The organism is Gemmiger sp., assembly GCF_057431175.1.
The window spans coordinates 1-47090 of record NZ_DBMDDV010000022.1 but is presented as its reverse complement, the minus strand read 5'-3'; the positions used below and the strand labels follow the sequence as shown (position 1 = coordinate 47090).

Below are 47090 nucleotides of genomic sequence, written 5' to 3'. Positions count from 1 at the left end.
CAAAATGCTCGATAATACACAAAGTATTATCTGCGCTTTTGGCTTAGCAGCTGCCGCACCTCGCTCGCCGTATCGGCACTTAGAATTATGTGGTATTGCCCTAAATATAGCACGCCAGACAAAAAGCGTCAACGGAAAATTGCAGATAACTTACTTTTATAAAAATCACTGCAATATTTACGAAATCGCAACACATTTTCCGGCGGCAAACGTTACAATAGAAACAAGAGTTAAAAGTGTCTTTTTTGAAAGGACAAACACCACCATGGCAAAAATGATCGGAATTGATCTGGGCACCACCAACAGCTGTGTGGCGGTGGTCGAAGGCGGCAAGCCGGTCGTCATCCCCAATGCCGAGGGCCAGCGCACAACGCCCTCGGTCGTGGCCTTCACCAAAGCGGGGGAACGGCTGGTCGGCGAGCCTGCCAAGCGGCAGGCTGTGACCAATGCCCCCCGCACCGTGACCAGCGTCAAGCGGCTGATGGGCAGCGAGACCCGCGTGCCCATCGATGGCAAGTGCTACACGCCGCAGGAGCTGAGCGCGCTTATCCTGCAAAAACTGAAAACCGACGCCGAGGCCTACCTGGGCGAGAGCGTCACCGAGGCGGTCATCACTGTGCCCGCCTACTTTAACGATGCCCAGCGCCAGGCCACCAAGGACGCCGGGCGCATTGCGGGGCTGAATGTGCGCCGCATCGTCAACGAGCCTACGGCCGCCGCGCTGGCCTACGGCCTGGACAATGGCCGCGCCCAGACTGTCATGGTCTACGACCTGGGCGGCGGTACGTTTGACGTGTCGCTCATCCGCATTGGCGACGGCATCGTGCAGGTGCTGGCCACCTGCGGTGACAATTTCCTCGGCGGCGACGACTTTGACGAGCGCATCATGAACTGGCTGGCCGAGAAGTGCAAAACTGAGCACGGCGTTGACCTGACGAATGACCGCGTGGCGATGCAGCGCCTGCGGGAAGAAGCTGAAAAAGCAAAAAAAGAACTTTCCAGCGCGAAACAAACAGATATCAACCTGCCGTTTATCACCACGACCGCCGAAGGTGCGCTGCATTTGCAGACGACACTGACCCGTGCCAAGTTCGAGGAACTGTGCGCCGATCTGATCGAGCGGACGGCCCTGCCGGTGCGCAACGCTTTGAGCGACGCGCACATTTCGGCCAGCGACCTGGACCAGGTCTTGCTGGTGGGCGGCTCGACCCGCATCCCCGCCGTGCAGGCAAAAGTCATGCGGATGACCGGGCTGGAACCGTCCAAATCCCTGAACCCCGACGAATGTGTTGCCCTGGGCGCGGCCTTGCAGGCCGGGCGGCTGGGCGGTGAAATGCTGGCAGGCCCTGGCGAGGGCCTGCTGCTGATGGATGTGACTCCGCTGACCCTCTCGATCGAGACCGTCGGCGGCGTGGCGACACATCTGATCGAGCGCAACTCAACGATCCCGACGCGGTTCAGCAAGGTATTCACCACCGCCGCGCCGTTTCAGAACACCGTGCAAATCAAGGTTCTGCAGGGCGAACGCGAGTTCGCCAAGGACAATAAGCTGCTGGGCACCTTTACCCTGCGAGGCATCAAGCGTGCCTGGGCGGGTGTGCCGAAAATTGAGGTGACGTTCGACATCGACGCCAACGGCATCGTCAAGGTCAAGGCCCGCGACATGGACACCGGCAAGCAGCAGAGCATCACGATCTCCGGAACCTCGAATTTGAGCGAGGAGGAGATCACCCGCGCCATGCGCAACGCCGCTGCCTTTGCCGGGCAGGACAAGGAGCGCAAGGCCGCCCTGGAGGCCCTGAACGCGGGCGAGGCCGCGCTCTACCGCGTGAACACAGCGCTGGGCAGCAAGGCCGGCAAGGCACTGGACCGCGAGACGCGCGGAAAAATCAAGGACGCAGAACGCGCGTTGGAGCGCGTATTACGCCATAAAAAAGCCGATAAGCTCACCCCGGCGGATGTGACCGCCATCAACGCCGCCCGGGAGGCGCTCTCCACCGTCGCCGCGCCATTGGTGGCGCAGTGGGAGAGTGAAAAATGATTTTGCCTTCCCCTTTTGGGAGAAGGTGGCTCGAAGAGCCGGATGAGGGGCGGGTTTGCCATGACTGCCCGATAATGGGCTGCATTGGCACGCTTGCCCCGCATCAGCCTGCTTCGCGGACAGCTTCCCTCTCGGGGGAAGCCTTTTTTGTTGCATAGGGAATTTTTTTGTGCTATACTAGCCAACATAGCACTTTAGTAGGTTAAAGGGGAAATGGGAAACTGAAAACGTTCAAATACGCCTTTGTGCGCTCTGTGCCCATCATGGCGGGGTATATCGTGCTGGGGCTGGGCTTTGGTGTGCTGCTGCAAAGCAAGGGTTACGGCGCGGGCTGGGCGCTGGCCATGGGCGGCCTGATCTATGCGGGCAGTATGCAGTATGTCACGATCGATTTATTGGCGGGCGGCGCGTCGCTGATCTCGGCGGCGCTCATGACGCTGATGGTCAACGCGCGGCATCTATTTTACGGCATTTCGATGTTGGAACGTTATAAAAATACCGGCGCGGCTAAGCCGTACCTGATTTTTGCCCTGACTGATGAAACTTACTCCGTTGTGTGCAGCGGCGACGCGCCCGAGGACGTTGACCAGAGCAGATACTTTTTCTGGGTGTCGCTGCTGGATCAGTTTTACTGGGTTGTGGGCTGCGTGGCGGGAGCGCTGCTGGGCAGCGTGCTTCCCTTTGATACCACCGGCATCGATTTTTCCATGACCGCGCTGTTCCTCGTCGTCATGACCGAGCAGTGGAAGGCAAGCAGGGACCACACCCCCGCGCTGGTGGGGCTGGGCGTCTCGCTGGTCTGCCTTTTGATTTTCGGCAGCAGCAATTTCCTGATCCCCTCCATGCTGGGCATTACGGCGGCTTTGACGCTGCTGCGTAAAGTTACCGAGAAAAAGGAGGCCGACCATGCCGTTTGATGTACACGGTGCGCTGCTTGTGGCGGTGGTCGCGGGCGTGACGGCGCTGATACGGTTTTTGCCCTTTGTGGTGTTCGGCGGCGGGCGGCCCACACCAAGGTTTATTGTCTACCTCGCGGGTGTGCTGCCCTGCGCCATCATGGCGATGCTGGTGGTCTACTGCCTGCGCGGCGTGGACCTGCTCGGCCCGACCCATGGCCTGCCGGAACTTATTGCTGCCGCCGCGGTGGTAGGTCTGCATTTGTGGAAGAAGAATACATTGTTGAGCATCGCCGCAGGCACGGCGCTGTATATGGTGCTGGTGCAGGTGGTGTTTGTGTAACGCGCTGTAGAGGGCGATGCCTTCCCCCTTAGGGGAAGCCTTTATAAAAAAGCCGAGGCTTTCATGCCCCGGCTTTTTTCTTGCGGTTATCGTTGAGTTGGTGCGCCCGGGCGATGAGCCGGGTGCGGTTGAAGAACAGAATGCCCACAAAACTGAACAGCACCACGCCCACCAGCACGGTCAGCATCCAGTTTCCCTCCAGGATAAAGCTGCCGGCCGCGCAGGTCAGCAGGGTGGGAAAGGGCAGGCTGATGAAGATGGCCGCCAAAAACTGCTTGGGGCGCATCCCGGCGTTGGCGGCGGCGTAAGGGATGATGCCGTTGGGCAGCCCCGGCGTGATGAACGCCAGAATCGTGTAAAACCAGGGGTCCTTGCTGCTGCGCACGCTGTCCAGCAGCTTCGCAGCCTTGGGGTTGTCGGCCACCAGCCGCCGGATGACCGGGGCCAGCCGCCGGGCCAGTAAGTAGACGCTCATGTTGGCGACGGCGGAGGCGGAAAAGCTCGTCAAAAAGCCGAGCCACGGCCCATAGGCAAGCCCCGCCGCCAGCTGCACCGGCATGGCGGGAATGACCAGCGAAAGCACCTGCACGACGGCCAGGAACCACAGCGTCAGAAAACTGCGCAGCCGCCCCTGGCTGGTCAGGTAATCACTGAGGGCCTGTTCATCCCCGGCGGAAAATACCGTCCACAGCCCCGGCAGCAGCAGGCGGAAGGTCTCGACGATGAGCAGCACCGTCACGACGACCACCGCTGCTACCACGAGCATAGCCAGCCGTTTTTCTCTTTTGTTGGCGCGTTCAGGCATAAAAATCTCCTTGTTGCAATGAAAACAGGAAATACTATACCAAAAATAGCGGGGAAATGCAAGGGAATTCTGAGGGGAAAAGTGCTGCTTGCAGCTGCACCGGGAATATACCTTATCTCTCTTCCAGCGCCACATACGCTTGCGGCTTGCCGACGTACTGGTAGGCGGGGCGGATGATGCGGTTCGCAAACTCCACTTCCTCCACGCGGTGGGCGCACCAGCCGGGCACACGGGCAATGGCAAACAGCGGGGTGAACAGATCCTCGCTGATGCCCAGCATTCTGTAAATCAACCCGCTGAACAGGTCAACGTTGGCGCAGACCTTCTTCGGGCCGTGCTTTTCCTCGGCAAAGACCTGGGGGGCCAGCCGCTCGATGCTGCACAGCATCTCGTATTCCTCGTCATAGCCGTTCTTGTAGGCCAGGCTCTTGGCGTGGGTCTTGAGAATCTGGGCACGCGGGTCGCTTAACGTGTAGACCGCGTGGCCCATGCCGTAAATTAAGCCGCTGCCGTCACCGCGCTCCTTGCGGATGATCTTGCGCAGGAACTCGCGGACCTCGTCGTCGTTGGTCGGATCTTCGACGTTCTCCAAAATGTAGTCCAACTGGTGCATGACCTTCAGGTTCGCGCCGCCGTGCTTGGGGCCTTTCAGCGCGCCGATGGCCGACGAGATGGCCGCATAGGTGTCGGTGCCGGAGCTGGACAGCACACGGCAGGTGAAGGTCGAGCAGTTACCGCCGCCGTGATCCGCATGGACCAGCAGGCACAGATCCAGCAGCCGCGCCTCCTCATGGGTGAACTTCTGGTCGGCGCGGTAGGTGCTCAAAATATGTTCGGCTGTGCTCTGGCCCTCGGTGGGCAGGTGGAAGTACATACTGCTGCGGTCGTAGACGCGGCGCTTGATCTGGTAGGCGTTGACCATCATCGTGGGCAGCTCGGCAATCAGGTTGATGCTCTGGCGCAGGATGTTGGGCAGGCTGTTATCCTCGGCGTGCTCGTCATAGCTGTACATGGCTAACACGCTTCGCGCCATCTTGTTCATCAGGTTGGGGGAAGGGGAGTTTAAGATCATGTCGTCGGCAAAGCCCTGGGGCAGCTCGCGGTGATGCTCCAGCAGCTTGCGGAACTTGGCGTACTGCTCCTGCGTGGGCAGAGAGCCGAACAGCAGCAGCCAGATGACCTCCTCAAACATAAAGCGGTCGTGGGCGTCGGCTTCGGCGGCCAGCGTGTCAATGTCGATGCCGCGGTAGACCAGCCGGCCCGGGATGGGCGTGATGGTGCCGTCCGGCTTCTTGTCATAGCCAATGACGTTGGACACGTTCGTGATGCCGGCCAGTACGCCGGTGCCGTCCAGATTGCGCAGGCCGCGCTTGACGCCCATCTGATCCGCCAGATGCGGATCCAGCGTGGCGTTATGCTCCATATACTCATTGCAGAGCAGGTTCAATTCATCCGGCTCCAAAGCCGGGACGTCCGGGTAATACATCGCACATACCCCTCTCTTTATACACTTTGCATTTTTATACAGGCGCATACCCCTGCGGGCGTTCCCTTACACCAAGTGCCTGATAGATTGATTTTATAGTATATTGGCGCTTTCGTCAAGAAAAACTTAAAAATTTTGCAAAATTGCCAAGTTGGCACTTTAAATAATTAAGCTAGTGGGCAGATTGCCGCGAAATGTGTAAAAATGCGCATTGACAACCGCCCCCAAACCGGTTACTATTATGTATATTGTAAGAAACACAGGGAAAGGGGAAAGTATTTTTATGAAAGCAGTTCTGATCCCGGGCGACGGCATCGGCCGTGAAATTGCAGAGAGCGTCCGCGCCGTCTCCGCCGCGCTGGACACCGGCATCGAGTGGCAGGAGTTTGCCGCCGGTGCCGAGTACGCCGCCGAGAGCGGAGAGCTGATCGCCCCCGGCACGCTGGATGCCATTGAGGCCTGCGGCTGGGCGCTGAAGGGCCCCACCGCGACCCCCATTGGCAAGGGCTTCCGCAGCATCAACGTCCAGCTGCGTCAGCGCTTTTCCACCTACGCAAACCTGCGCCCTGTGCACACGCTGCCGGGGGTACCTACCCGCTTTGACAACGTCGACCTCGTCATTGTGCGTGAGAACACCGAGGATCTGTACAAGGGCATCGAGTATATGGTCAATGACGAGATGGCCAACGGCGTGAAGCTCATCACCCGCCCTGCGTGTGAAAAAATCTGCCGCTTTGCCTTTGACTATGCCCGCAAAAACGGCCGCAAAAAGGTCACGGCCGTGCATAAGGCCAACATCATGAAGCTGACCGACGGCCTGTTCCTGCGCACCTTCCGCGAGGTGGCCGCCGAATACCCCGACATTGCCGCCGACGACTGCATCATCGACGCCCTCTGCATGAAGCTGGTGCAGAAGCCTGAGCAGTTTGACGTGCTCGTCGCGCCGAACCTCTACGGCGATATCATCAGCGACCTCTGCGCAGGACTGGTGGGCGGTCTGGGCTTTGCGCCCAGTGCGAACATTGGCGACACGACCCGCATCTATGAGGCTGTCCACGGCTCTGCCCCCGACATTGCCGGGCAGGACAAGGCCAACCCCAGCGCCATCCTGATGGCCTTTGCCATGATGCTGAACGACCTGGGCGAGACGGAAAAGGCCGCCCGTTTGAATGATGCTATTCTGGCACAGGTCGCCGAGGGCAAGGTCGTGACCGCCGATATCGGAGGAACGGCGGGAACGAAGGAGTTTACGCAGGCGGTTATCAGCCGACTGTGATAAAGGCTTCCCCTGAGGGGCTGCGCCCGCAGGCGCGTGTCGGAGTGCAACCGCCGTAGGCGGCACTTGGCACGGAGACTGAAGCTGTCCGCGCAGCGGACTGATGAGGGGCGCGTTTGCCGTGGCTGTCTCTTTGCCGGGTGGCTGTGGGCAGGCTGCCCCTCATCCGGCCTCGCTTCGCTCGGCCACCTTCCCCCTAAGGGGAAGGCTTTGGCGATACATATAAAACGGAGGGTTTCCCATGAAACTGCACGATACCGGCGTTTATCTTGTCCATGGCGTGCCGCAGACCGCTGCCCCGGCAGGGGTCACGGCTGACGAAGCCCGCAAGGGCACTATCGCTTACGGCATCCTGAAAGCCCATAACACAAGCGATTCCATGCAGGACCTGCGCATGAAATTCGACTCGATGACCAGCCACGACATTACTTATGTCGGCATCATCCAGACGGCCCGCGCCTCCGGCATGAAGGAATTTCCGCTGCCCTACGTCATGACGAACTGCCACAACAGCCTCTGCGCCGTGGGCGGCACCATCAACGAGGACGACCACCAGTTTGCCCTCTCCGCTGCCCATAAATACGGCGGCATCTATGTTCCGCCGAATATGGCCGTCATCCACAGCTACAACAGGGAAATGATGTCCGGCTGCGGGCGGATGATCCTCGGCTCTGACTCCCACACCCGCTACGGTGCGCTGGGCACGATGGCCGTCGGCGAGGGCGGCGGCGAGCTGGCCAAGCAGCTGGTCGGCCGCACCTACGATATGGCCTACCCCGGCGTGGTCGCCATCTATCTGACCGGCAAGCCCAACCCCGGTGTCGGCCCCCATGATGTCGCGCTGGCGCTGGTGGCCGCCACCTACGCCAACGGCTATGTGAAGAACAGGGTCATGGAGTTTGTCGGCCCCGGCGTTGCCAATCTGAGCGCCGATTACCGCAACGGCATCGACGTCATGACCACCGAGACCACCTGCTGGTCCTCCATCTGGCAGACAGACGATGTTACGAAACAATACTTCGAGCAGCACAACCGCCCGGAGGCCTACAAAGAATTGAAACCTGCCGATGTAGCCTACTACGACGGCTGCATCGAACTGGATCTGTCCACCGTTGAGTGCATGATCGCCCTGCCGATGCACCCGAGCTACGCCTACCCCATCCGCGAGCTGAAAGCCAACGCCGGGAAGATTTTGCAGGCGGCTCAGGACCAGGCCAACAAGCAGCTGGGCGGCAAGGTCGAGATGGACTTGGTCGGCAAGATCTGCGCCGATGGCCGCATCTATGTGGATCAGGGCGTGGTCGCGGGCTGCTCCGGCGGCACGTATGAGAATATCTGTGCCGTGGCGGATATCATCAAAGGCAAGAGTTGCGGCAACGGCGAGTTCAAGTTCAGCGTCTACCCCGACAGTATGCCGACCTACCTGGAACTGGTCAAGAACGGCGCGGTGGCCGACATTGTTTCCGCTGGCGGCATCTTCCGCGAGTGCTTCTGCGGCCCCTGCTTCGGCGCGGGCGATACCCCGGCCAACGGCGAGTTCTCGATCCGCCACACGACCCGCAACTTCCCGAACCGCGAAGGCTCGAAGCCCGGTGAGGGCCAGATCAGCGCCGTCGCCCTGATGGACGCCCGCTCCATCGCCGCCACCGCGGCCAACGGCGGCTACCTGACCGCCGCCAGCGAGCTGACCGATGTCGAGTACACCGTGCCCGAGTACCACTTTGAGCAGGGTGTCTACGACAAGCGCGTATACAACGGCTGGGGCCACCCGGAGCCGGACTATGAGCTGAAATTTGGCCCGAACATCAAGGACTGGCCCCAGCAGCCCGCCCTGACGGATGATTTGCTCGTGAAGATCGTCAGCTACATCACCGACCCGGTCACCACCACCGATGAGCTGATTCCCTCGGGCGAGACGTCGTCCTTCCGCTCTAACCCGCTGCGCCTGGCGGAGTTCACCCTCTCCCGCAAGGATCCGGCCTATGTGCCGAATGCCAAGGCTGTCAAGGCGCTGGATGAGGAGCGCCGCGCAGGCGCTCTGCCCGCTGAGATCGCGCGTGTCTACGATGATTTGAAGAAGCGGGGCTACACGCCCGATGCGGCAAATACCAACATCGGCTCGGCCATCTTCGCCAACAAGCCCGGTGACGGTTCCGCCCGCGAGCAGGCCGCCAGCTGCCAGCGCGTGCTGGGCGGCGCAGCCAACTTTGCCTGCGAGTACGCCACCAAGCGCTACCGCTCCAACTGCATCAACTGGGGCATGCTGCCCTTCCTGCTGGATACGCCCAACGTGCTGGCCAACGGCGATTACGTCTACCTGCCCGGCGTGCGCAAGGCGCTGCTGAATGCCGATGACGAGTTGACCGCCATCGCCGTAAAGCCGGACGGCGGCGTAGTTCGCTTTACAGTCAGCCTCGGCGCTATGACCGATGCCGAGCGGCAGATCCTGGCCGATGGATGCCTCATCAATTATTACAAGAATCACTAAATAAGAGTTGCCCTGTAGGGGCCGGGTATGTCCGGCCCTGCCGTATAAGGCAGACGAGTGCTTGCGGAAAGCCGCGGGCCGCACATATGCGGCCCCTACAGGCTCGATAAACTCGATAAAGTAAAAGGCTGCCCGCGGGGGAAGGTTCTCCTGCGGGCAGCTTTGCTTGTATATCGTCGAAAACTCTGGTATAACACAAAAACCGCCTGTACGAACAGACGGCAAGGCGCTGCACACAACGGCAGGCGGTTGGCCCCACCCCCGAAAGGAGGTGAGACCATGCGATTTACATTTACGTTCTATGTTGGCCGCAAGACCATCACATTAAGTTTAGTCGTAAAAAGCAAAAACCGCCACTCGGCAAAGTGACGGTTCTTAGGTTTTCCTAAATCCCATTTTGATCGGGCCAACCGCTTGTCGCAGCGCCTTTTCTGTTATTAGTATACCGCACACCGCAGGTTAAGTCAAGCACCCATTGCACCCGCGCAAATTTCGTGCTACAATACAAGTACCCTATTAAAAGCAAAGGAACGAAAAAATTATGAGTGCTATTTTAGCTGTTTGCAGTGACGCATTCTGCGCCATGGTCAGCGATGGCCGTTTTGTTGAGGAACCCATCACCGGCGACAAGCCCCACGTTATCAAGAACGACCTGCCCAAGGTGCGCAAGATCAACCGCAACGTCATGGTTGGTTTTGCGGGCGATACGTTGGCCGCCGTGCAGATCATCAACGCCGTGGACGAGTACCAGCCCCAGTACCTGACCCTGGAAAAAATCGTCAAGATCATGCGCGAAAAGGCCGCCACCGTGCAGGTGCAGCCGGTGGGCGTGCGCCTTATTGTGGGCGGGCGCAACCGCAAGGGCCAGTTCGTCATGACGATGATGGGCAGCGCCGACGGCTACGAGCCGCAGACCCAGGAGAGCCGCCCCGGCGCGTACCTCATCGAGGGGGCGTGTTCCCACACCGACGTCGGCCCCTGGCTGGAAGAAGAAGTCAAGCCCCAGGCCGCCAGCTGGCGCAGCCTGGACGATGTAGCCCGCACGCTGGACGGCTGCATTGCCAAGATGGCCAAGAACGATAAGAGCATCAACACAACGTATTTCCGTCAGCTGATCCGATAAAACGCACGTAAAGGAGAAAAAATATGAAAATCGCACTGATCAACGAAAACAGTCAGGCCGCCAAGAACGCCCTGATTGAAGCAACCCTGCGCAAGGTCGTGGAGCCGATGGGCCACGAGGTCGTCAACTACGGCATGTATGCCGCCGATGATGCCGCCCAGCTGACCTATGTGCAGAACGGCATCTTGGCCGCTGTGCTGCTGAACTCCGGCGCGGCCGACTATGTCATCACCGGCTGCGGCACCGGCGAAGGCGCTATGCTGGCACTGAACAGCTTCCCCGGTGTCATCTGCGGCCATGTCGAGGATCCGGTCGATGCCTACACCTTCGCCCACGTCAACGACGGCAACGCGGTGGCCCTGCCCTTCGCCAAGGGCTTTGGCTGGGGCGGCGAGCTGAACCTCGAGTACATCTTCGAGAAGCTGTTCGGCTTCGGCCACGGCCAGGGCTACCCCAAGGAGCGCGTTGTGCCCGAGCAGCGCAACAAGAAGATTCTGGACGGCGTGCGCGCTGTTGCCTTCCGCGACCTGTCCGACATCCTGAAGGATCTGGACCGCGACCTCGTCAAGGGCGCTTTCGCCGGTGAGCACTTCGCCGAGTATTTTTTCCCCGCCTGCAAGGACGAAAAGCTGGCCGAGACTGTCAAGGAACTGATGGCGTAAGCCCTGGCCTGATTTACCTAAAATAAAAATTGCCGACGCCCGGTACAACCTGCCAGGCGTCGGCTTTTTATTTGTACAGCCGCGTATTTGTAGGGGGGCGGCGTCCTCGACGCCCCGTCAGATGCGGCCCCCAAAGTAGTGCGCTGCTTTAAGCAAAAGTGATCTTCTGCGCATCAATGTCTACACAGGCTTGGACGCCAAAGGGCAAAATGCACCGTGGCGCGGCGTGCCCGATGTTGAGGTTGCAGACGATGGACAGCTTGGGGTCGTTGATGACTTCGACTAAAATCTTCTTGTACTCGTCCTCGTATTGGCGGTCCATCGGTTTGCCAATCAGCACGCCGCTGACGGCACGGAACACCCCGACGTTTTTGAGGTATGTCAATGCTGCATGGTATTTTTCGGGCGGCATCTGCTCCTCGCTGGTTTCCAGCAGCAAAATTTTCCCCTGCCAGTCCTCGGCCGTGGGAAAAAGACCGTATTTTTGGCACAGTAGCGGCATATCTGCATACCGCGTACCATCGAAGAAATCATAGAAAGTGTCGATGCAACCGCCGAGAATTTCCCCAGAAAATACCGGGCTGCCCTGCAAAAGCCGGAAACCGTCGTCGGGGTGTGTGGCGGGAGCAATGCCAATCTGCGAGGGGCTGAAGTCGGTGCGGCTTTCGTACCAGACATCGCTGGGCGTGACCTCGCGGATCGTGCCAGTGCGCAGTAATTCCGTAAAATAGTGCTCGGTGTAGGGCATCATCGCGGGGCTCAATTCGCAGACGTCCGGCAGAAATGCCTGCCCATAAAATGTCGGCAGCCCGACCTTGTGCAGCATCATGTGGTTGACCGTTGTGTCGGAAAAGCCGAGAAACACTTTGCCGGTGACGGCCCTGCGCAGTTCGTCGTGGTCGAACAGATAGGGGAGCAGCCGATAGGTGTCGTCCCCGCCGATGGCGCAGAGGATCATGTCAATCCCCGGGTCGCGGAACGCCTGCAGAAGGTCGGCGGCGCGCGCCTCCGGGTGCGCGGTCAGGTAGTCGATGCCGCGCCGGGCGTTGGGCATAAAGCGGACATTTACGCCGTACCCGGCCAGGCGTTGCAGCCCAATCTCGACTTCGTGCTGCGCAAACGCCTCTCCCAGCACGCCGCGGGACAGGCTGACGACAGCGATGTTTCTAATCATGGCGATACCTCCCTGTAAGCGGTCGTAGGAATGCACCCCCAGTATATCACAGATGACAGCCGTGCGCACGGAAAAAATTTCGTCAAATGCCGAAATTTACCGTTGACTAATTCGGCTTTGGATGGTAAAGTAAATATAGGTGCGAATAGCGCCTTATGGTAAAAATTCAAATATATGTGAGGTGGTTGTCACAATGGATACCCCCAGTCCCAGTCCTGTGTACCGATGTATCTTAAATAACGGCAGCCACCATATTTTTAGGGGCGCATCAAAGCAAACTGTGTGTTAGCCATAACCCACGGTGTTGCTCTGTTTTGCGTTGCCCAAAACCAAAATGTGCCTGGCTGCCGCCTGAAAAGGAGGCAGCTTTTTTATGTCTGATACCGCGATCCTGACCCTCCGCACGATGCTGGCCAACCTGGACGATGCCAAAAAGTACCAGAGCCTGCGCGATGTTATGTCCACCCTGCCCGCGCCCGACCTGGCCGCCGTGTTTGAGGATCTCCCGCCGGAGAAGCTTCCGGTGCTGTTCCGCCTGTGTCCCAAGGACCTGGCGGCAGAGATTTTCGCCGAGCTTACCCCCGAGACCCAGCAGAACCTCATCGACGGCCTGACCGATAAGGAATTGAAGGCTGTTGTGGACGACCTGTTCGTCGATGATGCGACGGATTTGGTCGAGGAAATGCCCGCCAATGTAGTCAAGCGTATCCTTGGCCAGGCGGACCCCGCGACCCGCCGCATGATCAACGAACTGCTCAAATACCCCGAGGACTCCGCCGGCGGCGTCATGACCACCGAGCTGATGGAGCTGCGCCCCGACTGGACCGTGGCCCAGGCCATGGACGCTATCCGCAAGAACGGCTTTGACAAGGAGACCATCAACAACTGCTACGTCACCGACCGTGACCGCACCCTCATCGGCGTCGTCTCCCTGCGCGCACTGGTCCTCTCGAAGGACCCGCAGAACGAGATCATCCGCGACATGATGGATGACAACGTCGTCAGCGTTGCCACCACCACCGACCAGGAGGACGTCTCCCAGATGTTCGAAAAGTACGGCTACCTGGCTATTCCCGTTGTGGACAACGAGAAGCGTCTGGTCGGTATCGTCACCATCGACGACGCTATCTCGATCATGCAGGACGAGGCCAGCGAAGATATCGCCAAGATGAACGCTATCGGCCCGTCGGATAAGCCCTACTTTAAACAGTCTATGTGGGATCTGTACAAAAGCCGCGCGCCGTGGCTGCTGTTCCTGATGATTTCCTCCACCTTCTCCAGCATGGTCATCCGCGGGTATGAGGATGCCCTCGCCGCCATGACAGTGCTGACCGCCTACATCCCGATGCTGACCGACGCAGGCGGCAACGCGGGCAGCCAGAGTACCTCCACCATTATCCGCGGCCTGGCCGTCGGCGACATTGAGCCCCACGACCTGCCGAAGATTCTGTGGCGCGAGTTCCGCATTGCCATCCTCTGCGGCGGCACGCTGGCGCTGTGCAACTTTGCCAAGCTGATTTTCCTGGACGGCATCAAGGCTCCTGTGGCAGCGGTCGTCTGCCTGACGCTGGTCTGCACGATCATCCTGTCCCAGCTGATCGGCGGCCTGTTGCCTGTTGTGGCCGAAAAGTTCAAGATGGACCCGGCCGTCATGGCGTCGCCGCTTATCACCACCATCGTCGATACCACGACGCTGCTGGTCTACTTCAACATTGCACGGGTTTTGCTGAAAATTTAAATTTTGGACACCGTGTTCAAAATTGTAGGTTGTACCACACCTTTGGGTGTGGTACAATTTTTTTAGAGAAAAGGCCTTCCCCTGAGGGGGAAGGTGGCCTGAAGGGGCGGATGAGGGGCAGACTTCCCGCAGCAGCCCCTTTACCGGGCAATAATGACCGGCGCCGCCCCTTATCAGTCGGCGGTCGGGGCCGCTGACAGCTTCCCCCAGGGGGGAAGCCATCCTTACAATCAGGAGTTTTCATCATGAATATGCAGGATTTTTACACCGGGCACGCCTTTGATGCGTATGAATTTTTCGGGGCGCATACCTATTTCGGCGGCACACATTTTGCAGTGTGGGCACCGTCCGCGCAGCATATCGCCGTCGAGACCGAGATCGGCACCTTTGACCTGCACCGCACCGAGTCCGCCGTGTGGGAATGCGACGCCCCCGGTGTGAACGCGGGTATGGTCTACCAGTATTGGGTGCGCGGCGCAAACGGCCAGAGCGTGGCCCACTGCGACCCCTACGGCACGGCTATGACACTGCGCCCCGACGGCCGCAGCATCGTGTCCGACCGCCCGCAGGGCTTTGACGACGACCAATGGATGCAGGAACGCACAAAATGCTTCGATAAACCGCTGAATATCTACGAGGTCCATGCCGGCAGCTGGCGGCAGAAGGAGGACGGCAGCTGGTATACCTACGCCGAACTGGCCGAGCTGCTGCCCGCTTACTGCAAGGAGAACGGCTTCACCCACATTGAACTCATGCCCTTGGCCGAGCACCCCTTCGACGGCAGCTGGGGCTACCAGATCACCGGCTTTTTTGCCCCCACCAGCCGCTACGGCACGCCGGACGAGCTGGCCGAATTTGTCAACGCCTGCCATAAGCAGGGCATCGGCGTTATTCTGGATTTTGTACCGGTACACTTTGCCGTGGACGCCTACGGACTGAAAGAATTTGACGGTACACCGCTGTATGAGTACCCGGCAGCCGCTGTGGGCCGGAGCGAGTGGGGCAGCTGTAACTTTATGCACTCCCGCGGTGAGATCCAGTGCTTCATCCAGTCCTGCGCCGATTACTGGCTGCGGGTGTTCCATGCCGACGGCCTGCGCATGGACGCGGTGTCCCGGCTCATCTACTGGCAGGGCGACCCGAACCGCGGCGTCAACGGCTCGACGCTGGACTTTTTGAAGGGCATGAACTACGGTTTGCAGCAGCGCCACCCCACGGCCATCCTGATTGCCGAGGATTCCACCAGCTTCCCGAAAGTGACCGCGCCGGTCGAGTACGGCGGCCTGGGCTTTGACTACAAGTGGGATCTGGGCTGGATGAACGATACCCTAGACTACTTTAAAAAGACCCCAGACGAGCGGCGGGAGAACCTGGGCAAGCTGACCTTCTCGATGATGTACGCCTGGAATGAGCACTACATCCTGCCCTTCAGCCACGACGAGAACGTCCACGGCAAGGCGACCATCGTGCAAAAAATGTACGGCGACTACGAGGGCAAGTTCCCCCAGGCGCGGGCGCTGTACCTGTACATGGCTATCCACCCGGGCAAGATGCTGGACTTTATGGGCAACGAATTCGCGCAGCTGCGCGAGTTTGACGAGAGCCGCGAGCAGGACTGGATGGTGCTGAAGTATCCGAGCCACGACGATTTCCACCGCTACCGCAAGGCGCTGAACGAGGCGTACTGCGCCAACGAGGCGTTCTGGAGTCGTGAGTACGACCCGGCGGCGTTCCAGTGGCTGGACTGCCGGCACCCCGAGCTGGACGCCTGTGCCATCTGGCGTGAGGGCCATGACGGCGCGGTGCTGGCGGCGTTCAACTTCGGCGATACGGAGCTGAAAGAGTACGAGCTGGCACTGCCCCGCGCGGGCAGGCTGACGCCGATTCTGGACACGGATTGGCAGTGCTTCGGTGGCCAGACCGAGAAACCGAAGCGGCTTGTGGGCAAGGCGTGCGAAGGCAAGCTGAAGCTGACGCTGGCACCGTTCAGCGGGCAGCTGTATAAGTTGGTCTGATTTTACAAGGATAGGCAACACCCCTGCGCCGTTTTGGGATGGCGCAGGGGTGTTTTTTGCTGTGCGGTAGGGGCCGGGCATGTCCGGCCCGTAACTTTGCCGTTGCAACCCCTTTTGCGGTAGATTTGCAGGGAGGGGTCTTGACCCCTCCGCGGCGGCCAGAGGGCTGGCCGCCCTACAAGCGCCCGTGAACGGGGTGTCTGCGTAACCTGCGGGTCGTCGGGGACGCCGACTCCTACAGAGCGATGATTTAATGCGTTTCGCGGCCTTGCCTTCAGCGCAAGGCCGCCCTTTTGCTATCCCAATACTCCTCCACGATCTCACTTTCCACAAACGGCTCCTTGACCCCATTGCGTTCTATCGTCGTCTCGTGGCCTTTGCCTAAAATCGCCACGATATCCCCGGGCTGGGCGTGGGCCAGCGCGTAGTAAATGGCCTGCCGCCGGTCCGGTATCTCGGCAAAGGGGGTGGCCGGGTTGCCAAGTTTCAGCCCCGCCCGGATATCCGCCAAAATATGCTCCACCGGCTCACTGCGGCTGTTGTCCTCGGTAATGACGCAGAAATCCGCCAGCCGGGCGCAGACGGACCCCATACCGAACCGCCGCAGCCGGCTCCGCTCGCCACCGCAGCCGAACACCGCCACCAGCCGCGCCGGGGTGTAGGCCCGCAGCGTGCGCAACAGACTCTCGGCGGCGGCCTCGTTGTGGGCGTAGTCGATCAGCACCGTGAACGGTGCGTCCACGGCCACAGGCTCCACCCGGCCCTGCACCACGGCGGCGGCCAGCCCCCGGTGTATCGCGTCCTCGCCCGCGCCCAGCACCCGCGCTGCGGCCAGGGCAGCCAGGGCGTTCTGCACGCTGAACGCCCCGGGCATCCCCACGGTGTACCGCACACCGTCCACCGTGAAGGCCGCGCCCAGCCGACCGCCCTCCCGTGTCAGAGTAAAATTGCTATCGGCCCGCACATCGGCCCCGGGGACCGTGCCGTAGGTTACAGCGCGGCAGGGGACGCCGTCCATGATTTTCCCCACCCAGGGGTCGTCGATGTTGAAAACTCCCGCGCGGCACTGCTGAAACAGCGCGGCTTTCCAGTGCAGATACTCGGCAAAATCCGCGTGCTCGCCGGGGCCGATGTGGTCGGGCGACAGGTTCGTGAACACGCCCACGTCAAACTCTATCCCCGCCGCGCGGTCAAACTTCATCCCCAGGCTTGAAACTTCCATCACGCAGGCGTCGCAGCCGTCGTCGGCCATGCGGCGCAAAAGCACCTGCAAGTCACAGCTTTCCGGCGTTGTGTGGTTCAAATCGTGGCGATGGCCGGGCCAGCAGACGCCGTTGGTGCCCACCAGCCCGACCCGCCGCCCATCGGCCTGTAAAATGGCCGCCAGCAGGTGGGCCGTCGTCGTCTTGCCCTTCGTGCCGGTCACGCCGATCATCGTCATGGCGCGGGCCGGTTCACCGCAGAGCCGCGCCGCCAAAACCGCCATCATGCGGCGTGGGTTTTCCGTCTCTACCACGGCCGCGCCCACGTCCGGGGGCGGCCCGGCGCACAGCACCGCCACAGCCCCGGCGGCCACGGCCTGGGCCGCAAACTGCCGCCCGTCGGTGTGGCGGCCCGGCAGGCAGACAAACAGCGCCCCCGGCCCGGCACAGCGGGAATCACAGCAGAGCGCCGTCACCTCGGTCAGGGCGTCGCCCCGCACAAGCTGGCAGTCGGTGTTCTGGATAAGCCGCCGCAGGTCCATTTGGCATCACGCTCCAAAAAACTGTTCGTACCAAATCAAAAAACTGTACACGCACCAGATCTGCCGCCAGCAGTCGCCGCCGTGCAGGTGGTGGTTCAACATAGTATGCAGCAGCCGCACATTAAAGAACTCTCCGGCTGCCGGGCGGCTGAATACGGCCCGCACCCGGCTGGTGTACGGCTCCTGCCGCAGCCAGTCCCGCACCGGCACCGGGAAACCCAGCTTTTTCCGGGCGGCAGCCGCCGGGGGCAGTGTGCGGGCCGCAGCCTGGCGCAGGGCAATTTTTGTCATGCGGGCGTTGGCCTTGGCGGCGGCGGGCAGCGCGGCGGCCAGGGCAAAGACTTCTTTATCAAGGTAGGGCACCCGCAGCTCCAGGCTGTGGGCCATGCTCATTTTGTCGGCTTTCAGCAAAATATCCCCGGCCAACCAGAGCTGCAGATCTACCTGCTGCATCCGGGTCACAGGGTCCTGATCCTCGGTCATGTCCCAGATGGATTCGGTCAGGCAGACCGGGTCGCCGTCGCCCTCGTACCCGGGCAGCAGGCGGCGCTTTTCCCGCTCGGTCAAAAGCGCCGTGGGGCCAAAGTAGCGTTCTTCTAAACTTAAACCCCGCCGCACAAGAAAATTTACCCCCGGCCCGGGCGGCAGCAGGCTGGCGGCGGCCCCCAGCCCGCTCCGCAGCCAGGGCGGCAGGCGGTTATACCACCGCGCAGTGAAGGGGTCGCGGTAGATGTTATACCCGCCGAACAGCTCGTCCGCGCCCTCGCCCGAGAGGACGACCTTCACATCCCTGGCGGCCTCACGGTTCAAAAAGTAGAGCGCCACGGCGGCCGCGTCGGCCATCGGCTCGTCCATGTGGTACTGCACAGCGGGTACGGCGTCCCAGAACTCGCCGGGGCTGATGCACCGCACCCGGTTCCGCAGCCCCAAATTCCGCGCCAGCGCCCGGGCGGGGAAGGACTCGTCGTACTTCGGCTCTGCGTAGGAAATCGTGTAGGTCCGCGCGGGCCGGGCCAATGCCGTGAGGTAGGCCGAGTCCACCCCGCCGGAGAGGAACCCCGCGACCTCGACGTCGGCAATTTTGTGGGCCTCGGCACTTTGGCGCAGCACGGCTTCCAGCTCATCGGGGGCGGGCGGTGTATCGCCTGGCAGAAAGGCGGGCTGTACCCACCGCGTGGTGCGCACGATCCCCTCGGAAAATTCCAGAAAATGCCCGGGCAGCAGCTTTTGCACCCCGGCAAAAAACGTGTCCCGCCCCGGGGAATACTGGCAGGATAAGTAGAGCGGCAGCTGCGCGGTGTTGAGTTGCTTTTCAAACGAGGGATGATCCAGAAACGCCTTGATCTCGCTGGCAAACAGCAGCGTGCCGTCGGCGCAGCGGCAGTAGTAGAGCGGCTTTATGCCGAACATATCCCGGGCGCAGAAAAGCACCTGCGCCCGGCGGTCCCACAGCGCAAAGGCGAACATTCCCCGCAGCCGGGGGAGCAGTTCGCGGCCCCACTGCTCCCACCCGTGCAGCAGCACCTCGGTGTCGGTGCGGGTGGCAAAGGTGTGGCCCAGGGCGGTCAGCTCGGCGGTCAGTTCGCGGTAGTTGTAGATTTCGCCGTTGAACACGACGACGAAATTTTTATCCTCGCTGTACAGCGGCTGTGCGCCGCCCTGCAAATCAATAATGGCCAGGCGGCAGTGACCCAGCGCGGCGGGTCCCTCCACAAACGTTCCCTGGCCGTCCGGCCCGCGGTGGGCGATGCGCGCCAGCATCGGGACCAGTGCTGCGGCGTCCGCCCGGGCGGGGGAGATAAAACCGGCAATTCCGCACATATTCCAGCATCCTTTCCCGGCAGTGCAACCTGCCGTTACCGTTTTGTACACTTGACTTGCTGGCATTTTACCACACGCTGTGGTAAAATTATGTCAAATCAAAGCGGAAAGCAGGTGAGCCTGTGACACTGGGGCAGAATATCCAAACAGCACGCAGGGCCAAGGGCCTGAGCCAGGAGGCATTGGCCGAGCGCATCGGCGTCAGCCGCCAGGCCCTGGGCAAGTGGGAGAAGGACACCGCCCTGCCGGGGCTGGACAATTTGCAGGTGCTGGCGGCCGAACTGGGCACCGGCGTGGATGCCCTGCTGGGCGCAGAGCAGGCCGACCCCGCCGCGCCTGCCGTGACGCTGGATGCACTGCGGGACCTGCTGGCCGCCCGCGACGCCGAGGAAAAGCGCCGCCGCAGACTGTGGGGCTGCGCCGGGGGCGCGGCGGTCGTTATCCTGGCCGGGCTGCTGGCGGCGGTGGCCTGGCAGTATGAGCGGCAGATCGCCGCGCTGAACCAGAACTATGCGGCCATCCAGTCCAGCTACGCGGCCCAGCAGGCAGAACTTTCGGCGCAGATCTCCGAATTGCAGGACGCCGTGCGGATGGGCGAGGCCACCGTGCTGGACTGGCGCTGGCTGCCCGCCGACAAGCTGCACAGGGACGCGGATAAGAGCTGGATGCCCGTGCAGGTGCAGGTCACGCCGCGCACGGTGCAGGACGGCATGACCGCCCGGCTGGCTGTGCGCAGCGGCGACGACACGCAGCTCTATGATATGACCGCCGTGCCAGACGGCAGCTTTGCGGCGCAGGGGATTGTTTTTACGGTGGGCAGCACCTACGATTTGAGTGTGCAGTGGACCGCCGATGGTGCGACCACCAGTGAGGGCTTAGGCACGGTGGACTTCAACGACGAAATGACCGAGCCGACGATTGTCTGGAGTGCGGCGGGCAGCAGCCTGGATTTCGGGTACTACATCAACCGGGTCAACGGCAAGCGGTATCTGACCCTGACCTGCTACCCGGTGGAACTTCAGGTGGACGCCCCGCCGTGGATGCAGATTGCGAAGGTGGAAATAGACCTGCGCTTGAGCGGCGACGCCGGCGAACCTACCGCCACCGCCGCGCTGGAATGCGAGGGTGAGTACAGCTACGGCAGCTCCGCCCGCACCGAGAGCGTCTGGAATGGCACGTTTTACGATGATGCCGTCATCAACGGCTGGGAGTACGACGGCGATGCCGCGCCCAAATACGTTGTGCGGGTGACGGACAGTAATGGCGGAGTATGGACGGAGGAAATGCCGCTGACGGAGAAATAATGTGCCTTCCCCCTTGAGGGAAGGTGCCCGAGGCCCCGACCGAGGGCGGATGAGGGGCAACCTTGCCAACGGAACCCATTTGCCGGGCGGCTGTGGTATACCTGCCCCTCATCCGGCCCTGCGGGGCCACCTTCTCCCCTTGGGAGAAGGCAAAAAGAATAAACGCCCCCTTGCCGCATACACTAGCGGTAAGGGGGAATTTCTATGCCGCAGATATTGCCGGTGCTGCTGGGCGGGGATGCCAATGTCTACGGTATGGCCCGCAGCTTTTATGAGACATACGGCGTGCGCAGCCTGGCCGTCTGCCGCCGTGCGCTGCCTGCGCTGGCCCACAGCCGTATTGTGCAGGTGGCCGCCCAGGACCCAGCGTTTGAGCGGGACAGCGTTTTCACCGCCACGCTGCTGGGCCTGGCCGAGCAATACCCCGGCCGAACGCGGCTGCTCATCTCCTGCGCCGACGGCTACACCCAGATTATGGCCCGCTGTGCCGCTGAACTGCGGGGGACGTACCGCTTTGCCTGCCCGCCACCCGCCGCGCTGGCCCTGGCCGATAAACAGCAGTTTGCCGCCGCCTGCCGCGCCGTGGGCCTGCGCACGCCGCAGAGCATAACAGTATACCCGGGGGACATTGTGCTCGAGCTGCCATTCGGCTGGCCGGTCGTCGTCAAGCCTGCTGACTCGCCCGCCTGGTGGAACTGCCATTTCCCGGGCAAGCGCAAGGTCTATCTGGCCCGGGATGCCGCCGAATTACAGGAGATTTTGTCCGCAGCCGCCCGCAGCAGCTACCGCGGGGCCATGCTTTTGCAGGAGCACATCCCCGGCCCGGATACGCGGCTGGGGGTCGTGAACGCCTACTGCGCCGCCGACGGCAGTGTGCCGTGGCTTGTGCAGGGGCAGCCCCTTTTGCAGGAGCGTACACCCGAGGGCATTGGCAACTACGCCGCTGTGCTGGTGGAACCCGCCCGGCAGGACACCGCCTTGCTGGAGGCTCTGCGTGGCCTTTTGCAGACGGCGGGCTGGCGCGGCTTTGCCAATTTTGATTTGAAATACGACCGCCGCGGCGAGCCGGTGCTGTTTGAACTGAACCCCCGGCAGGGCCGCGCGGCTTATTACTGCGATGCTGCCGGTGCTCCGCTGGCCCGGCCTTTGGTGGAGGATCTGCTGTTCGGCGGTCCGGTCACGCCGCCCGCCCTGCGCCCGGCGGTGTGGTACACGGCCCCCTGGGGCGTGGTGCGCCGCCATTGCCCCAACAAGCTGCTCCTGCGCCGTGCCGCCCTCCTGCGACGCCGCGGGCGCGGGTATCCCCATTTATTGGCCCCGGGGGAGGGGATGGCAAGGCAGATTTGGTTTGCGGCAAGGCAGGCGGGATACGGCAGAAAATTACGAAAGAATGGGGGCTGAATCCATGTGCGGCATCGTCGGCTTTACCACCGCCGCCGGGCATGACCCGGCGGCGGCCAAACGCACGGCGCAGGCTATGGCGGACCTCATCCGCCACCGCGGGCCGGACGGCGAGGGCTACTACGCCGACGCCTACGCCGCGCTGGGCCATCGGCGGCTGTCCATCATCGACCTTGCAGGCGGCGGTCAGCCGATGTTCAACGAGGACGGCACCCTTGTCGTCGTGTTCAACGGCGAAATTTATAACTACAAGGCCCTGCACGCCGAGCTGACGGCCCGGGGCCATACCTTTGCCACCGACTCCGACACCGAGGTGCTGCTCCACGGCTACGAGGCCTGGGGCGGCGACCTGCCCAAGCACCTGCGCGGGATGTTCGCCTTTGCCCTGTGGGACCGCACGGCCGAGACATTGTTCTGCGCCCGCGACCTCTTTGGCATCAAGCCGCTGTACTACTACAAAAAGGGCGATGTACTGTTGTTTGCCAGCGAGATAAAGGCCTTTCTGGCCCACCCGGCCTTTGAAAAGCGGCTAAACGAAGCCCGCCTGCCCGATTGGCTCAGCATGGAGTACCTGCCCGACGATGAGACGATGTTTTTGGGCGTGTACGAGCTGCCGCCCGCCCACACGCTGACCTGGCATGATGGCCGCCTGACCACCCGCCGCTATGCCGCGCCGCGCTTCCGGGCGCGGCGCGGCCGCAGCCTGGGGGCCTGGGCGGAGAAAATCGGCCAGACTTTGGCCGAGAGCGCCGATGCCCACCGCATTGCCGATGTGGCCGTGGGCTGCTTTTTGTCCGGCGGCGTCGATTCCTCCCTCGTCACCCGCGAGACGGCCCGCAGCCAGCCCAACGTGCAGTGCTTTTCGGTCGGCTATGCCGAGGGAAGCTACTCCGAGCTGCCCGCTGCCCGCGCCGCCGCCAGGGCACTGGGCGTACCCCTGACCGAGACGACCGTGACTGCGGCGGAGTTCTTCGCGGCAAACCGGGCCATCCAGTGGTATCTGGATGAACCGATGCCCAACCCGGCGGAGGTGCCGCTGTATTTCCTGTGTAAAACCGCGCGGCAGCGTGTAAAAGTGGTGATTTCGGGCGAGGGCGCGGATGAACTGTTCGGCGGGTACCCGCTGTACCGGCAGGCCGTCTGGGCCGAGCGCTGGCAGGCGCTGCCTCACGGCTTGCGGCGCGGGTTGGCGGCGGCCCTGCCGGGGTGCGGCTTTCTGCGCCGGGGCGCCCAGCCCCGGTGGCAGCGCTGCGCCCGGGCCAACTATGTGTTTGAAACTGCGCAGGAACGCGACAAATATTTGAAGCGCCCGTCCAATACACCCAGCCCGGCCCGGCGGTGCAAGCCCTATTTTGACGCGGTGCGCGGCCTGGATGAGCCGACAGCCCTGCAATGGGTGGATCTGCAGACCTGGCTGCCCCGGGATATCCTGCGCAAGGCCGACCGAATGAGCATGGCCCACAGCCTGGAACTGCGGGTGCCGTTTCTGGACCGGCGGGTGCTGGCCGTGGCGCTGGGCCTGCCCCGGCGGTACCGCTGCACCGGGCGGCGCGGCAAGATCGCCTTGCGGGCTGCGGCGGCCCGCCGCCTGCCCGGGGCACTGGCCGCAAACCCTAAGCGCGGGTTCCCGGTGCCGCTGGCCGACTGGCTGTGCCAGGACGAATATTACAAGCGTGTGCGAACCAAATTTACCGGCCCGGTGGCCGAACGCTTTTTTGACACGGCGGCCCTGTGCGCCCTGCTGGACGCCCACCGCGCCGGAAAAACCAACGCTATGACGAAACTGTGGGCGTTTTACTGCTTTATAGAATGGTACGAGGTCTACTTTATGGAAGAATTTCCGCCGATTTTGTAAAAAACTTTTCCAAAATCGCTTGACAAAACCCGGCCCCATTGCTATAATATCCTACGCAGTATGTCCCTTGTGGGCATGAACCCGCAGTGAGCGCCCGTAGCTCAGCTGGATAGAGCAACTGCCTTCTAAGCAGTGGGCCGGGGGTTCGAGTCCCTTCGGGCGCATTATATGGTGCCTATGGCGCAGTTGGTTAGCGCGCCAGATTGTGGCTCTGGAGGCCGAGAGTTCGAATCTCTCTAGGCACCCCACCAAAGACCGTTCAGGCCCGTTCCTGCACGGTCTTTTCTTTTACAACAGCGCTGCCCCCGCAGCGTATATATACTGGGTCGTCGCCAAGTGGTAAGGCACGGGACTTTGACTCCCGCATTCGTGAGTTCGAACCTCGCCGACCCAACCAACGCCGCATCCCTTTGGGGGTGCGGCGATTTTTTGGCGGAAAAATGAGGGGGAACTGGCAGGATCGTACTTGCTGTGCGTGGAAAACCATGCTACACTCCTTATATAATAAGGAAAACGGAGGCTGCTGCGATGAAACGCGCTGTGATTTTTGACTTGGACGGCCTGCTGATCGACAGCGAGGTCGTCTCCCATCAATTGATGGACGAGCTGCTGCGCCAATACGGCTACAGCCTGACGAAAGCCGAATACGCCCGCATCTACAGCGGAAAGACCGGCATCGGCAACATGACGCATATGATCGAGACTTACCACCTGCCGCTGACCGTCGCCGAGGGCATGGCGTGGGAAGCCAAGCGCGAGGCCGAGCTGCTGCCTACTGTCCGGCTGAAGCCCGGCGGGGCGGCGCTGCTGGCGTGGCTGAAGGCACGCGGCGTGACGGTCGTGCTGGCAACATCCAGCAAGCGTGACCGCGCGGTGGACATCCTGACGCGGCTGGGCGTGGTGCAGTATTTCGACGATATGGTCTTCGGCACCGAGATCGAGCGCGGCAAGCCCTACCCGGACATTTTCCTGAAAGCCGCCGAGAAAGCGCACGCCGCCCCGGCGGACTGCCTTGTGCTGGAGGACAGCGAGGCAGGAATTCAGGCCGCCCACGCGGCGGGCATTGATGTGATCTGTGTGCCCGACATGAAGACCCCAGCGGCAGAATTTCAACAAATGACGGCTGCCGTGTTGAAAAGTCTCGACGATGTGCAGGCATGGCTGACGCAGCCCGCCCGATAAAACGCATAAACACCTCCGCACCGGCGCATACTGAGGGACATGGAGGTGTTTTTATGAGCTATCTTGACTGTGCCCAGTATGACTGCTGCCACAACAAGGCGGGCTGCTGCTGCCTGGACGGCATCAACGTCCGCCATACCGGCCCCGGGGACGCTGTCTGCGGCAGCTACCGCAACAGCGAGGGCTACGGCAACGTTGCCACCGACAACCAGCCGGCCTCGCCCGAGACGGATATCCACTGCGACGACAAAGGCTGCCGCCACCTGGAAGGCCGCTGTTGCTGTGCCGACCACGTCAGCATTGACGAGCGCGGCTGCGGACCGGCCTGCGCCACCCGCGCCCCGCGCACAGCTGAATAACCGCCCGCGCAAAAACGGATGCCGCTTTTTCAAAGTGGTATCCGCTTTTTTGTTGCGAAATACGGCCCATTGTTGTATAATAAGACGATATAGTAGGTGTTGTCCGCCCTTTTGCGGGGCGGGACGCCGCATGGGCGGGCCGTCAGGGGCCGATTCCTGCAAGGACCGCCTATTTTGAGCGGTGCGCAGTACCGCGATCCACCATATTGATTATCTATTATCTTTTAGCGAGGTGCTCCTTATGTCCGAAACTCCCATCACGGTGCCGTTTGTCTCCTTCCGCCCGATGGAGCGGGAGCTGGATGCCGAGCTGCGCGGCGCGTTTGCCCGCGTGCTGGACAACAGCTGGTACATCGGCGGCCGCGAGGATGCCGCTTTTGAAAAGGCTTTTGCCGAATACTGCGGCGTCAAGCACTGCATCGGCTGCGGCAACGGCCTGGATGCCCTTGTGCTGATTCTGAAAGCCTACGGCATCGGGACGGGGGACGAGGTCATTGTGCCGTCCAACACCTTCATTGCCACGGTGCTGGCCGTCAGCTACGCGGGCGCGACGCCCGTTTTGGTCGAGCCGACGCTGGAAAGCTACAACATCGATCCCGCCCGCATCGAGGCCGCCGTGACCCCGCGCACGAAAGCCATCATGGCCGTGCACCTCTACGGCCAGTGCGCCCCGATGGACGAGATCAATGCCATCGCCAAGGCCCACGGCCTCAAGGTCATCGAGGATGCCGCCCAGGCCCACGGCGCGACCTACAAGGGCCGCCGCGCGGGCAGTCTGGGCGACGCCGCAGGGTTCAGCTTTTACCCGGGCAAAAACCTCGGGGCCCTGGGCGACGCGGGCTGCGTGACGACGAACGACGACGAACTCGCCGAGCGTGTCCGCGCCCTGGGCAACTACGGCAGCGACTACAAATACCACCATATTTATAAGGGCCAAAACTCCCGCCTGGATGAGCTGCAGGCCGCGTTCCTGGCCGCTAAGCTGCCCCATCTCGACGCTATGAATGCCGAGCGCCGCCGTATTGCCGCGCGGTACCTGGCAGAAATGCACAACCCCGCCGTAACGCTGCCCGTGGAGCTGCCCGGCTGCAAGCACGTCTGGCATATCTTTGCTGTGCGCTGCGCCGGGCGCGACGCGCTGGAGAAGCACTTGAACGACCGGGGCATCGGCACGAACAAGCACTACCCGACGCCCATTCATTTGCAGGGGGCCTACGCCGAGCTGGGCATCCCCAAGGGCGCACTGCCGCTGGCCGAGGAGATCTCCGCCACCGAGCTGAGCCTGCCGATGTTCTACGGTATGACCGACGCGCAGGTGCAGGCCGTCATTGACGCTGTGAACGATTTTAAGGGGTGAACCATGCCGAAAGTCGGTATCGTAATTTCCAACTATAACGGCTGGCAGGACACGCTGGTCTGCCTGGAAAGCCTGCAAAAAATGACGTTCCGGGATTTTGAAATCGTCTTAATCGACGATGCTTCGCCCAATGACTCGGTGGCGCAGCTGCAAGGTAAACTGCCGCCGAACACCGTGTTCCTGCCGCAGGAGAAAAACGTCGGCTTTGCGGCGGCCAACAATATCGGGATGCGCCGTGCCCTGGCCGATGGCTGCGACTATGCGCTGCTGCTGAACAACGACACATCCGTCCACCCGGATTTTTTGGAAAAACTGCTGGCCGAGACGCCGGAAGGCGCGGTCAGCTGCCCGAAGATGCTCTTCATGGACCCGCCCGACGAGATCTGGTTTGCGGGCGGCGAGCTGGACCCCGCCACCGGCAAGGTCAAGCACCTGGGCGGCCACAAAAAGGATGGCCCCGAATTTGCCGAGAAACGGCAGGTCAGCTTCATCACGTTCTGCTGTGTGCTGCTGCCCCGGGCGGTCATTGAAAAGGTCGGCTATCTTGATGAGACGCTGTTTATGTACTGCGAGGATGTTGATTACTGCATCCGTCTGGCCCGGGCGGGCGTGCCGATGTGGTTCCTGCCCGACGCCGTCATCCACCACAAGGCGGGCGGCAGCGCGGGCGGGATGCTGTCGGTCTACTACATCACTCGCAACACGCTCTACCTGACCTGCAAGGGCAAAAGTGCGGCGTACAAAAAGTTGAAAACCGTTATCCCCATCCTGACCGGCGCGGCGCGGTACGCCCTGACCAAAGCGCTGGGCCGCAAAAAAGGCCGCAGCTACGGCGCGTACAGAGGTGCACTGGACTTCTGGCAAGGAAAGATGGGGAGAATGGAGGGGTAAGCGGGCGGCCCGGCGAATGGCGGCGGGGTGAGGGCACCCCGCCCTACAACCACCCATAGGGCGGCATGCCCGGCCCGCAGCATCCCCGCAATGGCAAGGCAAGGCCGAGGGCCGGATATGTCCGGCCCCTACAAATTGACTGGAAGGGAGACGTCCTATATGCCGCAGTTGACCATCGTCATCCTGCAATACCGGCCAGACGCTGCGGCGCTGCGGCGCACGCTGGCCTCGCTGGCAATGCAGGATACCCGCGATTTCGCCGTTGTCCTGGGGGACGACGGTTCACAACAGGACTATTTTGCCGAGAGCCGCGCCTACCTGGCGGCCCACGGCATCACCGATGTGCAGACCGCCAAGCTGATCCCCAACGGCGGCACCGTAAAAAACGCCCAAAACGCCCTGCGCACCGCCGCCACCCGCTGGGTGCTCATGCTCTCGCCGGGAGACTTCCTCTATGACAGTGAGACGGTTTCCTGGTGGCTGGGCCGTTTGCAGGCCGATGGTCCCCGCGTGGCTTTCGGCAAGCAGGCCTACTTCACCCCCGGCCCGGCCCCACAACCGACCCCGGGGGAAACCCCCTTTGACCGCACGCCCTACGACCCCGCCCACTACGACGCCAAGACCATCCGCCGAAACCTGTTGCTCTACGATGACGGCATCTGTGGTACAGGGGTTGTGTATGAGCGGAAACTTTTCCTCTCAGCTCTGGATAAGATGGCCGGCCATGTACGGCTGGGCGAGGATTTCTCGCTGCGGCTGTTCGCGGTGCAGGGGGTACGCATCACCCGGTACGACCGCCTGACCGTCTGGTATGAGTACGGCGGCGGCGTCTCCACCGATGCAGCTGCCCGGGAGCGGATGCTAGGGGACTGGCGCGCCATGCTGGAAGTGCTGCGGGCTGCATACCCCCACGACCGCACCGTGCGGCTGGCCTACGCCTACTACTTCAACGACCGCCGTAAGTCGCGGCTGGTGCGTGGTCTGGTGGGGCGGCTCATCGTGCCGCAGAACTGCGCCTTCAAAAAAGCCCAGCGGGAGTGGCAGCCGCCCACGAACGGCGATGCCGCCAAGCTGCGCGCCGTGTATGAATTTGCCGAAAAGGAGACTGCCGCCGAATGATGCAGCTTTTACAAAAATCGGAGGATGCCGTCTGCGGCTGGCTGCGGGGCATCGATGCTGCGCTGCTGCGCACCGTGGCGGCAGCGGCGGCGCTGTGCATGCTGCTGGCCCATGGGTTCGCCTTCACGAACCTGTTTCCCAACCATGACAGCACCGTGCTGGTGTTCGACGCCCAGTGGACGATGTACGTGCTGGGCCGCTGGGCGCAGAACCTCTATTTCCCGCTGGTGCGCGGCAAAATCGCCGCACCGTGGCTCATCGGGGCGTTCAGCATCGTGTATCTGGCACTGACCGGGTACATCATTGCAAAACTGCTGCACCTGCGGCGGTGGTCGGCGGCACTGTTGACCGGCCTGCTGGGAACCTGCGCCTCAGTCACGGCCCAGCTGGCAACCTACACCTATGAGACAGACGCCTACCTGCTGGCCATGCTGCTGGCCTGCGCCGCTGTCTGGTGCAGCCGGCGTCTGCCCCGGCTGTGGGGCTATGCGGGCGCGGCGGTCTGCCTGTGCGGCTGCCTGGCGCTGTACCAATCCTACATTCAGTTTGCGGTGGGGCTGTACCTGTTGCTGCTTTTGCAATCTGCCTTGCAGGGGGCCGAATGGCGGCCCTGGCTGCGGCAGGGCGTGGGTGCCCTGCTGACGCTGGCTTTGGGCGCGGTGCTCTACGTGGTATCACTGAAAGTCTCCCTCGCCCTCACCGGCTACCAGCTGGCCGACACCGGCAACGGCCTGGCGCAGATGTTCCGTTTAGGGCCTGCGGCGGTGCTGGCAGGCATCCCGGCGACTTATGGGAACTTTTTTAAAACGCTGCTGGGCTACTCCGGCTGGAATGACCGGGGCATGCGGGCGGCCACCGCGCTGCTGTTTGTGCTGGCGGCGGCAGGTCTTGTGCTGCGGCTGCGCGGCCGCGGCGGACGCACGGCGGCCCAGGTACTTCTGGCGGCGGCCCTGCTGCCGCTGGGGCTGAACGTCAGTTGCCTGCTGGCCTCCGGCAATGTGTATATCTTGATGCAGCACGCGCTGTTCCTCGTCTACCTGGTGCCGATGGTGCTGTTCGGCGGGTCGGTGCTTTTCCCGGCAGAACGCCGCACGGGCGGTGCGCTGGTGGGGCTGCTCTGCGCGTTTTTGATTCTTCGCAGCATCATCTGCGCCAACGGTGCGTATGTTTACACCAAGCTCGTCTATGACAACACCGCCCGCCAGATGACCCAGATCATGGCCGATGTGGGCAAGCTGGACGGCTACAAGCCGGGCACGACCCCGGTCGCCTTTGCGGGCACCTTTACCGACTCCAACCTGACCTACCACGACCCGGCGTTCAGCCGGTATGAGGAGGGCAGTCTCCACCAGGTCAATGTCGCCGTGACCTACGACGGCACGATCAAGTGGTGGTTCCAGCACGTCATGGGCAGCAGCGCGGCGGTTTTAGCCGACCAGGCCACGCTGGACGCCGTGGGCAAAAAAGCCGCCGTGCAGGCTATGCCGAACTACCCGGCACAAGGCTACTGCGCTATGGTGGACGGCACCGCTGTCATCAAACTGTCTGACTGAAAGAAAGGCAAAACCTATGATTATCCAGACCATCAGCATGAAGAGCATCACGGCCGAGGGGCTGGGCACGCTCTCGGTCTTTGAGGGCGGCCACGACGTCCCCTTTGACATCAAGCGCATCTACTATATCTACGGTGCGCCCCAGGGCACCCACCGCGGCGGCCACGCCCACAAGGCACTGCGGCAGGTGCTGTGGTGCCCCTACGGCAGCATCCTCATCAAGCTGGATGACGGCCACGAAAAGAGCGAAGTGCTGCTGGACGACCCCGCCAAGGGTCTGATCGTCGAGCACAATATGTGGCGCGAAATGATTTGGCAGCAGGAAAATTCCGTGCTCTGCGTCGCGGCGGATTCCTACTACGAGGCGAAAGATTATATCCGTGACTACGACGAATTTTTGAAGACCGTACAGGCAAAGGGGTAAACCGTGCTTAATGTCATGCTTCTGTCTGCCGGGGTCACCACCGGCTGGCATCTGGCGCAGGTGGTGCAGCAGCAGTTCAGCGGGGATATCTGCCTGCACCTCTGCGATACCAACCCGCGGGAACTGGTCCCCGCCGCCGCACTGGGCGGGCCGTTCCACCGGGTGTTGCCGCTGGCCGACCCGGGGTATCAACAACAGATCCTCACTCTGTTGAAAGAAAACCACATCGACGTCATTGTGCCGCTCATCGACCAGGATTTGTTCACCTGGGCGGCGGATGCGCCAGAGCTGGCCGCATTGGGCGTGCGCTCCACCGCGCCGCTGCGGCAGACGGCCCAGCTGCTCACCGATAAAAAGGCCATGGCCGCATTTTTGCAGGCCCACGGCCTGCCCACCCCGCCGCTCGTCGCGCCTGAACAAATGGAGCCGGGCCGCGCCTACATCGAAAAGCGCGAGGTCGGCTGCGGGTCCGTCGGGCTGCGCACGGTCATCGGCGGCGAGGACTACACCCCGCACCCCGGCAGCATTTTACAGGAAAAATGCGACGGCGGCGACACCGAAATCACCGCCGAAGTTTTCAACGCCCAGGGCAAGCTGCGGGTGTTCTGCCGTGAGCGCGTCGTGACAAAATCCGGCGTCTGTACGAAGATGCGGCCCCTGCACATCCCCGAAATCGAGGATTACATCTGCACACTGACCGGACTGCTGCCCTGCCCGGCGACGTTTTGCGCCCAGTTCATGCTGCACCGCGGGCGGTGGAACCTCATCGACTGCAACCTGCGCATCGGCGCGGGCACGGCGATGGCATCCGCCGCCGGGTTCCAGCTGGTGCGGGCGTTCTGGGCGAACCTCTGCGGCCAGCCTGTGCCCGACGAATGGCTGCAGGCCGACCCCACGGTCAAGACTGTGCTGCGGGTCTACCAGGAAGTGGTGGTACGGTGACGCTCTACTGTGATGTGGACGGCACGCTGCTGGACAGCAGCGCCCGCCATGAAAAGCTGTTGCGGGACCTGCTGGCGGTCCGGGACCTTGCCTGGCCCGCCGCCGCGCCCGACTATATGCGCTATAAGGCTGACGGCCACAGCACCAAGGCGTGGCTGGCCCTGGCCGGGTTTGCGCCGGAAGTCTGCAATGAAATTGCCGCCGCCTGGCGCGAGGGCATTGAAAAACCGGAGTATCTGGCCATGGACAGGCCTTACCCAGATACGTTGGATTTCCTGCGTTGGCTGCGGGCAAGCGGGCGGCGCTGTGCGTTGATCTCGGCCCGGCAGAATGCCGACGCCCTGCGGGAAACGCTTGACCGATGCGGCATCCTGCCGCTGGTGGAGGAACTGCTGGTCGTGCTGCCGGTGCAGGCCGAGCAGCGCAAAGCCGCCCTGCTGCGCCCGCGCATCGCCCCGGGGGACGCCATGCTGGGTGACACCGAGGTGGACAAGACCTGCGCCGAGACGCTGGGCCTGCCCTGTGCCGTGCTGGACCGGGGCTTCCGCAGTGCGGCGTTTTGGGAAGCGCACAGGGTAAAGGCATTGCATGGTTTGGAAGAGGCCAAGCGGTGGCTGCGGTAATGTGCCGCGGGCGGATATGGAATCCGCCCCTACGGACCGGCAGGCAGCGTTGTAGGGGCCGGGCATGCCCGGCCCGCAGCCGAAGGGCAGCCGCACGGCAAAGACAAGGCACGTGGGTCGTCGAGGACGCCGACCCCTACAAAACGACCATTATAACTTTTAAAGAAGGACAAACACTATGAACCAGCCCAAGGTCAGCGTGCTGATCTCGTTTTACAATCTGGCCCCCTATGTGGACAAGACGATGGAGACGGTGCTTGCGCAGAAAACGAACTTTCCCGTCGAGGTCCTCTGCGCGGACGATGGCTCCGACGACGGCACCATTGAAAAGCTGCGCGTGTGGGAGCAGAAATACCCAGACACCGTCCGCGTGTTCGTCATGGACCGCATCCCCGGCGCAAAATATGAGGCCAACGACCGCATCAAGCGGATGAACGCCATCCGCGGGCGGCTGTTCTATGAGGCCAGGGGCGAGTATGTCAGCTACCTGGACGGCGACGACTTCTACACCGACGACCACAAGCTGCAAAAGCAGGCCGATGTGCTGGACGCCGACACAGAGCATAAATACATCGGCTGCGGCCACAACGGCTGCTATTACTGGGAGAGCACCGGCAAGACCGTCCCCATCGAGCGGCCCATCCGGGAGTGCAGCCTGACTGCCGAGGAATATTGGAGCTTTCTCTACGTCCACACCAACGCGCTGCTGCTGCGCAACTTGGGGCTGCAAGGCATCGACCCCTACAAGAGCGGCATCCCCATCATCGATAACCCGCTGACCTTCCAGTTCTTGCCCTACGGTGATATCTACTATCTGCCCGACTGTATGTTCAACTACCGCCAGATCGAGGGCAGCACCTACCACCGCCGCAGCCCCTACCAGAACGATATCCTGACGGCGCTGATTCTGTACGAGCAGCGCCGCATCACCCGCAGATTTGACGCGGCGGGCCTGGTGCGTTTCCTGCGCGAGTATGAGGATCTTTTTAAAAACCGCAGGGACCCGCAGCTGACAAAGGACGCGCAGACCTATATGGAGAACATTCGCACCTACCGCGCTGACCGCCTGCGCCGCATCGTCAACTATAACAACGAGAGCGCGGTATCCCGCCTGTGGTGCGATATCGAGAACCCGGTGTGGTTCTTTATTACAAAAATCCACCGCCACTTCATCTGGAAACCCAAGGTGCGGGCGCTGCTGGAAGAAGCCCGCGTGAAAACCGAAAAAGGGGAGTGCTGAACCATGGAAGATATGAGCGAACTGACCGCCGAAGAACAGGCCAAACTGCTGCGCCATGAGTTGGAGGCCGTCTACGGCTCGTCGTCGTACAAAATCGGCCGCGCTGTGACCTGGCTGCCCCGCAACGCCAAGCGCGGGCTGAAGTACCTTTTGCACAACGGCCCGGTCGTCAGCGCAAAATATATCTATACCTACGCGAAATATCATAAGATCGCCAACGAAAACTACGCCTACTGGGCCTGCCTGCAAAAGAAGGACTACCCCGAGGCGCTGAAAAAGTGGTTCCTGGAAACGAACTACACCCACACGCCGCTGAACCTCGAGCACCCCAAGACCTTCAGCGAAAAGACACAGTGGCTCAAGCTCAACGGCGGGTTTGAGGACGTCTACCCCCTCGTTGACAAATACGCCGTGCGCGAATGGGTCAAGGAGAAGATCGGCGAGGAATACCTGATTCCGCTGCTGGGCGTCTGGGATAACTTTGACGATATCGACTTTGACGCCCTGCCGGACAAATTCATGCTCAAGGTCAACCACGGCGCGGGTTGGAATATCGCCGTGCAGGATAAGTCAAAATTCGACAAGGCCGACGCCAAGAGGAAGATCGAGGGCTGGCTCAAGCTGAACTACTGCTACCTGATGGGCGGCCTGGATGTGCAGTACATCCACATCAAACCGCGCATCATCGCTGAAAAATTCATAGAGAACGACGGCGGCGACCTATACGACTACAAAATCTTCTGCTTCGACGGTGAGCCGAAAATCATCCTGCACATCGAGGAGCGCTACACCGACAAGGAAGAGCGGATGTTCTTCTACGACACCCAGTGGAACCAGCTGCCCTTCAACATCAATGTCCCGCTGGAAATGGTCGATATCCCCAAGCCGGAAAACCTCGATAAGATGCTGGATATTGCCCGCACCCTGAGCCAGGGCTACCCCTGCGTGCGCGTTGATTTGTACTCGCTGAACGATGGCAGCATCAAATTCGGCGAGATGACCTTCACCACCGAGAGCGGCATTTCCCGCTGGCACCCCGAGAGCGCCAACGAGTACATGGGCAGCCTGATCCATCTGCCCGGCGTCGACGACAAAGGAGACAACTAATGCCCACCGTCAGTATCCTGGTGCCGGTCTACAAGGCCGAAAAAACGCTGGACGCCTGTGTGGAAAGCATCCTGGCGCAGAGCTATGCGGATTTTGAGCTGCTGCTCATCGACGATGCCAGCCCCGACCATTGCCCGGAAATGTGCGATGCCTGGGCGGAAAAAGACCCCCGCATCCGCGCCCTGCACCCGGCTAAGACCGGGCCGGGGCCGTCCGGTGCGCGCAACGCCGGGCTGGATGCCGCCAAGGGCCAATGGCTCACGATGGTGGACAGCGACGACACCGTTGCCCCTGACCTGCTGGAAAAGCTGCTGGCGGGTGCGGAAAGGAGCGGCGCGGAGCTGGTGCTCTGCAACTGCCGCCCGGTGACAGAGGACGGCGCAGAGCACCCATTGCCCGCAGACGAACAGTTCGCAAAAGAGACCGTTCTGGACGTGAACGCTTTCTGGGATGCCTTCAACACGCCCTGGATCAACCAGTTCACCGGCACGGCCCACCGGCTGTACGCCGCCAAGCTGTTTGACGGCGTGCGCTATCCGCTGGGGATGCTGCACGAGGATTACTACGTGCTGCCGGACCTGATCGCCCGCTGCACAAAAATTTTGTGCCTGCCCTTTACCGGCTACTACGTGCTGCGCCACGCAGGCAGCATCACCGACGGCGCCAAACATGAGGTGCGGCTGGCCATGACGAAGGGGGATATCCACCGGGCGGAGTATTTCCTGCAAAACGGCTGGTACGACCGCGCCGAGGGTGCCCTGACCGACGCCGCGCTGTTCTTGTACAAGAATAAGCGCGGATATGATTTGACCCGGCCCGGCCACAAGGCCGAGTTTGCCGCCGTGAAGCGGGAGCTTTGCCGTGTGTACAGTGCCCTGGCCGCGCAGAAGGGCGCAGCGTCGCTGAAACTCCGCGCCGCCGCCCTGCGGATGGGATTGCCCGTGTTTTATGCTTACACAAAGATATTGAGCCGTAGATAAATTAAAGGAGCCTCTATGCCCACAGTCAGTATCATTATCCCGGTGTATAAGGCGGAACACTACCTGGATGCTTGTATGCGCAGCGTGGTGGGGCAGAGCTGTACCGACCTGGAAATACTGCTGGTGGATGACGGCAGCCCCGACCGCAGCCCTGAAATGTGTGATGCCTGGGCTGCGCGGGATCCCCGCGTCCGGGTGCTGCACCGCAAAAACGGCGGTGCGGCGTCGGCTCGCAACGCTGGCCTGGACGCCGCCACCGGCGATTTCATCTTCTTCGCCGATGCGGACGACCTGCTGGAACCAGATGCCATCGAGTACCTCGTCAAGGCCGAGCAGCAGTACGGCACTGACCTTGTCATTGGCAATATGCTCTATGTCGATGCCGAGAACCACCCGATGGCAGAGCCGGACTTTACCGGCTTTACCGACACGGTGCGCACCGTCGATGAGGTGTGGGAGCATTACTTCGCCCTCGACAACCGCAAGGTCTACTACGTCGTCGTCTGGAACAAGCTCTACAAGCGGGCCATGTTCGACACGCTGCGCTTCCGCGACGGCAAGCGGTACGAGGATCAGTTCTTTATGCTGGATGTGCTGCGCCGCTGCCAGACGGTGGCCTGCCTGGGCTACCAGGGGTACCGCTACGTGCAGCACAGCGGCAGCACCATGGCTGTGGCCGGTGTGGCCCGCAACTACCTGGAACGCCCCGAGTATCTGCTGGAATGGAGTCGCTATTTTGCCGAGAAAGGCAACTACCTCCGGGCCGAGGGCCTTTTGAACGACGCCATCGAGAACCTGTCCCAGAAGGAAAACTTCGACCTGTCCACCCAGTGGCAGCAGGCGCGGTATCATGAGCTGCGTCACAGCTGCGCCGAGGTTTACCGACTGCTCTCCCGCCGCACCGGACGGGAAAGTATGCTGCTGCGCGCCGGGCTGATCCACTTAGGGCTTCCGGTCTACCTGGCCTTCCTGCGGGAGCGGCGCAGCAGCGCCCAGACCCCGCCCGCCGCGCCCCAGTGGCGAACCCCGGCCCCGCCCACCCCGGTCCCGGCGGTCAGTATCATTATCCCGGTGTACAAGGTCGAGCGGTATCTTGACACCTGTGTGCAGAGCGTGCTGGATCAGACCTTCCAGGATATTGAGGTGCTGCTCGTCGACGACGGCAGCCCCGACCGCTGCCCCGAAATGTGCGATGCCTGGGCGAAAAGCGACCGCCGCGTGCGGGTCATCCACCGCAAGAACGGTGGGCTTTCCGCTGCGCGCAACACCGGCATCGAGACCGCCCGCGGGCGGTACATCGTCTTTGTGGACAGCGACGACTTTCTGGAGCCGGATACCATCCGCCGCGCTGTGGCCGAGCAGGAGCGCACCGGCGCGGAGCTGGTCATCTTCAACCTCGTCTACGCCAATGACCGCGGCGAACGGTGGCCCACGCCGGACTTCACGATCTTTCAGGATGAAATACTCGACGAGGACGGCGTGTGGGCGCGGTATTTCGCGCTGGAAAACCAAAAAATCTACTATACCGTCGCTTGGAACAAGCTGTACACCGCCAAGCTTTTTGCGGATGGCCTGCGATTTCCCGAGGGCAAGCGGTACGAGGATCAGTTCATGCTGCCCCACATCCTGCACCGCTGCCAGAACATTGCCTGCCTGGGCTACCAGGGCTACCGCTATGTGCAGCGGGCAGACAGCATCATGGCGCAGGGCCCGGCCAGCCACTACCTGGACCGCCCCGAATACCTGCTGGAATGGTGCGGTTACTTTACCGAGAAAGGCGACTACCTGCGGGCCGAGGGCCTGCTGAACGACGCCATCAAGAACCTGGCCGAGAAGGATGGCTTTGACCTGACCACGGCGCAGCAGCGCACCCGCTACCGCCAGGCATGCCACGACTGCTCTACGGCTTACGGCAATTTGTCCCGCCGCACCGGGCGGGAGAGTATGCTGTTGCGCGCCGGGCTTTTGCGCCTGGGCCTGCCCCTGTACCGAATCTTCCTCAAACACAAAACCTAAGGAGTTCCCCTACAATGGAAAAAACACAACTGCAAAAAGGATACCATGTCCACTACGGCCCCGCGCAGGGGTGGAGCCAGGTCGATGTAAGCGAACTGTGGCGCTATAAGGATTTGATCTGGCTCTTTGTCAAGCGCGATTTCACCGTCATGTACAAGCAGACCGTGCTGGGCCCTGCGTGGATCCTGATTAACCCGCTGCTGTCCACGGCCATGTACTGCGTTATGTTCGGCACCATCGCCCACCTGTCCACCGACGATGTACCGCAGATTTTGTTCTACCTGGCCGGTACGGCGCTGTGGGGGTTCTTCTCCGCCTGCATCAATAAGGTGTCGGGCACGTTTACCACCAACTCCGCTATTTTCAGCAAGGTGTATTTCCCGCGGCTGGCGATGCCCATTTCCACGATGTTGTCAGGCCTTATCAATTTCCTGGTGCAGTTTGCGCTGTTCTTTGTGCTGCTGCTCGTCTACCTGGCCAAGGGTGAAGTCAGCCCCCACTGGGGGATGTTGCTGCTGACGGTGCCGCTGGTGCTGCAGGTGGGTCTGCTGGGCCTGGGCTGCGGCATCATCGTGTCCAGCCTGACTACCCGTTACCGTGATTTGATGGTCGTGGTGACCTTTGGCGTGCAGCTATGGATGTATGGTTCCCCGGTGGTCTATCCGCTGTCGATGATCGACAACCGACTGCTGCGGGCCATTATGATCGTCAACCCGATGACCGCCCCGATGGAGAGCTTCCGTTATATCTTCTTCGGTACCGGGCAGGTCAACGGGTTAATGTGGGTGCTTTCGCTGGCCTGGACCGCCGTGCTGCTGGTCGTGGGTCTGTCGCTTTTCAGCAAGGTCGAAAAGACCTTCGTCGATACGGTGTAAGGGGGTCCTGACATGAGTGAAAATGAACTGATGATCCGTGTACAGGACGTCAAAAAGCAGTACCGCCTGGGCCAGATCGGCGGCGGCACGCTGCGCAGTGACCTGCAAAGCTGGTGGGCCCGCAAGCGCGGCAAAGAGGACCCGAACAGCCTGATCGGCACCGACCAGCGCTTGATCGGTACTACATTTATGGCGCTGAACGGCGTCAGCTTCACCGTCAAAAAGGGCGAGGCCGTGGGTATCATCGGCTCCAACGGCGCGGGCAAATCCACGCTGCTCAAGCTGCTGACCCACGTCACGGCCCCCAGCGCCGGTGATATCGACCTGTACGGCCGTGTGGCCTCGATGTTGGAGGTCGGCACCGGCTTCCACCCCGAAATGACCGGCCGCGAGAACGTCTACCTGAACGGCGCGATTTTGGGCATGACCCACGCAGAAATTGACGCCAAGATGGATGAGATCATTGCCTTCTCCGAGGTCGGCGACTTCATCGACACGCCGGTCAAGCGGTATTCCAGCGGTATGTATGTCAAGCTGGCGTTCAGCGTGGCGGCCCACCTGGACAGTGAAATCATGATCATGGACGAGGTCCTGGCCGTCGGCGATATGAAGTTCCAGAAAAAGTGTCTGGATAAGATGCGCCAGGCCGCTCAGCGCGACGGCAAGACCGTTTTGTACGTCAGCCACAATATGTCCACGATCCGCGATCTGTGCGACCGCTGCATCGTGCTGGACAAGGGCAAGGTTATCTTTGACGGTGACGTTGACGAGGGCATTGCCACCTACCTGTCCACCCGCTGGCAGACGTCGGATTTTGTGGACTACACCAACCACAAGCGCGACAACTGGTTCAAGCGCGACAACATCCGCATCCAGAACATCCATGTGCAGGTGCAGTCGGTGGAGGCAATCGAGCGCACCCAGCCTGTGCGCATCCATTACGTGCTGAAAGCCAACGAACTGGCCGAGAACATCGGCCTGCGGTTTGAGGTGCGCGACGAAGTCGGCACCCCGCTGGCGACGTCCAGCATGTTCGGCCTGACCCTGCAGCCCGGCATCAACGAGTTTACGGCGGAGTATGACCTGAGCGTGCTGACCGTGGGCAAGTACAGCAACTACTTCACGGTCATTACCTCCTACGGCGGCGGCACCTACGGCGTCGAGGATTGGGTCCCCGGCATCCAGTTCCAACTGGTGGACACCTTTGCCACCTATTACGAGGGCTGGAACCGCCGCGCCTGGGGCCCCATCTGCCTGCCCGAACCCGCTGTCACCCTGGGGGCGGAAGAATGATGACGAAGGTTGCGGCGCTGTATATTGCCACCGGCAAGTATACGGTGTTCTGGCCGGAATTTTACGAGAGCGCGGAGCAATACCTGCTGCGCGACTGCGAGGTACACTATTTTGTGTTCACCGATGCGGACGCTCTGCCGGGGGAGGAGAACCCCCGCGTGCATATCTGCCCGCAGGAGGCCTACTCCTGGCCGTTTGCCACACTGCGCCGATTTGAGATTTTCTTGAAGCAGGAGCAGGCTCTGCGCGGCTTTGACTACATCTTCTTTTTCAACGCCAACGCGCAGTTTATGCAGCCTGTCACGCGGGAAATGCTGCTGCCCCGGGCCGAAAAAGGGGAACGGCTGCTCGTTGTGCAGCATCCCTCCTTCTACGCAAAGCCGAACTATGAGTTCACCTACGACCGCAACCCGCGCAGCACGGCCTGCATCCCCTACGGACTGGGAAAATACTACGTCTGCGGCGGCGTCAACGGCGGCATGGCCCCGGCGTTTTTGGAGCTGTGCCGCACGCTGGACAAGCGCATTCGCCGGGACTTGCAGCACAACGTCATTGCACTGTGGCACGATGAATCCCAGATCAACCGCTACATCCTGTTCCGCCATGACTTCCGTGTGCTGGATCCGTCCTTCTGCTACCCGGAAGGATGGGACCATCTGCCGTTCCCCTGCGTGGTGCGCATCCGCAGCAAGGCGCGGTATCTGGACATCCCGGCCCTGCGCAAAGATGCGCCGGAGACACAGCTTTCCCCGGCAGTGCAGCGGTGGAACCACTTTGCCATGCGCGCGGCCCGCTGGAGCCAAAACCACCTTTTCAAAAAAGGAAAATGACGATGAACGAAGCACAATGGCAGAACCGCATGACCATGCTGGTCAACAGCTGCGACGCCTACGAGGATCTGTGGCAGCCGTTTTTTACGCTGCTGAAACGGTATTTTGCGCCGCTGGATATGCGCATTCTGCTCAACACCGAGAGCAAGGACTTCCACTTTGAAGGACTGAATATCGAATGTGTACACAGCAGCGCCGCCACCTACGGTGAGCGCATGACCGACGCGCTGCGCCGGGTCAAGACCGAGTACACTCTTCTGATGCTGGATGACTTCTTCCTGCGGGAGCCGGTGAAGATGGACCGCCTGCATGACCTGGTGCGCTGGATGGATGCGGACCGGGATATCGTCTATTTCAGCAGCGATATCACCGAGGCGCTCTACGATTGGGAAGTGGACCGTTACCCCGGCTACCGCCGCCTGCCGGTGGGCAACCGCTACACGCTGAATATGCAGGCGGCGGTCTGGCGCACTGATAAATTTGCTGAGTACTGGAACCACAAGGTAAGCCCCTGGGACTGGGAGGAGCGCTGCAATGTGCTGACCGCCGCCCACCCGAAGGATAAGTTCTACTGCGTCCTCAACGAGGAAGCGCGCTTTTTGAACTACGGCTACCACAAGGGCCAGTGGATGGGCATTTGCCACGGCAAGTGGGTCGAGCATGACGTTGTCCCGTTCTTTGCCAAAGAGGGCATCGAAATCGACTACGCGAAGCGCGGCTTTGTTGATTTGGCCCACCGCCCGGCCAGCCTGCAAAAAGAAACCGCCCGCAGCGAGCGGTACGACCTTGTGCGCCGCTGCCTGGGGGCGGGGTATCTGCTGCCGTATTTTCTCTTCTGCCGCCGGTGCAATCTGTACAGCAAAAAGAACCATTGCGCCGTGGATGAGGATTACTTCCACTATTTGCAACGCAAGGCTGATTTGCAGAGCCAGACAGGTAAAAAGTGCCTGTTTGGCCCGATGCAGCGATAAAAAATACCGCACAGCATTTTGCTGTGCGGAGTTTTTTTGTACGGATCACCGGTAATCGATCGGCAATGTCGGCAGACCGTTGAGGGTCCAGTCGGCCAGGTTGCCGTCCTGGTACTCGTAGTAGCCCTGGGCGGCGATCATGGCGCCGTTATCGCCGCAATATTTCAGCTCGGGCAGATAGACTTTTGCGCCCAGCTTTTGGGCACCATCGTTCACCAGCTGGCGCAGACGACCGTTGGCGGCTACGCCGCCCGCTAAAACTACCTGTTGGGCGTTGGTGTCGGCGGCTGCGGCCAGTAGCTTTTTCGCCAAAATCTGGTCAATACGCTCCTGGAAACTGGCGGCCATGTCGGCTACGTTGACGGCCTGGCCCTTCTGCTCGGCGTTATGCACTTCGTTGATGACGGCGGTTTTCAGGCCGCTGAAGCTGACGTTGTACTTGCCGTCCACATGGGGCACCGGCAGTTTGTAGGCCTTGGGGTTGCCGTCCCGCGCGGCGGCGGCAACGCTGGGGCCGCCGGGGTAGGGCAGACCCAGTGTGCGGGCTACCTTGTCGTAGGCTTCGCCTGCGGCGTCGTCTACGGTGCGGCCTAAGATTTTGTAGCGGCACCAATCCTCCACCAGCACAATATGGCTGTGCCCGCCGCTGGCGACCAGGCAGAGAAACGGCGGTTTCAGATCCTGGTGGGTCAGATAGTTGGCGGCGATATGCCCGCGCAGGTGATGCACCGGCACCAGCGGCTTGTTTGCCGCATAGGCCAGCCCCTTGGCAAAGTTGACGCCGACGAGCACCGCGCCGATCAGCCCCGGCGCAAAGGTCACGGCCACAGCGTCCACATCGGCAATGGTCATATTGGCGTCGGCCAGCGCCTTGTCAACGGTGGCGCTGATATATTCCGCATGGCGGCGGCTGGCAATCTCCGGCACAACGCCGCCGTAGAGTGCCTGCTCCCTGACGCTGGTGGAGATGATGTTGGAAATGACCTTTCGGCCATTCTCCACGATCGCCGCCGCCGTCTCGTCGCAGGTGGACTCGATCCCTAAAACATACATACACAAAACCTCTATGCAGGGGCCGGGCATACCCGGCCCTCAACGTTTTCTTGATTGCGATTTTCCCGGAAAAGTGCGGCCTCTGTCGGGTGGGGGCCGGACATACCCGGCCCTACGGTCGTGCCGCTGTTTTAATGGGCAGCAAGCCATGTCTTGCCGGTGCCTACCTCGGTCGTCAGGGGGACGCTGTAATGCACAACGTTTTCCATTTCTTCTTTCAAAATGCGCTTTACTTCGTCAATTTCGGCATCGGGCGCTTCGACGATCAGCTCATCGTGTACCTGCAAAAGCAGCCGGGCCTGCAGCTTTTCATCCCGCAGGCGCTGCCAGACATGGACCATCGCCAGCTTGATGATATCCGCCGCCGTGCCCTGGATGGGCGTGTTGCGTGCCATCCGCTCACCGCTGGCACGCACCTGGAAGTTGGAACTTGCCAGCTCCGGCAAAGCGCGGCGGCGGCCAAACAGCGTCTCCACATAGCCCTTGTCCTTGGCGTGGGCGATGCAGTCCTTCATATAACCGTCCACCTTCGGGAAGGTGTCGAGGTAGGTCTTTAGGAACGCATCGGCCTCCTTGACCGAAATGCCCAGATCCTTGCCCAGACTGAACGCGCCCTTGCCGTACATGATGCCAAAGTTGATGGCCTTGCTGGCCGAACGCAGCTGCGGCGTGACCTCGCTCTCAGGAATGTGGTAGATTTTGGCGGCAGTCGAGCGGTGGATGTCTGCGCCGTTCAAGAACGCCTGCTGCATATGCTCGTCGCCGGTGATGTGCGCGAGGATGCGCAGCTCGATCTGGGAGTAGTCGGCGTCCACCAGTGTCTCACCTTGCCCAGCCACAAAGTAGCTGCGTAACCGGCTGCCCAGCTCGGTGCGGATGGGGATGTTCTGCAAGTTTGGCTCGGTGGACGAAATGCGCCCGGTGCGGGCCTCGGTCTGGATAAAGGTCGAGTGTACGCGCCCATCCGCGGCCGTGGCGTTCAGCAGGCCGTCCACGTAGGTGGACAGCAGCTTGGAGTAGGTGCGGTATTTCAAAATCTCGTCGATGACCGGGCTGTACGGCCGCAGACTTTCCAGCGTCTCGGCGTCGGTGGAATAGCCGCGGGCGTTTTTCTTGCGCGGCGGCAGGCCCAGCTTGTCAAACAGGGCCTCGCCCAGCTGCTTCGGGCTGTTTACGTTGAACTCATAGCCAACTTCTGTATAAATATTGTTTAAAATGCCGTCCAGCTCGCCCCGTAGGCTGTCGCCAAAGGCGCGGATGCCGTCGGCGTCCACTGCAAAGCCGATGCGCTCCATGTCAGCCAGCACGCGGGCCAGCGGCAGCTCCATCTCGTCCAGCAGTTTGCGCTGGCCGCTCTCGTCCAGCGCGGCGGCCAGCGCATCACACAGGCCCGCCAGCACGCCCGCGTCGGGGGTAGCCTCGCATGTGAAGTCGGCGTGTACGCCGTACTCGGCAGCCAGGGAGTGGACCTCGTACCCACTGGCCGAGGGGTTCAACAGGTAGGCAGCCAGTTTGCCGTCAAACCGCAGCGCCTTACCGATGCCGCCATGTTCCAGTGCCAGCCGGTAGAGGGGCTTTGCGTCAAAGGCCCAGATTTCGGCATCGCCGTCGAGGATGGCGGCCAGCCGGTCCGCGTCGGGTAGGTAGACGTCCTTGCCCTGCACGAGATACCACGCGCTGTCGCCCTCTTTGCTCGCGCTCTGGGCGGCGTAGAAGCGGCCCTCCAACAGCAGCGGCAGGGGGGACGGCTCCACTGTTTCCAGCGGGGCGGTGTCCGCAGCGGCGGGGGCTGCGCCCTCCTCCAGGCCCCAGCGGGCCACCATCTTGTGCATTTCCAGCGCGGCCAGCAGCTGCGCGGCGGCAGTCGGGTCGCCGGGTTGGCGGACATAGGCGGCGGGGTCGGATTCGATCGGTGCGTCCTTGCGGATCGTGCCCAGCATATAGGAAAGGTCGGCCTTGTCGCGGTTGGCGGTCAGCTTGGCCCGCTGGCCGGGCTTGACGGCCTTGTCCTCGATGTTGTCATACACGCCCTGCAGGCTGCCGAATTTGGAGATCAGCGCCAGTGCGGTTTTCTCGCCGATGCCGGGCACGCCGGGGATGTTGTCCGAAGCATCGCCCATCAGGCTCTTGACGTCAATGAGCTGCGGCGGCTCGATGCCGTATTTCTCGCGGATGGCGGCGGGGTCCATGGGAAGGGTCTCCTTGTTCGTTGCCAGCAAAACAGTCGTGGCATCGTCCACTAATTGCAAACTGTCCCGGTCGCCGGTCGCCAGCAGCGTCGTACCGCCCGCAGCCTCACAGGCGGCGGCCAGCGTGCCTAAAATATCGTCGGCCTCCCAGCCGGCCTTGCTGACCTGCACAAAGCCCAGGTCAGTCAGAAGTTCCTTCAGCACCGGCATCTGCTGGGCCAGTTCCTCGGGCATACCGTGGCGGGTGGCCTTGTAGCCGTCGTAGGCGTTGTGACGGAAGGTGGGCGCGCGCTCGTCCCAGGCGATGGCGACAGCGTCCGGTTTGTGGGCCGCCAGCAGGTTGAGCAGGATATTCTGGAAGCCGTAGATGGCGTTGGTGTAGCGGCCATCCTTCGTCGTCAACAGCTTGATGCCGAAAAACGCGCGGTTGACCAGGCTGTTGCCGTCCAAGACCATGAGTTTCATGCGCAATACTCCTTATAAACAATCTACATTTCAGTATACCACATTTGCGGAAAATATGGTAGAATAGATTACAAAATAAAAAAGCCTTCCCCCTTGGGGGAAGGTGGCGCAAAGCGCCGGAGGAGGGGCTGCCCTGCCGTGATTGCCCAGGAAGGGGCGGCAGGGCAAACTTGCCCTTCATCAGTCACCTTCGGTGACAGCTTCCTCCAAGGGGGGGAAGCCTTTTTAAGGAGGAACTATGCAGCTACGCAACCTACAAATCCCCACCGGGGCGGTGTTTGCGCCGATGGCGGGGCTGACCGACGCGGCGTGCCGCCATTTGATGGCCGACCACGGTGCGGCCTGGACCGTCAGCGAGATGGCCAGCGCCAAGGCGCTGAATTTCGGCGACCGCAAATCGCTGAAACTGCTCAAGGATGAGCATCCCCACGGCCTGTATTCCATCCAGCTGTTCGGCGCAGAGCCGGAGTCCATGGCAAAGGCAATTCTATTTGTCCGGGAAAAGGGCATCCGGTTCGACATCCTTGATATCAATATGGGCTGCCCCGCGCCCAAGATCACCAGCAGCGGCGCGGGCAGTAAGCTCCTGCTTGACCCGCCGCTCTGCGGGCAGATGGCAGCCGCCGCCCGCAAGGCGCTGGGCGACGATACCCCGCTGACCGTGAAAATGCGCATCGGCTGGGATGCCGACAACCTGACCGGCGTCGAGGTCGCCAAGCAGCTGGAAGCGGGCGGCGCGGATTTGATTGCCGTGCATGGCCGCACGCGGGAGCAAATGTACATCCCGCCCATCGATACGGCAGCCATCGCGGCCATCAAGCAGGCGGTGTCCATCCCGGTGCTGGCGAACGGCGACGTGACCAGCGCAGACGGTGCGCTTACCTTGTTAAAAGAGACCGGCTGCGACGGTGTCATGATCGGGCGCGGCGCCCTGGGCGACCCCTGGCTGTTCGCACAGGTGCGCGCGGCGCTGCTGGGCGAGGAACGCCCGCCCGAGCCGACGCTGAACCAGCGGATGGCCGCCCTGCGCGCGCAGATCTACGAAATGTGCGAGGAAAAGGGCGAGTGGGCCGCCATGCCCCAGGCCCGCAGCCAGGCCATGCACTATATGAAAGGCCTGCGCGGTGCCGCCGCCCTGCGCCGCTATTGCTCGATGCTGGAGCATTTTACCGATGTGGACCGGCTGATCGACGCGGTGTACAAATTGCAATAATGTAGGGGCCGGGTATGCCCGGCCCCTACAACCGTATTGAGGCAATACCGCACAATTCCCGCCTTACGGCTTAAGCACCGCTCCGGCGGCTGCGGCACGGCATCTGCGTTGCCAAAATGCTCGATAATGTCGGGCTGCGGTACCCGCATCGTGCTTCGGGGGCAAAAGCCCCTCGCACTCTGCGACCGCTGCCCCTGCTTCGGTTCGCTGTATCCGCCACTGGCGGCGCTCACCTT

The 47090-nt window shown here is 61.6% G+C and carries 37 protein-coding genes and 3 tRNA genes; 33 read left to right on the top strand and 7 right to left on the bottom strand.

From position 1 onward, the window contains the following. Positions 1-265: 265 nt before the first annotated feature. The 3 genes from dnaK (at position 266) to ACZO0A_RS08975 (ending at position 3280) form a co-directional block, all read left to right on the top strand. Entirely contained in the window at positions 266-2041 is a 1776-nt protein-coding gene (gene dnaK / locus ACZO0A_RS08985) for a molecular chaperone DnaK (protein ID WP_302149806.1), read from the top strand. 263 nt (positions 2042-2304) lie between these two features. Then, positions 2305-2958 carry an AzlC family ABC transporter permease gene (locus ACZO0A_RS08980; protein WP_302149837.1) on the top strand — a complete coding sequence of 218 codons (654 nt, stop codon included), beginning with the start codon at positions 2305-2307 and terminating at the stop codon, positions 2956-2958. Beyond that, entirely contained in the window at positions 2948-3280 is a 333-nt protein-coding gene (locus tag ACZO0A_RS08975; protein ID WP_294782020.1) for a branched-chain amino acid transporter permease, read from the top strand. The genes ACZO0A_RS08980 and ACZO0A_RS08975 overlap by 11 nt, the downstream gene beginning before the upstream one ends. A 61-nt stretch (positions 3281-3341) precedes the next feature. Here ACZO0A_RS08975 and ACZO0A_RS08970 read toward each other — a convergent pair whose 3' ends face one another. Together ACZO0A_RS08970 and ACZO0A_RS08965 are read right to left on the bottom strand one after the other, a co-directional pair. After that, positions 3342-4085, bottom strand: a complete 744-nt coding sequence (locus ACZO0A_RS08970) for a TVP38/TMEM64 family protein (RefSeq protein ID WP_302149807.1) — start codon at positions 4083-4085, stop codon at positions 3342-3344. Between the two features lie 112 nt (positions 4086-4197). After that, positions 4198-5571, bottom strand: coding sequence for a citrate synthase (locus ACZO0A_RS08965; RefSeq protein ID WP_302377621.1), 1374 nt, complete (start codon positions 5569-5571; stop codon positions 4198-4200). Positions 5572-5854: 283 nt separating this feature from the next. On the opposite strand from ACZO0A_RS08965, the gene ACZO0A_RS08960 reads away from it, so the two are divergent. The 4 genes from ACZO0A_RS08960 to ACZO0A_RS08945 all read left to right on the top strand — a co-directional run bounded on the left by ACZO0A_RS08960 (position 5855) and on the right by ACZO0A_RS08945 (position 11120). Continuing rightward, complete coding sequence (locus tag ACZO0A_RS08960; protein ID WP_302377620.1) at positions 5855-6847, top strand: isocitrate/isopropylmalate dehydrogenase family protein; 993 nt, start codon at positions 5855-5857, stop codon at positions 6845-6847. 241 nt (positions 6848-7088) lie between these two features. After that, a complete protein-coding gene (locus ACZO0A_RS08955; RefSeq protein ID WP_418759471.1) occupies positions 7089-9335 on the top strand; it encodes a hydratase in 2247 nt (748 codons plus the stop codon). A 541-nt stretch (positions 9336-9876) separates the two neighbouring features. Next, positions 9877-10458: an Ntn hydrolase family protein gene (locus tag ACZO0A_RS08950; RefSeq protein WP_302376917.1), complete on the top strand. Its 582-nt coding sequence runs from the start codon at positions 9877-9879 to the stop codon at positions 10456-10458. 23 nt (positions 10459-10481) lie between these two features. Further along, on the top strand, positions 10482-11120 hold the full coding sequence (locus tag ACZO0A_RS08945; RefSeq protein WP_291230889.1) for an RpiB/LacA/LacB family sugar-phosphate isomerase: 639 nt from the start codon (positions 10482-10484) through the stop codon (positions 11118-11120). Between the two features lie 148 nt (positions 11121-11268). On the opposite strand, the gene ACZO0A_RS08940 is transcribed toward ACZO0A_RS08945, so the two are convergent. Next, positions 11269-12294 carry a S66 family peptidase gene (locus tag ACZO0A_RS08940; protein WP_417337351.1) on the bottom strand — a complete coding sequence of 342 codons (1026 nt, stop codon included), beginning with the start codon at positions 12292-12294 and terminating at the stop codon, positions 11269-11271. 373 nt (positions 12295-12667) lie between these two features. Here ACZO0A_RS08940 and mgtE point away from each other — a divergent pair, with 373 nt between their 5' ends. Both mgtE and glgB read left to right on the top strand, forming a co-directional pair. Further along, positions 12668-14032: a magnesium transporter gene (mgtE, locus tag ACZO0A_RS08935; RefSeq protein ID WP_294781571.1), complete on the top strand. Its 1365-nt coding sequence runs from the start codon at positions 12668-12670 to the stop codon at positions 14030-14032. A gap of 245 nt (positions 14033-14277) precedes the next feature. After that, the gene (gene glgB / locus ACZO0A_RS08930; protein ID WP_486846226.1) at positions 14278-16047 is read left to right on the top strand and encodes a 1,4-alpha-glucan branching protein GlgB; all 1770 of its coding nucleotides are present in this window, start codon (positions 14278-14280) and stop codon (positions 16045-16047) included. A 274-nt stretch (positions 16048-16321) separates the two neighbouring features. Here glgB and ACZO0A_RS08925 read toward each other — a convergent pair whose 3' ends face one another. After that, a complete protein-coding gene (locus ACZO0A_RS08925; protein WP_486846224.1) occupies positions 16322-17791 on the bottom strand; it encodes a UDP-N-acetylmuramoyl-L-alanyl-D-glutamate--2,6-diaminopimelate ligase in 1470 nt (489 codons plus the stop codon). A 6-nt stretch (positions 17792-17797) separates the two neighbouring features. Further along, the gene (gene asnB / locus ACZO0A_RS08920; protein WP_291230881.1) at positions 17798-19612 is read right to left on the bottom strand and encodes an asparagine synthase (glutamine-hydrolyzing); all 1815 of its coding nucleotides are present in this window, start codon (positions 19610-19612) and stop codon (positions 17798-17800) included. Positions 19613-19734: 122 nt separating this feature from the next. Between asnB (ACZO0A_RS08920) and ACZO0A_RS08915 the strand changes: the two genes are divergently transcribed. The 23 genes from ACZO0A_RS08915 (at position 19735) to ACZO0A_RS08805 (ending at position 41934) form a co-directional block, all read left to right on the top strand. Next, positions 19735-20916 (top strand): helix-turn-helix domain-containing protein, encoded by a 1182-nt coding sequence (locus tag ACZO0A_RS08915; RefSeq protein WP_486846222.1) that lies wholly within the window; start codon positions 19735-19737, stop codon positions 20914-20916. A 204-nt stretch (positions 20917-21120) separates the two neighbouring features. Continuing rightward, positions 21121-22317 (top strand): carboxylate--amine ligase, encoded by a 1197-nt coding sequence (locus tag ACZO0A_RS08910; RefSeq protein WP_294781561.1) that lies wholly within the window; start codon positions 21121-21123, stop codon positions 22315-22317. After that, entirely contained in the window at positions 22307-24172 is a 1866-nt protein-coding gene (gene asnB, locus ACZO0A_RS08905; protein WP_486846220.1) for an asparagine synthase (glutamine-hydrolyzing), read from the top strand. The genes ACZO0A_RS08910 and asnB (ACZO0A_RS08905) overlap by 11 nt, the downstream gene beginning before the upstream one ends. A 90-nt stretch (positions 24173-24262) precedes the next feature. Further along, positions 24263-24336: transfer RNA gene (locus ACZO0A_RS08900), tRNA-Arg, on the top strand. Positions 24337-24343: 7 nt separating this feature from the next. After that, positions 24344-24420: transfer RNA gene (locus ACZO0A_RS08895), tRNA-His, on the top strand. A gap of 74 nt (positions 24421-24494) precedes the next feature. Beyond that, a tRNA-Gln gene (locus ACZO0A_RS08890) sits at positions 24495-24569 on the top strand. A 131-nt stretch (positions 24570-24700) separates the two neighbouring features. Next, positions 24701-25354, top strand: coding sequence for an HAD family hydrolase (locus ACZO0A_RS08885; protein ID WP_291230855.1), 654 nt, complete (start codon positions 24701-24703; stop codon positions 25352-25354). Between the two features lie 53 nt (positions 25355-25407). Next, positions 25408-25713 (top strand): hypothetical protein, encoded by a 306-nt coding sequence (locus ACZO0A_RS08880; protein WP_291209331.1) that lies wholly within the window; start codon positions 25408-25410, stop codon positions 25711-25713. A gap of 241 nt (positions 25714-25954) precedes the next feature. Next, entirely contained in the window at positions 25955-27070 is a 1116-nt protein-coding gene (locus tag ACZO0A_RS08875; RefSeq protein ID WP_294781555.1) for a DegT/DnrJ/EryC1/StrS family aminotransferase, read from the top strand. Between the two features lie 3 nt (positions 27071-27073). Continuing rightward, the gene (locus ACZO0A_RS08870; protein ID WP_294781552.1) at positions 27074-27961 is read left to right on the top strand and encodes a glycosyltransferase family 2 protein; all 888 of its coding nucleotides are present in this window, start codon (positions 27074-27076) and stop codon (positions 27959-27961) included. A gap of 159 nt (positions 27962-28120) precedes the next feature. Beyond that, entirely contained in the window at positions 28121-29080 is a 960-nt protein-coding gene (locus tag ACZO0A_RS08865; protein WP_215692567.1) for a glycosyltransferase, read from the top strand. After that, positions 29077-30633 (top strand): glucosyltransferase domain-containing protein, encoded by a 1557-nt coding sequence (locus ACZO0A_RS08860; RefSeq protein WP_302376890.1) that lies wholly within the window; start codon positions 29077-29079, stop codon positions 30631-30633. The genes ACZO0A_RS08865 and ACZO0A_RS08860 overlap by 4 nt, the downstream gene beginning before the upstream one ends. A 16-nt stretch (positions 30634-30649) precedes the next feature. Continuing rightward, complete coding sequence (locus ACZO0A_RS08855; protein ID WP_302376888.1) at positions 30650-31057, top strand: sugar 3,4-ketoisomerase; 408 nt, start codon at positions 30650-30652, stop codon at positions 31055-31057. Between the two features lie 3 nt (positions 31058-31060). Next, on the top strand, positions 31061-31999 hold the full coding sequence (locus ACZO0A_RS08850; protein WP_302376886.1) for an ATP-grasp domain-containing protein: 939 nt from the start codon (positions 31061-31063) through the stop codon (positions 31997-31999). Continuing rightward, the gene (locus ACZO0A_RS08845) at positions 31996-32622 is read left to right on the top strand and encodes an HAD family hydrolase (protein ID WP_302376884.1); all 627 of its coding nucleotides are present in this window, start codon (positions 31996-31998) and stop codon (positions 32620-32622) included. The genes ACZO0A_RS08850 and ACZO0A_RS08845 overlap by 4 nt, the downstream gene beginning before the upstream one ends. Positions 32623-32800: 178 nt before the next feature. Further along, on the top strand, positions 32801-33862 hold the full coding sequence (locus ACZO0A_RS08840) for a glycosyltransferase family A protein (protein WP_291230840.1): 1062 nt from the start codon (positions 32801-32803) through the stop codon (positions 33860-33862). A 3-nt stretch (positions 33863-33865) separates the two neighbouring features. Continuing rightward, the gene (locus ACZO0A_RS08835; RefSeq protein ID WP_215692561.1) at positions 33866-34969 is read left to right on the top strand and encodes an ATP-grasp fold amidoligase family protein; all 1104 of its coding nucleotides are present in this window, start codon (positions 33866-33868) and stop codon (positions 34967-34969) included. Beyond that, entirely contained in the window at positions 34969-35949 is a 981-nt protein-coding gene (locus ACZO0A_RS08830; RefSeq protein WP_302376881.1) for a glycosyltransferase family 2 protein, read from the top strand. The genes ACZO0A_RS08835 and ACZO0A_RS08830 overlap by 1 nt, the downstream gene beginning before the upstream one ends. Before the next feature lie 15 nt (positions 35950-35964). Next, positions 35965-37965, top strand: a complete 2001-nt coding sequence (locus ACZO0A_RS08825) for a glycosyltransferase family 2 protein (RefSeq protein ID WP_302493247.1) — start codon at positions 35965-35967, stop codon at positions 37963-37965. 14 nt (positions 37966-37979) lie between these two features. Continuing rightward, entirely contained in the window at positions 37980-38840 is an 861-nt protein-coding gene (locus ACZO0A_RS08820; protein WP_294718610.1) for an ABC transporter permease, read from the top strand. 12 nt (positions 38841-38852) lie between these two features. Continuing rightward, a complete protein-coding gene (locus ACZO0A_RS08815) occupies positions 38853-40133 on the top strand; it encodes an ABC transporter ATP-binding protein (protein WP_291212498.1) in 1281 nt (426 codons plus the stop codon). Further along, positions 40130-40963: a family 6 glucosyltransferase gene (locus ACZO0A_RS08810; RefSeq protein ID WP_302376874.1), complete on the top strand. Its 834-nt coding sequence runs from the start codon at positions 40130-40132 to the stop codon at positions 40961-40963. The genes ACZO0A_RS08815 and ACZO0A_RS08810 overlap by 4 nt, the downstream gene beginning before the upstream one ends. Positions 40964-40965: 2 nt before the next feature. Then, complete coding sequence (locus ACZO0A_RS08805) at positions 40966-41934, top strand: hypothetical protein (RefSeq protein WP_294718606.1); 969 nt, start codon at positions 40966-40968, stop codon at positions 41932-41934. 45 nt (positions 41935-41979) lie between these two features. On the opposite strand, the gene tsaD is transcribed toward ACZO0A_RS08805, so the two are convergent. Then, positions 41980-42987, bottom strand: a complete 1008-nt coding sequence (tsaD, locus tag ACZO0A_RS08800; RefSeq protein ID WP_215692555.1) for a tRNA (adenosine(37)-N6)-threonylcarbamoyltransferase complex transferase subunit TsaD — start codon at positions 42985-42987, stop codon at positions 41980-41982. 131 nt (positions 42988-43118) lie between these two features. After that, entirely contained in the window at positions 43119-45641 is a 2523-nt protein-coding gene (gene polA / locus ACZO0A_RS08795) for a DNA polymerase I (RefSeq protein ID WP_302376872.1), read from the bottom strand. Between the two features lie 238 nt (positions 45642-45879). On the opposite strand from polA, the gene dusB reads away from it, so the two are divergent. Continuing rightward, a complete protein-coding gene (gene dusB / locus ACZO0A_RS08790) occupies positions 45880-46854 on the top strand; it encodes a tRNA dihydrouridine synthase DusB (protein WP_302376870.1) in 975 nt (324 codons plus the stop codon). The last annotated feature ends 236 nt before the right edge of the window (positions 46855-47090 follow it).

Coding starts and splice junctions, on each gene's coding strand:
- dnaK (WP_302149806.1), top strand. CDS start 266: ATGGCAAAAATGATCGGAATTGATCTGGGCACCACCAACAGCTGTGTG.
- ACZO0A_RS08980 (WP_302149837.1), top strand. CDS start 2,305: ATGGCGGGGTATATCGTGCTGGGGCTGGGCTTTGGTGTGCTGCTGCAA.
- ACZO0A_RS08975 (WP_294782020.1), top strand. CDS start 2,948: ATGCCGTTTGATGTACACGGTGCGCTGCTTGTGGCGGTGGTCGCGGGC.
- ACZO0A_RS08970 (WP_302149807.1), bottom strand. CDS start 4,085: ATGCCTGAACGCGCCAACAAAAGAGAAAAACGGCTGGCTATGCTCGTG.
- ACZO0A_RS08965 (WP_302377621.1), bottom strand. CDS start 5,571: ATGTATTACCCGGACGTCCCGGCTTTGGAGCCGGATGAATTGAACCTG.
- ACZO0A_RS08960 (WP_302377620.1), top strand. CDS start 5,855: ATGAAAGCAGTTCTGATCCCGGGCGACGGCATCGGCCGTGAAATTGCA.
- ACZO0A_RS08955 (WP_418759471.1), top strand. CDS start 7,089: ATGAAACTGCACGATACCGGCGTTTATCTTGTCCATGGCGTGCCGCAG.
- ACZO0A_RS08950 (WP_302376917.1), top strand. CDS start 9,877: ATGAGTGCTATTTTAGCTGTTTGCAGTGACGCATTCTGCGCCATGGTC.
- ACZO0A_RS08945 (WP_291230889.1), top strand. CDS start 10,482: ATGAAAATCGCACTGATCAACGAAAACAGTCAGGCCGCCAAGAACGCC.
- ACZO0A_RS08940 (WP_417337351.1), bottom strand. CDS start 12,294: ATGATTAGAAACATCGCTGTCGTCAGCCTGTCCCGCGGCGTGCTGGGA.
- mgtE (WP_294781571.1), top strand. CDS start 12,668: ATGTCTGATACCGCGATCCTGACCCTCCGCACGATGCTGGCCAACCTG.
- glgB (WP_486846226.1), top strand. CDS start 14,278: ATGAATATGCAGGATTTTTACACCGGGCACGCCTTTGATGCGTATGAA.
- ACZO0A_RS08925 (WP_486846224.1), bottom strand. CDS start 17,791: ATGGACCTGCGGCGGCTTATCCAGAACACCGACTGCCAGCTTGTGCGG.
- asnB (WP_291230881.1), bottom strand. CDS start 19,612: ATGTGCGGAATTGCCGGTTTTATCTCCCCCGCCCGGGCGGACGCCGCA.
- ACZO0A_RS08910 (WP_294781561.1), top strand. CDS start 21,121: ATGCCGCAGATATTGCCGGTGCTGCTGGGCGGGGATGCCAATGTCTAC.
- asnB (WP_486846220.1), top strand. CDS start 22,307: ATGGGGGCTGAATCCATGTGCGGCATCGTCGGCTTTACCACCGCCGCC.
- ACZO0A_RS08885 (WP_291230855.1), top strand. CDS start 24,701: ATGAAACGCGCTGTGATTTTTGACTTGGACGGCCTGCTGATCGACAGC.
- ACZO0A_RS08880 (WP_291209331.1), top strand. CDS start 25,408: ATGAGCTATCTTGACTGTGCCCAGTATGACTGCTGCCACAACAAGGCG.
- ACZO0A_RS08875 (WP_294781555.1), top strand. CDS start 25,955: ATGTCCGAAACTCCCATCACGGTGCCGTTTGTCTCCTTCCGCCCGATG.
- ACZO0A_RS08870 (WP_294781552.1), top strand. CDS start 27,074: ATGCCGAAAGTCGGTATCGTAATTTCCAACTATAACGGCTGGCAGGAC.
- ACZO0A_RS08865 (WP_215692567.1), top strand. CDS start 28,121: ATGCCGCAGTTGACCATCGTCATCCTGCAATACCGGCCAGACGCTGCG.
- ACZO0A_RS08860 (WP_302376890.1), top strand. CDS start 29,077: ATGATGCAGCTTTTACAAAAATCGGAGGATGCCGTCTGCGGCTGGCTG.
- ACZO0A_RS08855 (WP_302376888.1), top strand. CDS start 30,650: ATGATTATCCAGACCATCAGCATGAAGAGCATCACGGCCGAGGGGCTG.
- ACZO0A_RS08840 (WP_291230840.1), top strand. CDS start 32,801: ATGAACCAGCCCAAGGTCAGCGTGCTGATCTCGTTTTACAATCTGGCC.
- ACZO0A_RS08835 (WP_215692561.1), top strand. CDS start 33,866: ATGGAAGATATGAGCGAACTGACCGCCGAAGAACAGGCCAAACTGCTG.
- ACZO0A_RS08830 (WP_302376881.1), top strand. CDS start 34,969: ATGCCCACCGTCAGTATCCTGGTGCCGGTCTACAAGGCCGAAAAAACG.
- ACZO0A_RS08825 (WP_302493247.1), top strand. CDS start 35,965: ATGCCCACAGTCAGTATCATTATCCCGGTGTATAAGGCGGAACACTAC.
- ACZO0A_RS08820 (WP_294718610.1), top strand. CDS start 37,980: ATGGAAAAAACACAACTGCAAAAAGGATACCATGTCCACTACGGCCCC.
- ACZO0A_RS08815 (WP_291212498.1), top strand. CDS start 38,853: ATGAGTGAAAATGAACTGATGATCCGTGTACAGGACGTCAAAAAGCAG.
- ACZO0A_RS08810 (WP_302376874.1), top strand. CDS start 40,130: ATGATGACGAAGGTTGCGGCGCTGTATATTGCCACCGGCAAGTATACG.
- ACZO0A_RS08805 (WP_294718606.1), top strand. CDS start 40,966: ATGAACGAAGCACAATGGCAGAACCGCATGACCATGCTGGTCAACAGC.
- tsaD (WP_215692555.1), bottom strand. CDS start 42,987: ATGTATGTTTTAGGGATCGAGTCCACCTGCGACGAGACGGCGGCGGCG.
- polA (WP_302376872.1), bottom strand. CDS start 45,641: ATGAAACTCATGGTCTTGGACGGCAACAGCCTGGTCAACCGCGCGTTT.
- dusB (WP_302376870.1), top strand. CDS start 45,880: ATGCAGCTACGCAACCTACAAATCCCCACCGGGGCGGTGTTTGCGCCG.